General features: G+C 51.5%; 55 protein-coding genes and 1 pseudogene (2 of these 56 cut by a window edge). 19 read left to right on the top strand and 37 right to left on the bottom strand.

What is annotated here, in order from left to right; translation table 11 throughout:
* From hslU to EJE49_RS01895, 8 genes and pseudogenes are all read left to right on the top strand, one after another.
* Positions 1-788 carry the 3' portion of an ATP-dependent protease ATPase subunit HslU gene (gene hslU / locus EJE49_RS01930; protein ID WP_124948715.1) on the top strand. It extends 556 nt beyond the left edge of the window, so only the last 788 of its 1,344 coding nucleotides appear in the window; the start codon falls outside the window, past its left edge; it ends in the stop codon at positions 786-788.
* Between the two features lie 115 nt (positions 789-903).
* A complete protein-coding gene (locus EJE49_RS01925) occupies positions 904-1,782 on the top strand; it encodes an EpsD family peptidyl-prolyl cis-trans isomerase (RefSeq protein WP_189941606.1) in 879 nt (292 codons plus the stop codon).
* 160 nt (positions 1,783-1,942) lie between these two features.
* Positions 1,943-2,176, top strand: coding sequence for an antitoxin (locus EJE49_RS01920; protein WP_124948713.1), 234 nt, complete (start codon positions 1,943-1,945; stop codon positions 2,174-2,176).
* Between the two features lie 8 nt (positions 2,177-2,184).
* Positions 2,185-2,577: a type II toxin-antitoxin system tRNA(fMet)-specific endonuclease VapC gene (vapC, locus tag EJE49_RS01915; protein ID WP_223246695.1), complete on the top strand. Its 393-nt coding sequence runs from the start codon at positions 2,185-2,187 to the stop codon at positions 2,575-2,577.
* Positions 2,529-2,813, top strand: a complete 285-nt coding sequence (locus EJE49_RS01910; protein WP_370685812.1) for a type II toxin-antitoxin system MqsR family toxin — start codon at positions 2,529-2,531, stop codon at positions 2,811-2,813. The genes vapC and EJE49_RS01910 overlap by 49 nt, the downstream gene beginning before the upstream one ends.
* Before the next feature lie 11 nt (positions 2,814-2,824).
* Complete coding sequence (locus EJE49_RS01905; RefSeq protein WP_124948712.1) at positions 2,825-3,235, top strand: type II TA system antitoxin MqsA family protein; 411 nt, start codon at positions 2,825-2,827, stop codon at positions 3,233-3,235.
* A 176-nt stretch (positions 3,236-3,411) separates the two neighbouring features.
* Positions 3,412-3,708 (top strand): annotated as a pseudogene (locus tag EJE49_RS01900) (type II toxin-antitoxin system MqsR family toxin).
* Between the two features lie 2 nt (positions 3,709-3,710).
* Entirely contained in the window at positions 3,711-4,112 is a 402-nt protein-coding gene (locus EJE49_RS01895; protein WP_124948711.1) for a type II toxin-antitoxin system MqsA family antitoxin, read from the top strand.
* 136 nt (positions 4,113-4,248) lie between these two features.
* Here EJE49_RS01895 and EJE49_RS01890 read toward each other — a convergent pair whose 3' ends face one another.
* From EJE49_RS01890 to EJE49_RS01780, 23 genes are all read right to left on the bottom strand, one after another.
* A complete protein-coding gene (locus EJE49_RS01890) occupies positions 4,249-4,899 on the bottom strand; it encodes a phosphatase PAP2 family protein (protein WP_124948710.1) in 651 nt (216 codons plus the stop codon).
* Positions 4,900-5,026: 127 nt separating this feature from the next.
* Positions 5,027-5,884 (bottom strand): dTDP-4-dehydrorhamnose reductase, encoded by an 858-nt coding sequence (rfbD, locus tag EJE49_RS01885; RefSeq protein ID WP_306308181.1) that lies wholly within the window; start codon positions 5,882-5,884, stop codon positions 5,027-5,029.
* On the bottom strand, positions 5,881-6,423 hold the full coding sequence (gene rfbC, locus EJE49_RS01880; protein WP_133313955.1) for a dTDP-4-dehydrorhamnose 3,5-epimerase: 543 nt from the start codon (positions 6,421-6,423) through the stop codon (positions 5,881-5,883). The genes rfbD and rfbC overlap by 4 nt, the downstream gene beginning before the upstream one ends.
* A 2-nt stretch (positions 6,424-6,425) precedes the next feature.
* Positions 6,426-7,310 (bottom strand): glucose-1-phosphate thymidylyltransferase RfbA, encoded by an 885-nt coding sequence (gene rfbA, locus EJE49_RS01875; protein WP_124948707.1) that lies wholly within the window; start codon positions 7,308-7,310, stop codon positions 6,426-6,428.
* Positions 7,307-8,371: a dTDP-glucose 4,6-dehydratase gene (rfbB, locus tag EJE49_RS01870; RefSeq protein WP_124948706.1), complete on the bottom strand. Its 1,065-nt coding sequence runs from the start codon at positions 8,369-8,371 to the stop codon at positions 7,307-7,309. The genes rfbA and rfbB overlap by 4 nt, the downstream gene beginning before the upstream one ends.
* Positions 8,372-8,431: 60 nt before the next feature.
* Positions 8,432-9,535, bottom strand: a complete 1,104-nt coding sequence (locus EJE49_RS01865; RefSeq protein ID WP_124948705.1) for a DUF1972 domain-containing protein — start codon at positions 9,533-9,535, stop codon at positions 8,432-8,434.
* Positions 9,536-9,561: 26 nt separating this feature from the next.
* The gene (locus tag EJE49_RS01860) at positions 9,562-10,686 is read right to left on the bottom strand and encodes a glycoside hydrolase family 99-like domain-containing protein (protein ID WP_124948704.1); all 1,125 of its coding nucleotides are present in this window, start codon (positions 10,684-10,686) and stop codon (positions 9,562-9,564) included.
* 90 nt (positions 10,687-10,776) lie between these two features.
* Entirely contained in the window at positions 10,777-11,658 is an 882-nt protein-coding gene (locus tag EJE49_RS01855) for an acyltransferase family protein (RefSeq protein WP_124948703.1), read from the bottom strand.
* A gap of 18 nt (positions 11,659-11,676) precedes the next feature.
* A complete protein-coding gene (locus EJE49_RS01850) occupies positions 11,677-12,855 on the bottom strand; it encodes a glycosyltransferase family 4 protein (protein ID WP_124948702.1) in 1,179 nt (392 codons plus the stop codon).
* A complete protein-coding gene (locus tag EJE49_RS01845) occupies positions 12,852-13,991 on the bottom strand; it encodes a glycosyltransferase (protein ID WP_189941604.1) in 1,140 nt (379 codons plus the stop codon). The genes EJE49_RS01850 and EJE49_RS01845 overlap by 4 nt, the downstream gene beginning before the upstream one ends.
* An 89-nt stretch (positions 13,992-14,080) precedes the next feature.
* Positions 14,081-15,052, bottom strand: a complete 972-nt coding sequence (locus EJE49_RS01840; protein ID WP_189941602.1) for a glycosyltransferase family 2 protein — start codon at positions 15,050-15,052, stop codon at positions 14,081-14,083.
* 35 nt (positions 15,053-15,087) lie between these two features.
* On the bottom strand, positions 15,088-16,560 hold the full coding sequence (locus EJE49_RS01835; RefSeq protein ID WP_124948699.1) for an O-antigen ligase family protein: 1,473 nt from the start codon (positions 16,558-16,560) through the stop codon (positions 15,088-15,090).
* 43 nt (positions 16,561-16,603) lie between these two features.
* Positions 16,604-17,158, bottom strand: coding sequence for an acyltransferase (locus tag EJE49_RS14475; RefSeq protein WP_275540752.1), 555 nt, complete (start codon positions 17,156-17,158; stop codon positions 16,604-16,606).
* Entirely contained in the window at positions 17,155-18,330 is a 1,176-nt protein-coding gene (locus EJE49_RS01825) for a polysaccharide pyruvyl transferase family protein (protein ID WP_124948698.1), read from the bottom strand. The genes EJE49_RS14475 and EJE49_RS01825 overlap by 4 nt, the downstream gene beginning before the upstream one ends.
* A gap of 61 nt (positions 18,331-18,391) precedes the next feature.
* Positions 18,392-19,357 (bottom strand): Coenzyme F420 hydrogenase/dehydrogenase, beta subunit C-terminal domain, encoded by a 966-nt coding sequence (locus EJE49_RS01820; RefSeq protein WP_223246694.1) that lies wholly within the window; start codon positions 19,355-19,357, stop codon positions 18,392-18,394.
* 283 nt (positions 19,358-19,640) lie between these two features.
* The gene (locus EJE49_RS01815; protein WP_124948696.1) at positions 19,641-20,906 is read right to left on the bottom strand and encodes an oligosaccharide flippase family protein; all 1,266 of its coding nucleotides are present in this window, start codon (positions 20,904-20,906) and stop codon (positions 19,641-19,643) included.
* Between the two features lie 48 nt (positions 20,907-20,954).
* Positions 20,955-21,653, bottom strand: a complete 699-nt coding sequence (gene epsI, locus EJE49_RS01810) for an exosortase-associated protein EpsI, B-type (RefSeq protein WP_124948695.1) — start codon at positions 21,651-21,653, stop codon at positions 20,955-20,957.
* Positions 21,650-22,537 carry an exosortase B gene (gene xrtB, locus EJE49_RS01805; protein ID WP_124948694.1) on the bottom strand — a complete coding sequence of 296 codons (888 nt, stop codon included), beginning with the start codon at positions 22,535-22,537 and terminating at the stop codon, positions 21,650-21,652. Before xrtB ends, epsI begins: the two co-directional genes overlap by 4 nt.
* Before the next feature lie 3 nt (positions 22,538-22,540).
* The gene (locus EJE49_RS01800; protein ID WP_124948693.1) at positions 22,541-23,407 is read right to left on the bottom strand and encodes a polysaccharide biosynthesis tyrosine autokinase; all 867 of its coding nucleotides are present in this window, start codon (positions 23,405-23,407) and stop codon (positions 22,541-22,543) included.
* Between the two features lie 16 nt (positions 23,408-23,423).
* Entirely contained in the window at positions 23,424-24,818 is a 1,395-nt protein-coding gene (gene epsF, locus EJE49_RS01795) for a chain length determinant protein EpsF (RefSeq protein ID WP_124948692.1), read from the bottom strand.
* A 23-nt stretch (positions 24,819-24,841) separates the two neighbouring features.
* Positions 24,842-25,633, bottom strand: a complete 792-nt coding sequence (epsE, locus tag EJE49_RS01790) for a polysaccharide export protein EpsE (protein WP_223246693.1) — start codon at positions 25,631-25,633, stop codon at positions 24,842-24,844.
* A gap of 31 nt (positions 25,634-25,664) precedes the next feature.
* Positions 25,665-26,822 (bottom strand): XrtB/PEP-CTERM-associated polysaccharide biosynthesis outer membrane protein EpsL, encoded by a 1,158-nt coding sequence (epsL, locus tag EJE49_RS01785; RefSeq protein ID WP_124948690.1) that lies wholly within the window; start codon positions 26,820-26,822, stop codon positions 25,665-25,667.
* A complete protein-coding gene (locus tag EJE49_RS01780) occupies positions 26,822-28,249 on the bottom strand; it encodes a mannose-1-phosphate guanylyltransferase/mannose-6-phosphate isomerase (protein WP_124948689.1) in 1,428 nt (475 codons plus the stop codon). The genes epsL and EJE49_RS01780 overlap by 1 nt, the downstream gene beginning before the upstream one ends.
* Before the next feature lie 352 nt (positions 28,250-28,601).
* Here EJE49_RS01780 and EJE49_RS01775 point away from each other — a divergent pair, with 352 nt between their 5' ends.
* From EJE49_RS01775 to EJE49_RS01755, 5 genes are all read left to right on the top strand, one after another.
* The gene (locus EJE49_RS01775; protein WP_124948688.1) at positions 28,602-29,993 is read left to right on the top strand and encodes an undecaprenyl-phosphate glucose phosphotransferase; all 1,392 of its coding nucleotides are present in this window, start codon (positions 28,602-28,604) and stop codon (positions 29,991-29,993) included.
* A gap of 129 nt (positions 29,994-30,122) precedes the next feature.
* Entirely contained in the window at positions 30,123-30,371 is a 249-nt protein-coding gene (locus EJE49_RS01770; protein WP_124948687.1) for a PEP-CTERM sorting domain-containing protein, read from the top strand.
* 581 nt (positions 30,372-30,952) lie between these two features.
* A complete protein-coding gene (locus EJE49_RS01765; protein ID WP_124948686.1) occupies positions 30,953-31,216 on the top strand; it encodes a PEP-CTERM sorting domain-containing protein in 264 nt (87 codons plus the stop codon).
* A gap of 420 nt (positions 31,217-31,636) precedes the next feature.
* The gene (locus EJE49_RS01760) at positions 31,637-31,870 is read left to right on the top strand and encodes a PEP-CTERM sorting domain-containing protein (protein ID WP_124948685.1); all 234 of its coding nucleotides are present in this window, start codon (positions 31,637-31,639) and stop codon (positions 31,868-31,870) included.
* Between the two features lie 217 nt (positions 31,871-32,087).
* A complete protein-coding gene (locus EJE49_RS01755; protein WP_124948684.1) occupies positions 32,088-32,351 on the top strand; it encodes a PEP-CTERM sorting domain-containing protein in 264 nt (87 codons plus the stop codon).
* 79 nt (positions 32,352-32,430) lie between these two features.
* Here the strand turns inward: EJE49_RS01755 and EJE49_RS01750 are convergent, their stop codons facing one another.
* The 7 genes from EJE49_RS01750 to groES form a co-directional block, all read right to left on the bottom strand.
* Positions 32,431-33,174 carry a PP-loop family protein gene (locus EJE49_RS01750; RefSeq protein WP_124948683.1) on the bottom strand — a complete coding sequence of 248 codons (744 nt, stop codon included), beginning with the start codon at positions 33,172-33,174 and terminating at the stop codon, positions 32,431-32,433.
* Positions 33,167-34,840 (bottom strand): lipid A export permease/ATP-binding protein MsbA, encoded by a 1,674-nt coding sequence (gene msbA, locus EJE49_RS01745; RefSeq protein WP_262981950.1) that lies wholly within the window; start codon positions 34,838-34,840, stop codon positions 33,167-33,169. Before msbA ends, EJE49_RS01750 begins: the two co-directional genes overlap by 8 nt.
* A gap of 68 nt (positions 34,841-34,908) precedes the next feature.
* Positions 34,909-36,300, bottom strand: a complete 1,392-nt coding sequence (locus tag EJE49_RS01740; protein ID WP_124948681.1) for a dihydrolipoyl dehydrogenase family protein — start codon at positions 36,298-36,300, stop codon at positions 34,909-34,911.
* 45 nt (positions 36,301-36,345) lie between these two features.
* Positions 36,346-37,800: a magnesium transporter gene (mgtE, locus tag EJE49_RS01735; RefSeq protein WP_124948680.1), complete on the bottom strand. Its 1,455-nt coding sequence runs from the start codon at positions 37,798-37,800 to the stop codon at positions 36,346-36,348.
* A gap of 78 nt (positions 37,801-37,878) precedes the next feature.
* A complete protein-coding gene (gene yjjJ / locus EJE49_RS01730; RefSeq protein ID WP_124948679.1) occupies positions 37,879-39,246 on the bottom strand; it encodes a type II toxin-antitoxin system HipA family toxin YjjJ in 1,368 nt (455 codons plus the stop codon).
* Positions 39,247-39,478: 232 nt separating this feature from the next.
* Entirely contained in the window at positions 39,479-41,125 is a 1,647-nt protein-coding gene (gene groL / locus EJE49_RS01725) for a chaperonin GroEL (protein WP_124948678.1), read from the bottom strand.
* 45 nt (positions 41,126-41,170) lie between these two features.
* Positions 41,171-41,458 (bottom strand): co-chaperone GroES, encoded by a 288-nt coding sequence (gene groES / locus EJE49_RS01720; RefSeq protein WP_124948677.1) that lies wholly within the window; start codon positions 41,456-41,458, stop codon positions 41,171-41,173.
* A 411-nt stretch (positions 41,459-41,869) separates the two neighbouring features.
* Here groES and EJE49_RS01715 point away from each other — a divergent pair, with 411 nt between their 5' ends.
* Together EJE49_RS01715 and EJE49_RS01710 are read left to right on the top strand one after the other, a co-directional pair.
* Positions 41,870-42,109: a type II toxin-antitoxin system Phd/YefM family antitoxin gene (locus EJE49_RS01715; RefSeq protein ID WP_124948676.1), complete on the top strand. Its 240-nt coding sequence runs from the start codon at positions 41,870-41,872 to the stop codon at positions 42,107-42,109.
* Positions 42,109-42,486 carry a type II toxin-antitoxin system VapC family toxin gene (locus EJE49_RS01710; RefSeq protein WP_124948675.1) on the top strand — a complete coding sequence of 126 codons (378 nt, stop codon included), beginning with the start codon at positions 42,109-42,111 and terminating at the stop codon, positions 42,484-42,486. Before EJE49_RS01715 ends, EJE49_RS01710 begins: the two co-directional genes overlap by 1 nt.
* Here the strand turns inward: EJE49_RS01710 and EJE49_RS01705 are convergent.
* Together EJE49_RS01705 and EJE49_RS01700 are read right to left on the bottom strand one after the other, a co-directional pair.
* Positions 42,483-46,253: a translocation/assembly module TamB domain-containing protein gene (locus EJE49_RS01705; RefSeq protein ID WP_124948674.1), complete on the bottom strand. Its 3,771-nt coding sequence runs from the start codon at positions 46,251-46,253 to the stop codon at positions 42,483-42,485. The genes EJE49_RS01710 and EJE49_RS01705 overlap by 4 nt on opposite strands.
* Positions 46,250-48,013, bottom strand: a complete 1,764-nt coding sequence (locus EJE49_RS01700) for an autotransporter assembly complex protein TamA (protein ID WP_124948673.1) — start codon at positions 48,011-48,013, stop codon at positions 46,250-46,252. Before EJE49_RS01700 ends, EJE49_RS01705 begins: the two co-directional genes overlap by 4 nt.
* Positions 48,014-48,083: 70 nt before the next feature.
* Between EJE49_RS01700 and fdxA the strand changes: the two genes are divergently transcribed.
* Both fdxA and EJE49_RS01690 read left to right on the top strand, forming a co-directional pair.
* Positions 48,084-48,407 carry a ferredoxin FdxA gene (gene fdxA / locus EJE49_RS01695; protein ID WP_124948672.1) on the top strand — a complete coding sequence of 108 codons (324 nt, stop codon included), beginning with the start codon at positions 48,084-48,086 and terminating at the stop codon, positions 48,405-48,407.
* Positions 48,408-48,411: 4 nt separating this feature from the next.
* Positions 48,412-51,108 (top strand): PD-(D/E)XK nuclease family protein, encoded by a 2,697-nt coding sequence (locus EJE49_RS01690; protein ID WP_124948671.1) that lies wholly within the window; start codon positions 48,412-48,414, stop codon positions 51,106-51,108.
* On the opposite strand, the gene phoU is transcribed toward EJE49_RS01690, so the two are convergent.
* The 3 genes from phoU to EJE49_RS01675 all read right to left on the bottom strand — a co-directional run bounded on the left by phoU (position 51,105) and on the right by EJE49_RS01675 (position 53,235).
* Positions 51,105-51,809 carry a phosphate signaling complex protein PhoU gene (gene phoU, locus EJE49_RS01685; RefSeq protein WP_124948670.1) on the bottom strand — a complete coding sequence of 235 codons (705 nt, stop codon included), beginning with the start codon at positions 51,807-51,809 and terminating at the stop codon, positions 51,105-51,107. The genes EJE49_RS01690 and phoU overlap by 4 nt on opposite strands.
* Positions 51,810-51,877: 68 nt before the next feature.
* Positions 51,878-52,303 carry a hypothetical protein gene (locus tag EJE49_RS01680; RefSeq protein WP_124948669.1) on the bottom strand — a complete coding sequence of 142 codons (426 nt, stop codon included), beginning with the start codon at positions 52,301-52,303 and terminating at the stop codon, positions 51,878-51,880.
* The gene (locus EJE49_RS01675) at positions 52,300-53,235 is read right to left on the bottom strand and encodes a Nudix family hydrolase (protein ID WP_124948668.1); all 936 of its coding nucleotides are present in this window, start codon (positions 53,233-53,235) and stop codon (positions 52,300-52,302) included. Before EJE49_RS01675 ends, EJE49_RS01680 begins: the two co-directional genes overlap by 4 nt.
* A gap of 71 nt (positions 53,236-53,306) precedes the next feature.
* On the opposite strand from EJE49_RS01675, the gene EJE49_RS01670 reads away from it, so the two are divergent.
* The gene (locus EJE49_RS01670) at positions 53,307-54,086 is read left to right on the top strand and encodes an oxygen-binding di-iron domain-containing protein (protein WP_124948667.1); all 780 of its coding nucleotides are present in this window, start codon (positions 53,307-53,309) and stop codon (positions 54,084-54,086) included.
* On the opposite strand, the gene EJE49_RS01665 is transcribed toward EJE49_RS01670, so the two are convergent.
* Positions 54,083-54,955, bottom strand: coding sequence for an ATP-binding protein (locus EJE49_RS01665; RefSeq protein WP_124948666.1), 873 nt, complete (start codon positions 54,953-54,955; stop codon positions 54,083-54,085). The two genes, EJE49_RS01670 and EJE49_RS01665, sit on opposite strands and share 4 nt — an antisense overlap.
* A complete protein-coding gene (gene argJ / locus EJE49_RS01660) occupies positions 54,936-56,162 on the bottom strand; it encodes a bifunctional glutamate N-acetyltransferase/amino-acid acetyltransferase ArgJ (protein ID WP_124948665.1) in 1,227 nt (408 codons plus the stop codon). Before argJ ends, EJE49_RS01665 begins: the two co-directional genes overlap by 20 nt.
* 201 nt (positions 56,163-56,363) lie before the next feature.
* Between argJ and EJE49_RS01655 the strand changes: the two genes are divergently transcribed.
* Positions 56,364-57,305 carry the 5' portion of an ABC transporter substrate-binding protein gene (locus EJE49_RS01655; protein ID WP_189941600.1) on the top strand. 186 nt of this gene lie beyond the right edge of the window, so only the first 942 of its 1,128 coding nucleotides appear in the window; the start codon lies at positions 56,364-56,366; the stop codon falls past the right edge of the window.

The raw sequence follows: 57,305 nt of genomic DNA, 5'->3' as shown, positions 1-57,305 counted from the left end.
CCAGCGCGCAGATTTTTGCACCGCCGGGTATGGAAGACCTGACCACCCAGATTCAGGACATGTTCCAGAACATGGGCAACCGTCCACGTAAAACCCGCAAGCTCAAAATCGCTGAGGCCATGAAATTGCTCATCGAAGAAGAAGCTGCGCAAATGGTGAACGAAGAAGACGTCAAGCAGCGCGCGCTGATCAGCGTAGAGCAGAACGGCATCGTCTTCCTGGATGAAATCGACAAGATCACCAGCCGCAACGAAGCCAGCGGTGGTGAAGTGTCGCGCCAGGGCGTACAGCGTGACTTACTGCCATTGGTAGAAGGCACCACCGTTACTACCAAATACGGCATGGTCAAGACCGACCATATCCTGTTCATTGCCAGCGGCGCATTTCACCTGGCCAAGCCATCGGATCTGATCCCTGAGCTGCAAGGCCGCTTCCCGATTCGCGTCGAGCTGACCTCGTTGTCAGTAGCGGATTTCGAAGCGATACTGACCGCCACCGATGCGTGCCTCACGCACCAATATCAGGCACTGCTCGCCACCGAAGGCGTGCATCTGGAATTCGCTGCCGATGGTATCCGTCGTCTGGCTGAGATTGCCTATCAGGTCAATGAAACCACTGAAAATATCGGCGCGCGCCGTCTGCATACCGTCATGGAGCGCCTGCTGGAAGAAGTCTCGTTTGAAACCGGCAAGCATCATAGCGCACCGGTTCATATTGATGCCGGGTTCGTGGATGTTCGGCTGAAAAATATTGCAGTAAGCGAGGATTTGGCACGCTATGTGCTGTAATAAATGAATGTAAATATCATGTATGGATGCAGCGTAGTGGTGATATAACATAACGCATGATTCACGGTGCAGGGTTGGCTGAGTCATGCGTCTTTTTTTGCTCAAAGGGGAAACCATGCAGCGCAATAATCGGACCAAAGCAGCAATATCGAACCGGTTAACAGTTTCATTTTCCTATACATTGTTACTCACCCTGTTAATGAGTACAGCAGTGCTCACAGGGTGTGATCATAAAGCTGTCGACGCCAGTAAAACCCAGGTCGTCGCCAAGATCAACGGCAAAGAAATCACCATTCATGAAGTCAATCAGTACATCAATCAGATGACCCAGTTCGAAGGCACGCCCGAGCAGATTCGCAAGCGCGCCATCGACGCGGTGATCGACCAGAACCTGCTGCTGACGGCAGCTAAAAAAGCCAAACTCGACCGCGACCCAGATGTGCTGCAGTCCTTGCTGGCGAGCAATAAAAAAATCCTGATAAACGCGTATCTGGCACGGCAGTTTACCCAGTTACCGCCACCTTCCGAAGCTGCGTTGCAGGATTATTATCAATCACACCCTGCATTGTTTGCCGAGCGTAAACTCTATCTGCTGGATCAGCTCAGTATTCAGGCCAGTGAAGCACAGCAAACGGGATTGCTGGCCCGATTAAGCGCCAGCGCAACTGTCGGAGATTTTATCAAATGGTTGAAAACTCAACGCATACCGTATGATGAAATACACACAGTCAAAGCCCCGGAAGACATGGGGAGCTATGAGCAAACCGCGTTATTAAGAAGCAAAGTAGGCGAAGCGACGATCCTGAGACAGACGCAGGATGCAATCGACATTACCGTACTGACCTCAACCCAGCCCCAACCTCTGGCCTTTGATGACGTCAAATTAAAGATTGGCCAGATACTCGCTGCAGCAGCGCGTCAGCAAAAAATTGCGGAGTTAACGCAGTCATATCGCAGTCAGGCGAAGATAGAATATGTGGGCGGGAAGGATTAGTGCTGAACATGTGTGTGTTCTTTGGAAATACCCATATTGGGTATTAACATACCCTTTGGTGACTAAAACTTAGTCACCGCACAATCAAATCACATTAATGCCTTGATTTCCTATAGCTTGGTATATATCATTGATATATACCAAGCTATAGGACAAAACCATGGATACCGCACGTCTATTTCAGTCGGGTCGCAGTCAAGCAGTTCGTTTGCCAAAAGAGTACCGCTTTGAGGGGGTAGAGGTTGTTGTGCGACATTTCGGTAATGGTGTCCTGCTGCTACCGATGAATGAGCCATGGGCCATGCTGGATGCAGCACTAGCCGCCTTCGAGCCCGGGTTTCAGATCAGTCGTGATCAGCCTGCCGCGCAGGAGCGCGAGGAGATTGCATCTTGATTAGCTACATGTTGGATACCAATATTTGTATCTACATAATCAACGCACGGCCGCCAGCGGTGTTGGCGCGTTTCAGGAAAGAGCATTTAGGCAGTATCGGAATTTCCAGCGTGACCGCTGCGGAGTTGGCTTTTGGTGTCGCAAAAAGTGGTTCTGCGCGGAACCACGAGGCGCTGGAGATGTTCCTGGCAACGCTGGAAATCATGCCTTTCGACGCATCTACGATCTGGCACTATGGTGAATTGCGTGCAGAGCTGGAGCGTCGCGGCCAGCCAATTGGTGCGCTAGACACCATGATTGCCGCGCATGCGCTAGCAGCTAATACTATTCTGGTTACCAATAACACACGTGAATTTGTACGAGTACCAGCACTGCGATTGCAGAACTGGGCCGAAGAGTAAGAATTCTAAGGGTCAACACCAGAACGGCGATATGCGGGTTAGATAATATGGGGTTAAGTGAGTCAGATGGTTTGTCTATCGTGCTTGGTTTGCAGCAAGGTATGTTGTATAAAAGCATGACAACACAAGCTGATAGCACAATTTGGCAGGATGTATACTATGCACCCATGCCAAAATGGAAAGACCGCCTACATCAAGGTAACGATTCAGGATGGGGCAACGGTTATCCAGTTTAAGGAGAAGTGATATGAACGCAAAAAAATTCTGTTTGCAATGTGATGATGGCACAGCGCTTGAATATGGCGTAAAGGACTTAAGCGTTACAGTTAATGGTGTGTCTGCAGTCGTCACTTCTGTTTCTGGTTGGCATTGCCCAGCATGTGGAGAATGCCAATTCGATGATGGCGAAGGAAAGCGATATAGTGAGGCATTGGCCACATTGCGTAAAACAGTGAATGAACAACGTGCAGATAACTTGCGCGTTATACGACGCAAATTAAAACTAAACCAAGCGGAAGCAGGGCGGTTATTCGGTGGTGGTGTCAGCGCTTTTTCAGAGTATGAGCGCGGCAAAACTCAGCCACCAAAATCAACCGTCTTGCTGCTTAAGCTGCTCGATAAGCACCCCGAGTTGCTAGAGGAAATACGCACGGCTTAAGTTTCGGATCAACCTCATCAACGCTAGGCCGCCAACCAACAGTCGTCCCACCACCTGTTCTACACCAAAGTCGGCCACTCGTTCTGTTCGAAATCCACCATCCAGTTCCATAACCAATTCGAGCCTCCTATTAGCCATATATTTGACATTCTAACCAATTAGGTTAGAATTTACCTATGGAGAAACTAGCCCCACATTGCAAGCTAACCATCGTCAAAACCTTCGTTGAAGCTGGCAAAGTACGCACAACCAATTCGGCAAGGCTTGGAGCCACTGCATTGGGATTGGAACTCCCCGACATGCTGGCAGTGGTAATGGCGCTCACGTCAGCAGACTTTTACAAGAGCATGACCACCCATGCCGATCATACGGTATGACAGGACGTCTACCGACCCAGTACGCAGGCGGGTGATGTGTACCTGAAGTTAACGGTCATTGATGACGTGCTGATTGTGTCCTTCAAGGAGCTATGACCATGAAATGTCCTGTTTGCGGCGCTGCAGAACTTATTCACGACACCCGCGACCTGCCCTATACCTACAAGGGTGAAACCACTGTTATTCCAGCGGTAACCGCTGATTTTTGCCCTGCTTGTGATGAGTCCATCACCGACATGGCCGAAACTGAGCGAGTCATGCGTGAGATGCATGCATTCAACAAGCAGGTGAACGCAGCCATTGTTGATCCCGCTTTCATCGTTAACGTGCGCAAGAAGCTAGACCTTGGCCAGCGTGAGGCCGCCGAAATCTTCGGTGGCGGCATCAACGCCTTCTCGCGCTATGAGAACGGTAAGACCAAGCCGCCATTGGCATTAGTCAAACTGTTCAAACTGCTGGATCGTCACCCCGATCTGCTTAATGAGGTCAGAACCGACTGACCTTCTCGCAGACCATCGTTTGTGAGAGGTCTTTGCTCTTTTTGGGTGGTAGACTTTGGGTGATTATGAGTGGTGAATTTCAGTAGAATACGCACTTGAGCAAGGTTATACCCGCAGCCGAAGCCTTTCAGGGAAATTAAGGATCAACCTCATCAACACTAGGCCGCCAACCAACAGGCGCTAATCGCCAGGTCACACGTATGTATGGCCGATCATGGCCAGACAGATTCAGCGCAGCGTTAGTGATCCAGCGCTGGGTAGGGGTGGGCTCTGCATACGGGGTGAGCAGCAAGGCCAGCAAGCTCAGCGTGATAAACCACGGGTGCAATTCAACTTTGCGAGTCTGGCTCATGATCCAGATAAAGCTCAGACTGACCAGCGCACCGAGCACCCAGCCTGTTATTATTTCTGACACGGAGTGAGCATGTACTTCCACGCGCGATACAGCAATAATCACGCCGAATGCCAATCCGGCTAACACACCCATATTACGCAGCAGGCGCGGTGCCGATTGCAGAATCAAATACAGCAACACTGGCGCCACGGCAGTCGCACGCATAACGTGGCCGCTAAACCCAGTGAAATCAAGTGAGCGTATGCCCATCCCCCAGCCGATAAATGCAATTTTGGTCGCGACGACCAAAGCCATGCCGCCGATAAACAGCGCGCACCACCACGCCACCAGCCGCCAGGCGCGGCCAAGAACCAGCCACGCGGTGATGGCTGCTGCTGCCGGTGCCATCACGGAAAAGCTACCGAGGCTGGTAATACTGGTCCAGGAAATCATAGGGCAAATAAAAGAAGAAGTCCCATGACTATAACGGATAGGCTATTCAATGACAAACTGAGGATGTGTGCAGCTTAGGAAGCACTGATTTAACCAAGCAATCCATGTTTGGTTAAATCAGTGCTTCCTAACTCTCGATGCATCTATCCAGCGCAGCTTCCCAATCCGGCATGCAGATGCCAAAGGTTTTCTGAACTTTACTGCCTGACAAAACCGAGTTGACCGGGCGTGTCGCTGCCGTGGGGTATTGAGCCGCAGGGATAGCACCGAGGGCAACTTGTTTACCTTCCGGCAGCGTAGTTCTGGCTAATATGGCCTGAGCGAAATCATGCCAGCTGATGTTGCCTGCGCTGGTCAGGTTGTAGATGCCGCTATTGTCCGGGAAAGGGCGCTGGGCAATGATCTGCGCGCTGGCTTCGGCAATCATGCGTGACCAGGTCGGCGCGCCGAATTGATCGTTCACCACATTCAGCGAGTCGCGTTCCTTGAATAAACGCTGCATGGTCAGCAGAAAATTCCCGCCACGTAATCCGTATACCCAGCTGGTACGCAATATCAGGTGAGGGATACCGGCTGCAATGATAGCTTGCTCGCCTTCCAGCTTGGTTCTGCCGTACACACTTAACGGGTTGGTAGCGTCGGATTCCAGATACGCGCCCGGCTTGCTGCCATCGAATACATAGTCAGTGGAATAATGCACCATAGCAGCATTGATCTGGCTGGCGGCTTCTGCCATCACAGCGGGTGCAATTGCATTGATAGTGTGCGCTAACTCAGGCTCGGCTTCAGCCTTATCAACAGCGGTGTAAGCTGCCGGGTTAACGATCAGATCTGGGCGAACCTCATGCACAAAACTGCGCAAGGCTACCGCATCGGTCAAATCCAGTTGAGCGCGGGTGGGCGCGACGACTTCACCCAGCGTTGCCAGCGTGCGGCGCAGCTCCCAGCCAACCTGGCCATTCACACCGGTGAGCAGTATCTTCACGGAAATACCTCGCATTGAGCCAATGGCAAGCCTGCCATGTCTTTCGCCGCGAGCAGCGGTTCGCCATCCAGCGGCCAGTCGATGCCGAGTGCCGGGTCGTTCCACAACAAGCTGCGTTCAAACTGAGGCGCCCAGTAATCCGTGGTTTTATACAGGAACTCGGCCGTATCCGAGGTGACCGTAAAACCATGCGCAAAGCCCGGCGGTATCCACGCCATACGCTTGTTTTCAGCAGTTAGCTCAATGCCCACCCACTGGCCGAATGTCGGAGATGACTTGCGCAAATCAACCGCAACGTCGTACACGCTGCCGCTGATCGCACGCACCAGCTTGCCCTGGGTCTGCTGGATCTGATAATGCAGGCCACGCAACACGCCGCGTGCGGAACGAGAGTGATTGTCCTGTACGAAATCGCCAGGTATCCCCGCATCAGTCATGGCGCGACGATTGTAGCTCTCGTAAAAAAACCCGCGGTCGTCCCCGAAAACTTTAGGTTCGATGATGAGTACGTCAGGAATACGGGTAGGGATAATATTCATGATTAGAATAACCGTTCATTCAACATTGTTAACAGATACTGACCATAGCCATTTTTACGCAATGGTTGTGCCAGAATTTCAACTTGTGCTGCATCGATATAACCCTGACGATAAGCGATTTCTTCCGGGCAGGAGATTTTCAGGCCCTGGCGTTTTTCTATGGTCTGGATGAAAGTCGATGCTTCCAGCAGTGACTCATGTGTGCCGGTATCCAGCCAGGCATGACCACGCCCCATGACCTCAACGTGAAGCTGGCCCATATCCATATAATGCCGATTCACGTCGGTGATTTCCAGCTCGCCTCGCGGTGAAGGCTTGAGATTGCGGGCAATGTCGATGACCTGATTGTCATAGAAATACAACCCGGTTACCGCATAGCGGGATTTGGGCTGAGTTGGTTTTTCCTCCAGGCTGATGGCATCGCCTGCCGCATTAAATTCCACCACGCCATAGCGTTCAGGATCGTGCACAGGGTAAGCGAAAACCGAGGCGCCTTCAGGTTTGGCAGCCGCTGCACGCAAATCATGCGCAAATTCGTGACCGTAAAAAATGTTATCGCCCAATACCAGTGCGCTGTTGTCGTTGCCAATAAAATCGGCACCGATAATGAACGCCTGAGCCAGCCCATCGGGTGAAGGCTGCACACGGTAACTGATATTCAAACCCCACTGTGCGCCATCGCCCAGTAGTTGCTCAAAGCGCGGTGTATCCTGCGGCGTAGAGATGATCAAAATATCGCGTATCCCTGCCAGCATCAGCGTGCACAGCGGATAGTAAATCATCGGTTTGTCATACACCGGCAGCAGCTGTTTTGATACAGCCTGCGTCACCGGATACAGCCGCGTTCCGGAACCACCGGCCAGAATAATACCTTTACGTGCGCTCATGCTTTGCTCCCATATTGTTTTGCTATCCAGTTGCGATATTCACCGCTGGCGATATCCGACACCCATTCCTGGTTAGCCAGATACCAGGCCACTGTTTTGCGTATGCCGGTTTCAAAGGTTTCGCTCGGCACCCAGTTCAATTCGCGTTGTAATTTTGTAGCATCAATCGCATAGCGGCGATCATGACCGGCGCGATCTTTCACATAAGTAATCAGATCGGCATGGGGCGTGACGGGGGATGAAGCATGCAAATCATCCAATATCGTGCAGATGGTTTTAACCACATCGATATTGGCTTTTTCATTCCAGCCGCCCACGTTGTACACTTCGCCGACTTTACCTTGGGCCAGTACAGTGCGGATAGCGCTGCAATGGTCGCCAACATACAGCCAGTCGCGCACATTCAAGCCATCCCCGTAAATTGGCAACGCTTTACCGGCAATCGCATTCATCATCACCAGTGGAATCAGCTTTTCCGGGAATTGATACGGCCCGTAATTGTTCGAGCAATTCGTCGTTAATACCGGCAGGCCGTAAGTATGATGATAAGCGCGCACCAGATGATCCGAAGCCGCTTTCGATGCTGAGTAAGGGCTATTCGGCGCATAAGCTGTGGTCTCGGTAAATGGCGCATCATCCGGGCCTAGCGAACCATAAACCTCATCCGTTGATACGTGCAGTAAGCGGAAAGCAGCTGTGCCCGCATCATCCAGCTTGTTCCAGTAGGCGCGTACGGATTCAAGCAGGTGGAATGTCCCCACCACGTTAGTCTGCACAAAATCTTCCGGCCCCAGAATAGAGCGATCGACATGGCTCTCCGCAGCAAAGTTGATCACCGCGCGTGGCTGGTGAGTTTGCAATAACTGAGTGACCAGCGCAGTGTCACCGATATCGCCCTGTACAAAAATATGGCGGCTATCATCCGCAATGCTGGCCAGATTTTTAACATTGCCCGCATACGTCAGTTTGTCCAGATTGATGACAGGTTCATCAGACCCCGCCAGCCAATCCAGCACAAAATTCGCCCCTATGAAACCTGCACCACCGGTCACTAGTATCATTGTTCTTTCCCTATTGATATAAATAATGTCTTTGCATATTTAATGCAGTGGCTTGAGCAATCACAGCCATTTCAGTAATAAATTTTCATACTCAGCAAGAATTTTCTCCCAGGTAAATTCAGCATTAAAGCGTGTTTTGCTGGCCAGTTTCATACGTGAAATTTCAGCGTCATTGTCGAGTAGCTTATCCAGCGCAGCAGCGCATTCGTCCTCGTTTTTGAAGTAATGCGCACCCTCTGCTACAACCCAGCGATTGAACGGATTGTCATGCGCCAGCACCGCATTGCCAGCACCCAGTGACTCAACCAGCGAAGGATTGGTACCGCCCACCTGATGGCCATGCACATACAGTTGCGCATGGAAACGCAACGCCGCCACGGTGGGCTTGTCATAAACCGCGCCGATAAACTTCACTTCATCTGAAGCGGCTTCTTTTACCGCACGCTGATAAGCGTGGTTGGGGTCATATTTACCTAATACTACTAACTGCATCCCGCGCGGGCGGCGCGACCAGGCGCGCACGACTTCTAGGATGGAGTTTTCCGGCTCCGCACGTGCAATCAGAATTGCATACCGATTGGATTCCAGTTGGTAGGGTGCCAATGCACCAAGATCGGCTTGGTCAACACTATCAGCACCATAAGGGATCGTCGTGATCTTATTGGGGCTAACCCGAGTGGAGAGATGCTTTTTAATTTCGGGGTGATCCGCTACCAGATGGTTCCCCAGCCAGCAGCCGGCCCAGTCATTCATCCAGAACCACAGTTTGGCGACGGCTCCCCATTTTTGGCGGTGCCATTCTATACCATCCATATTAATCAGATTCTTATGGCCACGCAGACGGTACAGCACGCAGAAAATCGCCGTGTTATAGCCCAGTGTCAGCACCAGGCCAGACTCACCCGCCGCATGCACAGTTGATTTCCAGTCAAACAAGATCGTGCCAGCCGCACCTGAAGTCGCAACAGGGATGCGTACCCGCCGCACCCCTTGCCAGGTATCTTCAAACGTAGGCCCCTCACCCTCTTCCTGGCAATAGACTATAACTTCCCAGCCTTGTTTGACGAGGTAAAGCGCCAAATGCTCGGCAAAGGTCTCAAAGCCGCCGTGAGCGGCAGGGACACCACGGGTGCCGAGTATTCTGATGGTTTTATGTGCGGTCATAAGTCAAGTTTGTTTGTGAGTGTTACTTACTGAGTGCCAAAAGTGGCTTTCACTTGGTCTAGATATTGGGTGCCATACTTAACTGTTGGTTGAATATAAGAACCCTCACCAAACTCATTCCAGCAGCAAATGATGCCTGTTTTCATGGTTTTTGATGGGTAAACATTCATCAATGTTTTGGCAGCCTGCAAGTGCTGGGCGAAAATTTGCGGTGTACTGACTGAGTTGTCATGTAATGGGTCTACACTACCGCCCCAAGGTTTTTTATTCCAGCCTGCGGTCATCGGGATAATATAAGGCAGTGGAGAGCCGCTTAATATCCAGCTCCACTGGTTGCGATAACCCTGATCCAGTTCAGCATAACTATGCGAATAAGCACCGGGTTGATAGTAATGATAGTTATAGGCAGACAGTGCGTTGTATCCGTTTTGCGGTGCAAAAGTATAGGCAGTTGCATCTGCGCCGACGCCACCGACAAAATAAATTCCCGCATAACCTGCGGATTTTGCAATCTGGTTAGCTTGGTTAATCAACGCTAATGTTGTTGAACCAAAGCTATTTGCTTGGGCTTCTAACATGGTGGCAGAGAAGATAAAAACGACAGGCTTATTATCAATCCGTAGATATTCAGGCTGGTTGAAATAATTGGTTACCCAATAATTCACCATACTGGTAAATTCAGTTTGAGTCCGCGGAATGCTATTGTGATTTGCCCACAGTAGAGATACTTTTACCAGGTTTTTATTATTGGCGGCAAAGTGAGCCTTAATGGCGTGATCGAGTTGTGGTTTCTGCCCATCCCAGTACCAATCATAAGCAACAAAGTTGATAGCGTAATCGTGCATTTGCTGGATGGTTTGTTCTGCTACAGAGACATCGCCTTCAGGGTAATAACCAACTAATGGTTTTCGTTCTGGATATGATGCAATTTGATTCCAGGGTAAGGCATAAGCTCCGCCAACTTGATTGTCCTTCCAGCCGGGATAGTAATAAACGCCAATCTGATAAAGCGGTTTAGTTGTTTTACTACTAGAAATGGTTGTGTAGCTAGTCGTTTTTTTTACGGTAGTGATAGCCGCTTGCGATGGAGTCATAATAGAGCCAGCTATTAAGCTGACAACCAGCGTTGCATAATGTGAGTTCTTTAACATTGCATTGTCTCCTATATATTAGGTTAACTTGCGTAAAGTATATTTATTGGGACAGTATCGATATTCCTTAAAACATTATATTAAATGGCTCTATGTTGAATATTTAGCTATTTTTGGGAATGTGCGACGTAGTAAAATTATGATTAATAAAGATAGAAAAAAAGTTGTAACTGGTAAATAAATCCCATGTATGGTATTTGAATGTACAAGGGTTTTTAGTATTAATATATGAATGAAGTATATACCCAAAGTATTTTTTGCGATGATGTTAAAGTTTAGCGATGAAGGTATTTTTAATATTCTAAAAGCTAAAATGCAACCTACAAAGATGCCAATTAAGTATGGGATACCTATCCCCTTATATGGGATTACATATATCGCAGTAGCTATAATAAATAAGAGTAGCGTTATTTGAAGTTGTTTAGATATATTGCGAGCATAAGCAAAGAAAATGCCTAAAACTACTGCCGCTAATGCTTGTGCGTATTGTGCTATTGGATATCCAAGCTGAATCGATGTATCCCGCCAAATTGATGTTGAGCCTAATATTAAAATGCTGAGCAATCCGGCACCCCAAGCTATATGGCTAGCGATAAAGTAGCGTCTGATAATATCAAACATTAATAAACATGCTAATACGAAGGGCATATACCATAAGTGGATACTTGGCCCTGCTAGTACACCAGAAGTAAACCCATTATTTAGAGGAATTATTGGATTGTGGCTAATTATGTTTACTAACCCATAAACTATGAACCAAATCCCCCATGGTGTAAGCCAGCGTTTTATTCTAGGTAGAAATGGACGCTCAGCTACATAACTGCTGCAACCAGCAAGATACATGGAGATTATTAGAAATATAATCAGACCGCCATAAGCTATTTCGTGGCCTATTACGTTAGAGTGATACCAAACTATAGAAAAGGCACTAATGATACGAAACAACTCAATATCTTGTCTTTTTTTCATCATATTTTAAATTTACCAATGTCATTGAACCGACTGTTTGATTATTGCGAGGTAAACCTGCTCAGTTTGTGTTACCTGACTTTCCAGCGAGAAAATCGCGCGCTGCCGATCACCACCTGCCGCACCCATTGCTTTACGCAAATCCTCATCCAATGCCAGTTGAGCAATTGCATCAGCAAGACTGGATGCGTTTTTAGGTTCGAACAGAAGTCCTGTTTTATTATTTTCAACTATGTCTAACAATCCACCATGAGCAGCTGCAATTACAGGAGCGTTTGCAGCCATAGCTTCAATTGCAACCATTCCAAACGGTTCAGGTTCAGTTGAAGGAACTACTCCGATATCCGAGCCGAACCACACTGGCCAAATATCATCCACGAAGGGAATAAATGTAAATCTATCGGATAACCCAGCCGTTGCTACGCTTTGTTGCAGTTGAGTCACCAGATTTTCCAGACCAGGCGCGGGGCTGCCCACGATCACAAAACGCAAATTATGTACCAAGCCACGCTGGTGCAAGAGCGTCGCAGCTTCAATAAGTAATTCTTGACCTTTCCAGCGGTTGATGCGGCCGGCAAGCGTGATCACAATGTCGTTCTGACTTGCCCCGACACTGGATCGAAATGCAGCAATATGTTCTGCCGATGGCGCCTGTGCCGGGGGTAGGCCATTAAATACCACGCCTGAACGTGCTTTCAGGCTGGGTTGTTCGTCAAGTAGCCAGCGTTCTGTCATGGACGAATTGGACATCACCCGATCTGATAATAGTCGCACCAATAATGGAAAGGTTTTACTTACCAATTTTGGTGAAAGGATGATTTCATGTACATGCCACAGATGTTTTATCCGTCGCCGTGCTGCCCATATCGCACCTGAAAGCACTGCCAGCGTATTGGAGTGAACTACTGCAACATTACGACCTGCAATAATACGATCTATCTCACCAACACCTTTAATCATGCGGCCTGTAAGTCGCACTAAACCGATAGGGCTCATGACAGCTCGGCTAATTTTCGCGACTTCGCCAATATGCACTTCGATACCATCAGCAATTAAAGCATCATGCAAAGGACCCGTTTCAGGCAGTATCACTACAGGTTCATATTGGCCACGCTGTAATAGTTCGCCAACCAGATATTGCAATACCTTGTCAGAACCATACATTTCAGCGGATTGATGAACAAACAAAATGATACTCATGCTTCAATCCTTTTGTCTGTAATCTCGGTACGCATTCTGTCTATCATTGCCTGAATGGCCTCCGGGCCAAATAATGGACGAGCTTTTTCACGTTTGCTTAAATCAATATTTGGTGAATTCAGTTGTGCCACCAATCGTTGTGCGAAATTTTCGGCACTATCAGCCACATCACATAACGCTTTTAATTCAGGCACCAAGCCTGCAACACCCTGTGGGGTGCTCACGACGGGGCGCTGTGTCATTAACATGTCTAGCGTCTTTACATTGACGCCGCTACCAGTCAATACCGGATTTACCAGAACCGCAGAGTCCATTAAAAATGTCATGACATTCGGCACGTCTTCATAAAGACGCAATTTGTCAGAGCCGGAAAACAAAGTTTTAATTGAAGCTGCCGGGCGTGATCCAGCCACATGCAATATCGTTTGCGGGCGTAATGACCACACTATGGGCATGACTTGTTCAACCAGCCAGTGTATGCCTTGTACGTTATTTGGGGTATTCAGGTTACCTAGAAAAGCCAGTTCTCGTATAGGTGCTGTCTCACTCACCGCTGGTGGCGATATTGCAGCTTCTGATAATGGCGGCAGCCATTGAGCACCCTTCACTCCGCGATCAGCCCACCAGGCTATATCATCGGCTGAAATATCAAAACACACCTGCGCGCTTTGCATTACTTTCAGCTCGAAACGGCCCAGATTTAGCCGCGCGAGCGACCACGCCATGCGGTCGCGCAAATTATTGGCAGCAGCAGCCTGACCAGCGAAATAGCGATGTTCTATATTGTGCGAACGAAAAAACATTGGTATGCGAAGCGCGGCACTCAAATCAAATGCTAATAGCCCGCCATATAGACTGTCCAACAACACGGCATCAGCCGAGAAGACTTTCGCCGCACGATGAATTTCGGTCCGTTGATCACCGTAGACTGCGCGTGCCGCCACATGGGACGGTATGCCTTTTAGCATTTGTAGCAAACGTAAACCATTACGTTTAAATCCACGCTGATTTGGTAATGCTTGCAAGCTTGCAACTTCATTTTCTACGACGGCTAATGCTTCGGCATTAGGTCGGGTATCAGGCTGGTCATCGTACCAACATATCAGGCTGACATCACAGCCTAAGCGTTTCAACATCTGTAGTCGTCGCCAAATGTCTGCTCTCCCGCCATGATTGGGTGGGTAGGGGAACTCGGATGCAACCACCAGAAGGCGCAAGCGGCGATTCATGTGCCTGGCCTTTTAGCAATCGGCGGTGCAAAACCACCCATGCCCCGTAAAGCCGCTACTGCTTGTATATTACGACCCTTGAGTGCGAACTTCAGCACGTCCCATAAGCTCATCAGAATGACTGACGGCAAATATGGAGTATAGAAATGGCGCGTAAATTTCAGCCGATTTTTAAACAGATAATACAAAGATAACGCTGAGCCGCCCGAGGCAGTGGTGCCAATTGACGCACCTTCCTTGTGATATACCTCGCTCAATGGCGCATACCCCAGTCGGAACAGGTTTCTGCTGCGCGTTGCCCAGTCGATTTCCTCAAAATACAGAAAATAGTCTTCGCGCATCAAACCAATCTGTTCGATAAATTCGCGTCGTATCAGCATCGCTGCGCCCACCACATAAGACAGATTTTTTTCGACTTCGGACGGCGATGCCGGGATGGTTGAAAGTTGTGAGAACGCTCCCACGTGGCGCGAACGCCCAGTCCATGGTGAATAAATTGCACCACCGAAAGCCTGAACTTTTTCACGTTCGTGGTAATAGATCAGTGTGGAACCACACAATCCGATTTGCTCATCGGCCGTCATGCGCGTTACAGCTTGTGATAATGCATCTGGTGCAACTGTCGTGTCATTGTTCAAGAGCCAAATAAACGCACAGTTCGGGTCTTGCATTGCCAGGCGAACACCCACATTATTGCCCCCAGCAAAGCCCAGATTAGCACCGTTCTGAATCAATATCAGACGCTTGCCCAGCGCAGGTGATGCCGCACTTTCAACCTCGACACGGGTCAGCTGCGCCCATTCATCAGTGTTGAATCGCGCCATAGCCCACTCCGCCATGTGTTCCATGGAGCCATCTTTCGAATCGTTGTCACAAACGACCACGGTATATTCTACGTTTGACGAAAGAAACACGCTATCCAGACATTCAATCGTGTCTTTCCAGCCATTCCAATTCAATATTATCACGTATGCGTGACTGTTTTTTGAATTAAGTACACGGCTCATTGCGCCCTCGATTCATGCTTCGCAACGGCGAGGACACCGGCAGCCAACATAACGAACATAATATTTTGCGGCATGGATACTGCACCTAGTGTCACTAATACCGAGATTGCTGCGGCCATATAAGCAGATACGTAATACATGTTTCGTCCAGAATGGCTACTAACGTAACGCAGCGAAGTGACTATCAAAGACAGTACCATGGCAAAGAATAGCGCTAAACCCACCCAACCTGAATCAAGCAGAACGGATAGGTAATATATATCCATAGTAAGTGCATTAAGATATGTTTTCACACCCGCAATTTGTACTGCGGCACCCAGGCCGTATCCAAAAAAGGGACTGTTAGGTATCGCATTTAGCGCCAACTGCAGCTGAACTGCCCTTACCATTGAACTGCCAGATTCCGTTCGTGATCCGCCAGCGATTAAATGCTCACCGATTCCATATGCAGCCAAAATGACAATCAGAACTACTGGAACCGCTACTATTGCGAAACTGCTATATTTTTTTGAATTTGTTAGCAAATATACCCAAAGCATCATACCTAAAACTGCCCCAGAAACGACTAGCGCCATCACCCCGGACCTTGATCCGGATTTCAATATTCCTATCATAATTAGTGGTAGGGCAATCAACGCGACGAGCCTCCAGGCGCGCGAACGATCAAGTAAAAACGACACAAGGACAATAGGCGCGGCTGCACCCAAAAACTGACCAAACAAAATGGGATGACTAAATACTGATTGCACACGATAAGCGCCACCACGCACCTTGTCGGCAATAATTGTGGCAATAGCATCACCCACATCGCCGGTTTCACCACTGGCTGCAAAACCGATAAACATATTTTTGCCTTGTAGCGCTTCGACTATGCCAGCAAGACCGACAATGACTGTGCATGCAACAATAATTCGGCCAAGCAGTTGAATGCCATTTTTCCCCTGGCAAACAAACAGCCCATACGCAAATAAGCTATAGACGTAGATCAGTTCGCGTAACAGACCTGTGTTCGTTGCTACAGGTGCACCGGACAAAAGATTGCTAATCGCACGCCAAACTATCCATAGCCCAAAAAAAATCGCAACGGGTTTTATTTCGGCAATAAGTAAAGGCATGCGCGAAGAAAAACTTCTGTAATGGGCTGTCAATGCCAGGATGAAAATCAATCCCATTGCGGTCGAGAGTGTGAATGGGTTCACACGAGGTAACCCGCCTGCGGAAAAAAATATGTACTGTGGCCATACAATAGACATTGTTAGAACAAAAGCACTGAAAATAATAAGTTTACGTTCTGGAAACATGGCGGTTGTCTGCCTAAAGCCCCATGCTGTCACCAGAAACAATATGGCAATCATGATGATTGCCACGCGAGCGGATACACCTACCGGCATTAGTGCTACCGTCACACCGAGTAAAAATGTGGTGAAAAGTAAACCTAGCATCAGTAGACCACGGTTCAGTATTTTCATAATTTACGTTTGTTTATGAATAAAAATTGAGTGAACTCTGAGGTTATACGAATGGTATTGGCGAAGCATCACCAAGAAAGTAACGTATGTCCCTAGGCCTCTCGCCAATTTTTTTTGCTGGAATTCCACCAACTACGGTGTAGGGTTCGACATTTTGGGTTACTACAGCACCAGCAGCGACTACGGCACCCTCACCAATTGTTACTCCGGGCAGAATTGTTACACGACAGCTAATCCATGCATTATCGCCGATGGTTACTGCACCACCAGCATCACCGAAATGCGGGTCGCGGTAATCATGCTGAACTGTCCAAATCCATACACCTGTACTGAAATTAACATTCCTGCCAATGTTGATGCCAAGTCGTCCATCAAGGATCGCGTGATGACCAATTATTGTGCCCTCACCAATTTCTATACATTCAGGTCGGCGAATTTCTGCGCCTGAATAAATTGCTGTTGCACGTCCGATTCGCATACCCACAGAAGAATAAATAGCCTTGCGAATAAAATGGGAGGGAATTTTGCCGACGTATAAAAGCATTAAGTATTTGGCACCATGCAATATTAGCCAGATTCGTAACTTAATAGACTTCATTTTGTCTCCATAGTCCGGAATAAACTAATCAGGTAATTTTTGTAGTGGCTTAATTTTTCTTGCGCGATTATGTTGCCGCTATCAACCTCGGTTTTGAGATTGCTGCGGTTGTTATATCCGTTTATTATTTTTGATAATGCGTTCTCGGTATCGTCTGTTTTGAGATCGGCTAGATGCCAATATCCAAGCGCGCCAAATAATCCATTGAATTTTCGGCTATAAGCCATTGGTATTACTGGTACACCAGATGAGAAGGCTGCAATACAGGCATGCATACGCGCGCCGGTGAAGAAATCTAAACTTGAAATATATGATTTGGCTTCGCTGGGCGAATTGAATTTGGGTGCTACGACAAGGCTTGGGTATTTTGCATGTAGTGCCATATTGGCTATATAGTCATCTTCGACGGGCATCGTATCTGCTAAGACGTGCCCCACTAAATGAATCTCTACATCTGGCTGGGTAAGGAAGTACTCAATGACCTGGTTGATAAGGGATTGGTATTCAACGGACAAACCAAATTGATTATCGCGTGTATATCCTCCATTCATTAAAAGACCAGAAACATTAATCCCGACTCGCGTTTTATTCTGTCCAGAAAGTACCTTTTTTTCGTACGGCAAACAAAATGCAACATCAATCACTTCTTCGGTGTTATTTACAACGCCCATATCCACAAGAGTTTTCATCGACATTCCATCTCGCGCAAAGACTTTCTTTGAGCGATGCATAATGAAAACAGCAAGTTTTTTAACCCAACTGGCCGAGAATGGGCCAATTGTCTGCGGGCTTAAAATAAGGGGTTTCTTCAACCCCAAAGCAATTAACTTTGAAAGGCAGAGAAAGAAAAAATGTTTCTGACCGTATATATCGGAAAAGCTGTCACCTGCACCGATATCCAATACAAGATCACAAGATCGCATTTGGCCAACATACCGCGACTTTCCAAGTATTATTTTCTTGATAGAAAGCGGGTCAGCTAATTCACACCCTAACTCTTTGGCTAATCCGAGTTTCGGTCCTGTTGGACAAAATTCAATTGCTTCTAATTCGTATCCGGCAGTATTCGCGGCTTCTTTAGCTAAGGCTATTTGTGATTGAGCAAGTGCAGCCACTCCGAGATTTTCGGATGTCAGTGTTTGCCATGCAAAGCCAATTTTCAGTTTTTTCATCACGCTATTTTCCGCTCATAATTAATTTTCTAATTGTCATGTTTACTTCATATAGAGGGCATTACTCGCCATTTGCTCGACGGTAAGTACCCCATGCGTGCCTTAACCATATTATTGGATTTATCATTATCGAAGCACGAAACAATCCAAGTCGGCGATATATTGGCATGCGGCCGCGCGAAAAAAATGTTGCTATCGTTCTTCCGAGTGCAACTTTTTTTCGTAATACTTGATAAGGCTGCATTAGTGCTATTTCTTTGGTGAGTAAGTTGCTGACATCAATGGAGTTGTTTTCGATGGCTGTCTGGATTAATGCTTCACCACTCTGCGTTCGTGATAGCACAAGGCTGCGCCCATCATGTTCGGCGAAATCAGGATAACCGTCCTTGCCATACCATGCATCAGCACAGACGACATCAGCAAATTCCCCTGTTCCATCGGGGCAGATCTTGCAACGAAACTGTAGATGCTTACCCAGAATGGTTCCCCATGATGTGTTGTAATCCATCTCAAATGATTGACCGTCGGTTTGTACGGCACGTGTCATACCTGGCCAGCCATCACCACGATAGCGGAAGCTGGTTAATTTTGTACGATCCGCTCCGAGTTTCTCTAGCACTTCATATGTGCCGCGCATGCTTGGGATACCTGCACACATAAATGAGAGCATGTATGGCACTTGCGTTTTGATATCTTCATTGAATTCGGAATATCTGCGTAATGCGGCGATATCGCAGGGCTTGCCTACAAAGGCGAATTTTTGCCCGGTGGCGAGCAGGTCACGCAGGGTGCGCAGTGGCGCTGAGGGTGCGTAACGCGACCCGGCTGCGCGAATAACATCTTCTCGCGTGCGGCTGATTTGTAACTCATTTGCGAGCGGGTTTTGTTGGGTGGTGGCAATCTGGGCAACGAAATCGACTTTGCCCGATTCCAGTAGGTGCGTTAATAGCGCGGAGATAACGCCGCCGGATGAGCCTTGTTTTCTTATTTCAGGGTCAACGGCATGGCCGGTACGTACTTTAATCAATGGGCCCCATATCGGGTGATACCCCTTAATGCCTGCGCGGTGCTGTACTGTTACCCCCGGGCATACTTCGGCAATCTGGTGTTCAATGGCGGCAGTTAATGGCTGGATGGTGCGTGGCCGTAAGTAGCCGGATGCATTGAGCTCAACTTGAATATGCCCTTTTGGCGCAATTGACTCACATAGCCCGCAACCAGTGCATAGGCCATTTTTAGTTATGCTTTCAATCAATCCGTCAGTGGGTGTAGTTTGATTTTGGCTCATTTTATATGGGTGTTTGCATTAATTAACTAAAGTGCAAAAAAGGTAAAAAGGCGCCAGCACCAGCGATGGTGATAAGCGTATTGCTGCGCGTTGGTTGCACAAGGCTATACGATGCTGTGAAGTAAACAGCGGCCAGCAGCAGATTGCCAATGGTGAGCGATATGATCCAGCCTACATTGCCATACGCTGGGACGAGTGACCATGCCGTGAGCAGAATGACGATCCAGTGCATAAGATTGGCCTTGGCACGTAGCGTCTGCCGGCCGGCTGAGGTGAGCATGATGCCCCAGGCAGAGGCAAGAAAACGGACAAAAAATAACAACCCGAACCATGGTAACAAGTTAGCCAGAGCGATGAATTGTTTCCCAAACAGGATGTGTACTATTGGCTCGGAGGCAACAGCGAGCACCAGGCCAAATATCATGCCTGATGCAATGAATGCCGTTTGAAGCCGCTGACCTTCATATTGCAGCTTTGTCGGGTCATCAATAACAGCCGAGATACGGGGTATAAACACATTGCCTAATACGTTGGCAGCCTGGCTGCCACCAAGGACCAGTCGCATTCCAGCCTGATGCAAACCGACAGCAACTGGTCCCAGGAAATAATTCAGCACGACACTGTCAATTTGTCCGAACAGGCTTTGCAGGGCAAAATCTGTGGCGTACGACAGGGCTTTTTTTAATCGGAAAACTGCACGGGGAATAGCTGCTGGTTGTAAATTGGCAAAATATTGGGCTTGGCTGTACCAGGTCATGGCAAGTACGCATATACGTGAAATCAGGAAACTGATGGCGGCTATAAGTACGGTGGGGTGATACCAGATGGCCCCAGCCACTATCGCAAATTGTGCTGCTGAAGCGATGGTCGCTATGCGTGTTTCTACCGCATAGCGGTTGGTGGCGCGGTAACCTACATTGAGAAAGTCAGTAGTGGAGTCTGTCAGTATTGACAGCATGAGTATGAAGAATACCCAGCGATTTTCAGCATCAATGATAGGCATTGCACAAACAGCTACTATGACTAATGCAATAGATACAAGTATCTTGGCCGACAATACTTCACTCATTACCGTGTGCGCTGAATCAGGCTTCACTCCGATTTCGCGTAACAGGTAGGGTGTGAAACCGTAGTTGGCTACCAGACCCAGTAAAGTCGCAATTGACAGCCAGAACATAAATAAACCAAAAGATGCGGGGCCAAGCAATCGTGCGAGTATGGTGAATGTCAGCAGTCCAAAAACCAATCTGATAGCTGTGCTGGAACCCATGAAAAAAATATTCTTCATGGCAGCTTACAACGCAATCTACATACTTTATGAGTCGTATTCATAGCTTCAGTTGCGACCTGTCGTGTGTCCAATGAATCTGTCGCGCTCTTTTATATCGATGGCATCTACTAAAGCATTAACGAACTGATTCTGTAGGGTGAAGGCTTGCGTCGGATTGGTGTCGATTGATGAAACTCTGAATAACATGCCGTCAGGGACTTTACCTGTCAGGCCATATTTTAATTGTGCCAATTTCCATTGCAGGCTTTCCAGTGCAACCTGGTTACCAACAGTGATCCAGTAAGTGATTGGTTCGATTCTGGCGCCATGTCTGGCTACCAGGCGTTTTACCGGTATATCTTTTTGATCCTGTGTCAGATGTAATGAGCCGATGTTGGATTGCAGTATTTCAAATCCTTGCGAGGGATAACAGACCTCGGGTTTATGAACCTGCATGCTGTCACGCTGATCGCCACCATAGGCTAGTGCCAGCATGATTTGTTCGCCTTTGGCGTTTACGTAGGTACGCGATAGTGTCTGTTGATATATCTTGTCTAATGAGGCTTGCAATTCGGGGCTGACCGATATCACATCCAGCTCTTGCTGTTGATGCCACTCGCCAAACTGCTTGGGGATCATGGTGTTTAAATCAATCTTGGGTGCTGTGGCTGCGGTAAGCTTGGTGGGAGTTAACGCCATCGCCAGTCCGGCGGCGGCAATCATGGCCAGCCCGATTAATACGGATTTGATGCGGGTCATGTTCATGCTGTTTGCTTCCCCGGCTTGAATAGTTGCTCTAGTATCCAATCCCACACCATGAAGCTGAGCAGGGCGACGATGAACAAGACGATGCCGGCAAAGCCATGAATGAAGCCTTGGCCAGCTTCGTCACCCCAATAATAGGTCACCAGTGTGATGATAATGACGCGCACCACGTTAGCGGCAAAGGCGATGGGCAGTATGCTGGCAACGATCAGGCCGTTTCTGAACCAGTTGCGGTATTGCATTACGTACAAATATAAAAAACCTAGCGCACTCAGCGAAAACATGGAGTTGAGCCCTGAGCAGGCGTCTGCTACTAGTAGCTGGTAATAGCCGATGGACAGGATGACGCCGTTACGGGCAATGGGGTAGCCCATGTAATACAGCATGTTTTCAACCACGATGGATACGTATTGCTTTAATGGGCCAGTCAGGGCATCAATTACCGAGCCGGGCAACGGAATCATGAAAACCAGAAAGACGATGGGGAACCAGAAACTGCGCAGGCCGGATAAGCCCCGCATGATGAGCAGCATGCCGGCTAGTATCGGCATCAATGAGCCAACTTCGAATATAAAGATGCTTTGGGAGCGACCCACTGCGTAGAGCAATAATCCGGTTGCTAATATCAGGCTACCCGCAATCGGAGCGGTTGATTTGGCTGGCTGGCTGAATACGTCGCGCTTCTGCCAGAAATAATAGAGTGATACGACTAAAATTAACGGGCCGTGACCTTGTTCTTCTGTATCCCATAACGTGGTGGATAGCTCATAGAAAGTCGGCAATAACAATGCGGCCAACCCGATGACAATGGGTAACCAGACCAGCCAAACAGCAGATTTGTTCAGTGCGGGTGGTGTTTGCAGGTTGGCGGCGTCTAGGTTCATGGTTTATGCCTGATTGAGCACAGTGCCCAGCAGTTGTGCGCTGGTGCCATTCAGGGTGTCGCGGATTTGTTCCAGGTCGCGGTATTTGGTTTTGTCCTGCCGTGTTACCAGTATGCCGCCCTCGCTGATCATGGCGAGGCTTGCGCTTTCGGCATGTTCGTTAAACGAAGGCGTGTCGAACAGAATGATGTCGAAATGGTGGCCGAGGTCGCTGAGCAATTTGGATTTCATGCCGCGGGCGATGATCTCGGCGGGGTTAGGCGGGATGGCTCCGCTGGGAAGGACTGACAATGACGATAAAGCCTCCAGCTTGATGATGCTGGTCATATCGGCGCGTCCGGCCAGCATGCTGGCAAATCCGGCACGGTTATCCAGGTTGAATATCTGGTGTTGCCGTGGCGCGTGCAGGTTGGCATCTATCAATAATGTGCGCTGGCCAAGCTGGGCAAAGGCAACGGCCAGATTGGCGGCGGTGTAGCTGGTGCCTACGCCATTGCCGGCGCCGAGTATGGATAAGGATTTTTTGCCATTGCTGAACCAGCGTGACAGCAGCTGGTTGCGTAGCATGCGGATTTTTTCTGCGGGCTGGGTAAATGGCCGGTAGGCGCATACCAGCTCTGGGCTGAAACCGCCTTCACCTGGTGTTAAGTAGGTGTAGTCAAACTGGTCGGCCAGTACGCGGCTGATGTCGCCCTCTGTGACCAGACCGAGCTTGACTGCGGCTTCGCCGAATCTTAGTTCTTCAGTGTTTTGCAGGCTTAATATGCTCTGCACGTCGGAGACGCGGATTTTGCCGGCCTGTAGCAGCAGATTACCTATGGAGTCGTCTGCGGAGGTGCGCGGCTGGATATTGATGATAGGTGTGCTCATGATTAATTCTCCAGACCTAGTTCAGCATTGGTTTCGGACGATTGAGTAAACCCGATAGTCCTTTGGTTTTTATGGGCTTGCTGGCATTGAGTGTGACTAGTACGGGCAGGCCGAGGATGTCAGTCAGATCAGTTTCTGTGCGTATACGTCTATCCATGATTTCGGCAACCAGAGTAAACATCAAACCGAGGAATGTACCCATAAATAAGGCAAGTATGACGACTACGGCCATGCCTTTGCTGGATTGCTGGGTGGGCATCGTTGCCGGGTTGAGCAGGGTGATGTTGGTCTGATTGGTCTGGCTGGCCATGCGGGTTTCGGTTGAGCGCTGCAAGGCCATGTCGTAGGCTTTTTGCGCGCTTTCTACGTCTTGCACCAGCACGGCACCTGCGTCACGGTTTTGCTTGAGGGCCAGCAGTTTTTCTTTTTGTGCGGCTAATGAGTTACGCAGATCTGCTTCGCGTTGTTGCGCGACACGCATGGTGGTGTTGACGCTTTGCTGGGCGCTGCGGGTTTCCTGTGCGAGCTGGCTGCGCAGGGCGTCTACCTCGGCATGGGCGCGCAGGTAATCAGGGTGGTTTTTACCAACACTGCGGGAGAGTTGATCCAGCTTGGCTTCACCTTTCGCCAGCTCGGTTTTGAGTGACTGGATGACCGGGTTATTGATCACGTCGGACAGCTGATCACCGGACCGGCTGTTGCGCGATGTGCTGTCAAAGGTCTGGCCTTGCGCCAGGCTTAGCTGGCTTGCGGTATTGGCCAGGCGGGCGCTTTCCACATCGAGCTTTTCATCGACGACAACAATGCCTTTGCTTTGCTGGTAATCGGATAATTTTTTCTGTGCGGTAATCAGGTGGGTTCTGAGTTCATTTAACTGGGACTCATACCATTTGTTAGCCTGGGTGGCCGGGCCTGTTTGCAACTCGAGATTGGTCTGGATGTAGGCTTTGACAAAGGCATTGGCAATGATCATTGCGGATTCTGCATCGGTGGATTTGTACGATACATCGATCAGGTTGCTTTCCCGGGATGGGGTGATCGTCAGGTCTTTCAGCAGTAATTCGGCTAACCAGTCGCGTATGTTGCCCTGGCCCTTGGCTTCATCAGCAAACTGTTGGCGGAGTTGCTGGTCTTGTGTCAGTTTGAGGTCATCAACTACCTTGAGTGCCACATTATGGCTGGCGAGCACATCGACCTGGGTGGCTACATAGCCCGGCATCAACTGGGGTGAGAGCATGACGCCAGTAACATTATCCGGCTGCTTGAAGTCAACAATGACGCTGGCGGTTGCCTGATACTGTGGCGGTAATATCATTTTGACGGCAATGGCTGCCAGCACGGTGAGTGCAATCGTGATTAGCAGTACGGTTTTACGTGCCCAGATTACTCTGAGAAAACTGATCATGTTCATGGCTGGCCTCTGTCTCTGTCGGGTTAGAACAGGCTTTCTTTAATGTAAATGACGTCGTCCGGGAGTATCTGCTCACCAGGGGCGGCTGAGATAGTGATGGTCTTGCCGTCTTTATCCAGGCGGCGGATTTGTGCGCCGCGCTCTGTGCCGCGCAGGGTGATGCCGCCACCTAATGAGATTGCCTGCATGACGTTCATGTTTTTCTCCAGGCGGAATGCGCCGGGATGCTGAACTTCACCGTAGATATAGAACACTTCTGCGCGCGGTACAAAAATAATGTCGCCTTCACCTATGGTGTAATCCAGATCAAGTTGACCACCCTTGAATAATGCCAGGGTGTCTATTTTGGTTTGCTTGAGCTGGTTGTCCTGTTTTTTATGGATAAGCACGATGGTGTCGGAACCCAGTGCGCCTATGCCACCGGCCATGGCGAGCAGGTCGGTGAGGGTGCTGGTGGATTCCAGAGCGTATTTGCCCGGCTTATTGACTTGTCCCAGTACCGAGATCTGCTTGCTGCGGTATTGCTGCACAATCAGGTTGACGTTGGGCTTGATGATGAATCCGCCGGACTCTAACCCTTGTGCAATGCGCTTCTGCGCTGCGCTGGCGGTGATGCCTGCGACGGGCACTGCGCCGATGAGCGGTACGGCGATTTTGCCGTCTTCATCTACCTGCACGGCATCCACTAGCAGATCGGGGTGGTCGTATACGGTGATGTGCACTACGTCACCTGTGCCCAGCAGATATTCGCGGGCATGGGCGGGGAGGGTGAATACGCTAAGCATGACCAGCAGGAGATATAGCATTTTGCGCATGATGTTATCCGTCCTTAAAAAATTTATCGTTTTAGAATGCATGATTGAGTCCTATCGTCAGGCTGTTGTAGCGATAACTGTTGCCGTCAATGTTGGAACTGCGTACGCCCCGCTCTGCCACGACATCCAGCTTGGTGTTGCGTAACAGGGTGTAAGCCACATCCAGATTTAACGTGGATAGTTCGTCCTTGCGGTGTGGTGTGTTCAGGTAATCAATGCTGTCATGCTTGGCATTCAGATTGACAGCGACGTTAGCAGTGGCTAACCAGGTTGCCTTGGCCGATATGCCTTGAGTCACATCGTAGCTGGATGTGTCGGTGATAAAACTGTTGATGTCACGGTACAGTGCAAGGTTGAGTGTGGTTTTGCCGGTGATGAACCAGTCAGCGCTAATCCGGCCTGTAATCCCCGAGTAATTAAGTTGCTGCGAGTCAGGGTAGTTACGTCGGGTGTAATTGACTTTGCCTTGCACTCTGGTTTTGCCTGTGGCGATCCAGTCGAAACCAATGCCGTTATCGTATTGGTTGTAGGCGTTGAGTGGCCGATTAGGGTAAGTACCAGTACTTACCGAGCTATTGAAGTCGATTTTGCTGCCTTTGGGGGTCAGGTAACGGAAACCAGTCTTGTAGGTGTCGATGTTAATATCATTATATTGCTGGGTGGCATCGCTATTGGTCTTCTGGGTTTTTTCCGCACCCAGCTTGAGCTGCCAGCGGTTGTTGAGCTTGATGTTGCCGTTGAAAAATGCCTTGCGTGTGTTGAGCAGGTTGGCCAGCGGTTTTTTGGTGTAGAGAAATGGGGCGAGGGTGAGGGTTTCAGATGCACCGACATCGCCGAGCAGGGTGTCGCCTATCAGCCAGTCCCATTTCAATGCCAAGTCATGGCCGGTGTAGTCCATGGTTTTGTATGTGTCGAAATTAATCTGGCTGGCCTCGGCATGACCGCTGATGACTTGGCGGCCGGTTTTCCAGTTCATACCGACACCAGCGGCGTACGCCTTGTAGGATTCGGACATGGTGGTGGTGCCTAATGTAGCCAGCGCGGCTTGCTCGTTCTGCAACAGAAACAGGTTGCTGTTGTAGTTGTAGGCTGCAGACACATAAGGGCTGAATGTGTCGCTTATATTGGCGTGTGCCAGTGAGCTGAAGCTGCTGACGCACAAGGCGAATAGTGGGGCTTTTTTCATCATCAGGCATTCCGCCGGTAGATGTCTTCATAGCGCACAATGTCGTCTTCGCCGAGATAGGTGCCGGATTGCACTTCGATCAGGTGCAGGGGCACTTTGCCCGGATTCTCCAGGCGATGTTTGCTGCCGAGCGGTATGTAGGTCGACTGGTTTTCGCACAGCATGATTTCTTCTTCACCGCGCACCACCATGGCCGTTCCTGAGACGACTACCCAGTGCTCTGCACGATGATGGTGCATCTGTAGCGACAGTTTAGCGCCGGGGTTGACCATGATGCGCTTGACCTGGAAGCGGTCGCCGCTATCAATGCCTTCATACCAGCCCCATGGGCGGTAGACGCGGTCGTGATACAAATGCTCGCTGCGTGATTGCGCTTTGAGTTTGTCGACGATGAGTTTGACGTCTTGCGCGCGGTCTTTAGGTGCGACCAGGATTGCATCGGCGGTTTCGATGATCATCAGGTTTTCTACCCCTAATGCCACTACCAGCCGGGATTCGGCGCGAATCAGGTTGTGGCTGGCATCTTCAATCATGACGTCGCCGCGGGTTACGTTGTGATGGGCATCCTTGGTGCTGACTTCCCAGATCGAATTCCATGCGCCGATATCGCTCCAGTTGATGTCTGCGGGCACGACGGCGGATTTTTGCGTGTGTTCCATGACCGCATAGTCTATGGATTCGGACGGGCAGGCGGCAAAGGCGGTGGGGTCGAGGCGGACGAAATCGAGGTCGTTTTTGGCTTGATCCAGTGCGGCTTCGCATGCGCTGAGTATGTCCGGGCGCAGGCGGCGCAGTTCATCAATGAGGTCCTGGGCCTGGAACAGGAACATGCCGCTATTCCAGTAGTATTCGCCACTGGCAACGTACTGTTCGGCGGTGGCGAGGTCCGGTTTCTCGACAAATTCACGCACCTGGAATGTATGCGGGTGGCCAGCTATGGCCGCGCCCTGGCGGATGTAGCCGAATCCGGTTTCCGGTGAGGATGCCACAATGCCGAAGGTGGCCAGATAGCCTTGCGCTGCAATCTGTGCGGCATGGGCTACGGCGATATGGAATGCCGGTTCGTCGCGTATCAGGTGATCGGCGGGCAGTACCAGCATTAAGCCATTTGGGTCCTGGCGCTGTATCGTTAAGGCGGCAATCGCGATAGCGGGTGCGGTATTGCGGCCTACCGGTTCGAGCAGGATGGCATTGGGTGTGATGTTTATCGAGCGCAATTGCTCGGCGATCATGAAGCGGTGTTCCTGATTGCACACGATCAAAGGTGCGGCGGTATTCGGTAGGTCAGCGATGCGTTTTACGGTTTCCTGAAATAGCGTCTGCTCGGATAGTAGCGGTAACAGTTGCTTGGGCAAGGCTGCGCGCGACAACGGCCACAACCGTGTGCCGGATCCGCCTGACAATATTACCGGGTAGAGCGTTTGATGCATGCTGTGCTTTCCTTCGTGCGTTTTGATTGTTATTAAGCTAATACCGTGCCAGTAACACCTGCTTGGTCATGTTTTATATGATAAGGTATGTAATAGGTATTCCGTAGTTATAATACATGTTTTATCTTACAAATTTATGGCGGGTGTTGTATATTCCGATTTTATCGGGTTATAGCCACTTTGAAAGTTCGTTTTCGGATTGAAATGTTTCGTAATATTAATATGAAGCGGTGGTTTTTTTTCTGTTTTAGTCAGATTGTCATGATTTTTGCTTAAGCTACGATTACTAGCTCATTCTAAATCAGCCAGTATTTGGTTGTCAGAACTATAACAATATTTAAGAGGATTCATTATGTTTGGTGGTTATGAGCATCCAGTCCTGAGTGTGGCAAAGCGGCTGGTTAACCCTCTGGTGATTTTTTTATCATTGATAATTTCGGTTGAATTAGCATCCCCACCCTTTAATGGGCTGTATCTGCTACTGGGTGTGCTCGCATTTTTGATCGGTTCTCAGGTATTTGATGGATTCGATTTTTTTGAAATCCGTAATCCGCAGTTGACCGGGATTAGTCGCCATGGCATTAATTTGCTGATTGCCTGGTCTATCGTGGTTGTGGTGTTGGCGTTGCTGGCGAGAGCTACGGGTTTGTATGGCGAGTTTAACCAGCAGGTGTTGGCGATCTGGGTATTGATGACGCCGGTTTTGCTGTTTATTAGTCAATCCGCCGTGCGCGCTTATCTGGAATCTTTGCGCAAAGGTGGCCAAATTCGGCGTGCCGTTATTGTCGGCGCGAATGAGCTCGGGCATAAACTGGCTGATCGTATTCATCAGCAGCGTAGTCTGATGGTGCGGGTAGATGCGTTTTTCGATGACAGGCTGGATGATCGTTGTGACGCCAAGCTGCTGTCTATCGTGGCGGGTGGGTTGGAGGATGTGGCGGATTATGTGACCAAGTTCGATATTGATCTGGTCTACATTACCCTGCCTATTCTGAATCAGCCGCGGGTGATTGATCTGGTGAATTCGTTGCGCGATACGACAGCTTCGATTTATTTTGTGCCGGATGTGTTCATCTTTGATCTGGTTCAGGCGCGGCTGGACAGTGTGAATGGCGTGCCGGTTATTTCGGTGTTCGAATCGCCACTGGTGGGTATTAATGCGGTACATAAACGTGTTTTTGATCTAGTGGTGTCCGGCCTGATTTTGTTGCTGATTGCACCTATATTGGTTGTTATTGCCGGGTTGGTGAAGTTGAGTTCAAAAGGCCCGGTTTTCTTCAAGCAACGTCGTTATGGCATGGATGGCGATGAGATCTGGGTGTATAAATTCCGTTCGATGTCGGTGTGTGAAGATGGTGACAAAGTAACCCAGGCGACCAAAAATGATGCACGCGTGACTCGACTTGGTGCAATTTTACGCAAAACATCCCTGGATGAACTGCCTCAGTTGATCAATGTGTTGCAGGGTTCGATGAGTATTGTCGGGCCACGTCCGCATGCTGTTGCGCACAATGAACATTACCGCAAATTGATACGTGGCTACATGTGGCGGCATAAGGTCAAGCCGGGTATCACCGGTTGGGCGCAAGTCAATGGCTATCGGGGGGAGACGGACACGATCGATAAAATGGAAGGCCGTGTTTTGCATGATATTACCTATCTGAAACACTGGTCAATCTGGCTGGATATCGTCATTATGCTGAAGACTATCAAGCTGGTTTTTAAGGACAGTCAGGCTTATTAATTCAGAAAAATAGCTGTTTATTGGTTCTTGGCACGCTACATGCATGGGTTTTAACAGGGGCTAATTAGTGTTTTTGTCCTGCACATTTGTGGTTCATTTTTTCCTGTGATTTTTTCAAGGAGTTACGAAATGAAAGTTATTAAATCTGTGAAGTTGCTAAGTGTGGGTGCTGTTATGGCATTCAGTATTATCGGCAATGCAAATGCAACGGAAGTTCATGGCTTACATAAGATCGAGGTGGGAGAGTCGGAATCGTGCCCTCCGGTACCAGAAGCGGATACCTGGGCAATGATGGCTGTGGGCTTGGGCCTGGTTGGGATGCGTCTGCGTCGCAAGAGCGGAAAGTCTGCAAATAAGTTAAGCGTTGATGGGTTGTGATGAGGTGTGTTCAATATATAGGGTGGTCACTTAGCGTGCCATCCTATTTTTTGTCGCGAGCAATGTGGCGGCTAACGTATTAAGCCAAAATGATGCATGCGTGGTTCATGTTGGTGCGGTTTACGCAATATATCGCTGAATGAAATGCTTTGCTGGTCAACCCATTGCGTCGCCGGGTGGGTTTTGTTGATGAGCGTATGCATGCAGTTGCGTGTAGCGGCAATTGTTCGGAATTGATGTAGGAGTGGGATGTGGCTGAGCAAGGTGAGACAGCGCACTGCCAATCGAACGCAAGCCAATGGCTATCGAGATGCGGCGGGTACTGTCGATAAGGCTGATGGCTGCGTTTCGCACGCTGTTTGCAAGTTGATGCCCTGGTTGTGTAGGTGAAAGCTAGCCATCTTAAGTGGGGTTTCAAACTGGGATTGGGAGGTGCTTGGACGCCTTGTTTTAAAATTTCATCAAACTGTTATCTGTTTGGCATATTAACTGCTTACTATTTGTCTGGGGCGGTAATGGTTTATGTCTTACGTTGCCCTGGGTTAAGTTGATTTTATGTTTAAATTTTTTAGGAGTGAAAAATGAAAGTTAGCAAATCAATCAAGTTGTTGGGTGTGGCTGCTGTTGCCGCGTTAAGTTTTGCTGGTAACGCGAGCGCGGTTACCGTAACCGGTACCGGCCCTAATGGGACAACCGTTGTCGTTACTGGTGTAGGTGACGGTTTTGGTACTTGGTCTGTGACTCCGGCTGTCCCTGAGGCTGATACCTGGGCGATGATGGCGTTGGGCCTTGGTCTGGTGGGTTTGCGTCTGCGTCGTAAAGGCGGCAAAACTTCAGTCAAATAAGTTGTAACTAAATAATTAGGTGGTTTAGTGTTTATTGAGCGGTCTAAGGATGGCGCATTTAATGCGCCATCCTTTCTTTTTGGCGGGTGCTAACTGACTGGTCATTATAGTAAAAGCATTTGTATTGTGGTGGTGTAAGAATGAATCTGTAGTTTTTGTATGATATAATATGGAACTTAGTTTGTAAGAATAAATCTATTGTAGTGTCGGTGATGAAATTGCTGGCTTCAGTTTGTTCTGCAGAAAACATTGTCATGTTGTAGTTAATACATTAATCGTTGGTTATCAGGCAAGCGGTTAATGTTGTATCGGTTTGGATTCTGTGATTTTAGAATGACAAGCGCCGCTTGTTCCGGAATTTTGATCACTTGGTTAAGTTGATGAAATTATTGTCTCGTTGTTATTCGAAAGGTTATCGATATGAATATGATTAAATCGTTGGTTGTAGCTGCTTTGGTGGTTTTTGCTGGTAATGCGGCGGCTGCCGTAACTGTGCATGGTCCGCGTGGCACTACCGTATTTTCTTCGCAGTTCCCACATGTTACTCACGTCGCTGCAGTGCCAGAAGCAGATACCTGGGCAATGATGGCAGTTGGCTTGGGTCTGGTTGGTCTGCGTTTGCGTCGTAAGAGTGGTAAAGCTTCAGTTGCTTAATGCGGTGTATAGTTTCAGGGTTTGATTGACCCAGGGGTGGCGTGAAATTTTCGCCACCTTTTTTTATTTAGCGTTTGTGTGCCCGATTGGTTGATTGAATTTCACTTGTGGCATATTTAGTGCTTTGATAAGTTCAGTAGTCGGCTTGTGAATTACTGGTTTGTGTTTTACCGATGGTTATTTAAGATTTTTGTATTATAAAATAGGAGTGTTCATAATGAATGCACGTAAAGTATTAAATGTATTGGCCCTGGCAGCTGTTGTGTCATTGGGTTTTGCTGCAGATGCAAATGCAGTATCGGTAAATGGCAATAACGGTCACCACGCAGGTGGTGGTAATAGCGGTAACGGCGGCGGCAATGGCGGTGGCGTTCCTGCTGTGCCAGAAGCTGAAACCTGGGCAATGATGGCAGTTGGTCTGGGTCTGGTTGGTCTGCGTTTACGTCGTAAGAGCAAGCAGTCACAAGATGCTATCAAGTAATTGATTGCGTAGTTTATAAAAAATGGCAGGATTTTATCCTGCCATTTTTTTGTCTTGTTTTCGTCAAAGCTGTTGATAATTAGACATTTTTCATGAGTGGGCGCATCGCTGTCAGCAGGCTGGCAAAGAGTTTCGGGTGTGATTTTTCCTGTTCGGCGAGCATCACTTTCATGCTCTGGCGTTGCATGGGCATGCTGAAACAGGCCGGGCAGTTTTCCTGCACGACGGGCAGGTTGGCGCTCTTGGCAAAGTCGCTGGTCTGGCGTTCGCGTGCATATACCAGCGGGCGGATCACCCGTACATCGCCGGCATCGTTGGTGTAATGCGCCTGCATGGTGCGTAGTTTGCCGCCGAAAAATGCAGACATCATGAATGTTTCAGCCAGGTCGTCCAGATGCTGGGCCAGCGCAAGCACGTTGTAATGGTGCTCACGGGCAATGCGGTAGAGGATGCCACGGCGCATTCTGGAACAATAAGCGCAAAATGAATCACCAGTCATGTTCTGTTTGGCCGATTCCAGCACCGGCTGGCTTTCGTAAAAATACGGCACACCTAACGCTGCCAGATAAGGCTTCAATACGCTGGGATCATAATCCGGTGATTGCGGATCGACGGTGCAGGCAGCCAGTTCAAACTTGACCGGGGCACGCTTCTGCAAGTCGAGCAGGATGTGCAATAGCGACAGGGAATCCTTACCACCGGAGATACCCAGCAGGATGCGGTCGCCGTTGCGGATCATGTCAAAATCGCCGATGGCGCGGCCGGCAGCAGACAGCAAGGAGCGCGGTGGTTTGACGGCGGCGTATTCAGTCTCGTTATTCATGGAATTGCAAACGGTGAAGGTGGGCGTAAATGCCCTTGCGCGTGATGAGCTCGGCGTGCTTGCCAATCTCGACGATGCGACCCTGCTGCATCACGGCAATGCGGTCGGCATTTTCGATGGTGGACAGGCGATGGGCGATGACCAGCGTGGTGCGGCCTTGCATCAGGGTTTCCAGTGCGGCCTGGACGTGGCGTTCGGATTCGGTATCCAGTGCCGAGGTAGCCTCGTCCAAAATCAGTACGGGCGCATTTTTCAGTAGTGCGCGGGCGATGGCAATACGCTGGCGTTGCCCGCCGGAAAGTTTGACGCCGTTCTCGCCCACCATGGTTTTCAGGCCCTGTGGTTGTTCGCGGATAAACTCCATGGCATGTGCGGCTTCGGCTGCCCGAATGATGTCGGCTTCGCTGGCATTGGCTTGTGCGCCGTAGGCAATGTTGGCGGCGATGGTGTCGTTAAACAGCACTACGTCCTGTGATACCAGTGCGATATTGGCGCGCAGCGAGTCCAGTGTGATGGCAGTAATGTCATGGCCATCGAGCAGGATCTGCCCGGAGGTCGGTGTATAGAAACGCGGGATCAGATTGACCAGGCTGGTTTTGCCGCTGCCGGATGCGCCTACCAGCGCGACTGTTTCACCGGGCTGTATGCTCAGGTTGATATCATCCAGCGCCGGGATGGATTTGTCCGGGTAATGCAGGGTGAGCTTGCTGAACTCCAAAGCACCTTTTGCGCGCGGCAGGGTCAGGGTGCCATGGTCGATTTCAGTCTCGCTATCAATCAGGTCGAACACGACTTCGGCTGCGGCCAGACCGCGTTGCAGTTGCTCGTTGACGCCGGTCAGGCGTTTCACCGGGCCGAAGATCATCAGCATGGCGATCATGTAGGAGACAAACCCGCCGACTGAGAGCTCGCCGCGCAGTGCTTCCTGTGTGGCGATATACACGATCAGTGCGACGCCAAATGCGGCGACCAGTTGCACCACCGGACCATTGGCGGCAGCAGCGGTCACGCCTTTCATGTAAAACCGGCGTGCATCGTTGACGGCTTTGCCGAAGCGGCGTAATTCATATTCTTGGCCGCCGAATATCTTCACCACCTTGTGTGCGCCGACCGACTCCTCTACCACATGGGTGATCTCGCCCAGATTCTGTTGCGCCTGGCGATTGATGTTGCGTAAGCGTTTGCTGACACCGCGGATAATGAATACCGCGACTGGTGCGATAGCCACGATGATCAGCGTCAGCTTCCAGTTCAGCCATAGCAGCCAGCCCAGCAAGCCGGCGATGGTCAGCGTGTCACGTACCAGCAGCGTGACCGCACTGGTGGCGGACTGGGTAACCTGAGTGACGTTGAACACAACGTGGGCGATCAGCGTGCCGGTGGAACTGTTGTCGTAAAAGCGGGTAGGCATGGCTATCAGCTTGTTGAACATCGCCGCGCGCAAATCCATCACCAGCCGACTGCCGACCCAGTTCATACCATAGGTGCTGGCAAAGTCAGCCAGGCCGCGAATGAAAAACAGCGCAATCATCAGTAACGGGATAATGCGGATGAAATCCGGGTCTTTCTGCACGAAGCTGCCATCCAGCAAAGGTTTGAACAGCGCAGGCACGGCAGGCTCTGCCGCCGCCATTACCGCCATTGCCAGCAGTGCGCCGGCAAACATGCGCCAGTACGGGCGTACATGGCGCAGCAGGCGGAAATACAGTGCCAGACCTTCGTGCTTCGGATTGCTCACGCGCCGAATACCTGTTCCGACAGGCCCCATTTATTGGCCAGCGTTTCGGTGGCGTTCTGGATTTCCTCAGTACGGGCAGGGTGGTTGTAGAACATGCCGGCAAAGCGCGCCAGTGCATCTTCGTGGCCGAACTGCTGGGCGATGCTGTGAATGATTTCACCGGCTTCGCTGCCGACGACTTCAGCACCCAGCAGGGCACCGCTGTCCATGTCGGCAATCAGGCGCACAAAGCCGTTAATGTCGTCCTGACCCAGTGCGCGCGGATTGCTTTCGAATGCAGCAAAACCGACGGCTGGTTCGAGTTCGGCATCTTCGGCTTCATCTTCGTTCATGCCGATGCGGCCTAATTCCACTGCCGAGTAGACCAGCTCCGGTACGGCGGCGACATTCTGTTTGCGCGACTTCGGCGCGAGGATGTTGGCGATGGCGACGGAGGCATCTGCCAGCGCCTGGTTGGCTGTCATGCGGGTGTTGGCGACGTCACCGATGGCATAAATGTGCGGGATATTGGTTTGCAGGTAAGCGTTCACTTTGACGAAACCCTTGCTGTCCATCGCTACACCGGCAGCTTCGATATTGAGCGCATCAGTGTGCGGACGGCGACCGGAACCCAGCAAGACCCAGTCTACGGTTTCGCTTTGACCATCGGCAAAGGTCAGCTTGACGCCGTCGGCCAGCACTTCGACTTGTTGCGCGCGGCTGCGGGTGCGTGCCTGGATATCGAGCTGCTTGAGGGTGTCATGCAGGATCTTCAGTGCCGGCTGGGAGAACTGGCTGTTGGCCAATGGCTTGCTGTTGGCGATCCACACCACTTCGCAACCAAGTTGGCTGAGGATGTAGGCGAATTCGGTACCGATCACACCACTGCCCACCACGGCCACGCGCTTGCCAGCAGGTGGCGGGTTGTCGAACAGATCGTCGGTAGTGAGTACGCGCCCGGCGGTGAGCGGGTAATTTTCCGGGACAAACGGGCTGGAGCCGGTGGCGATGATGATGTGCTTGCCGCTGATCTGCGCGTCAGCAATGGCAACGGTATGTGCATCGACAAATTGGCCTGCGCCGGTGAATGCGGCAATGCCCAGGCGTTTCATGTAGTCGGTGTAGCTGTCGCGTACGTTTTCCACGACTTTGTGCTGGTGATCCCATGCACCCTGAATATCGGCAGTCAATGAGCCGGTGATGCCGCGTTTGGCAAATTCCTTGCTGCTGGCAACCAGGTGGGCAGTGTGATGCCAGTCTTTTTTGGGTACGCAACCGCGGTTCAGGCAGCAGCCGCCCCAGGTGGCTTTTTCGATAATGGCCACGGTCAGGCCGCGCAGTGTCGCTAATACGGCGGCGCGATAGCCGCCAGGTCCTGAACCGATAACGATTAAATCAAATTCTTGCATTTCGTTTCCCTGTTACTAGATAGATATGAAATTAGCATGTCTGCGCTAGGTTAAGTAGCGCATGAACAGTGATGCCAGTCCGAGAAAAATAAAGAATCCGCCGCTGTCCGTCACGGCTGTGATCAGTACGCTGGAACCGACGGCGGGGTCGCGGCCGAATTTGTGCATGAAGGTGGGGATCGCGACGCCCATGACTGCGGCCAGCAGCAGGTTGAGCGTCATCGCCCCCATCATGACCAAGCCGAGTGCAGGCTTGCCGTATAGCATATAGGCAAACACGCCGACCACGCTGCCCCAGATCAGGCCATTGATCGCGGCCACGCCGATCTCTTTGCTGAACAGTTTTCGCGCGTTATCAGGGTGGATTTGACCCAGTGCCAGTGCGCGTACGATCATGGTCAGCGTCTGATTGCCGGAATTGCCGCCGATACCGGCAATGATGGGCATGAGTGCTGCCAGCGCCACCAGTTTTTCAATGGTGCCTTCAAATTCGCCGATGACGCGCGAGGCAATGAATGCAGTTACCAGATTGATCGCCAGCCATGCCCAGCGGTTTTGCACGGATTTCCATACGCTGGCGAAAATATCTTCCTCTTCGCGCAAACCGGCGATAGAGAGCAGGTCGCTATCGGATTCCTGACGGATGTGATCGACCACGGCATTCACCGTGAGGCGACCCATCAGCCGGTTTCTGGCATCAATGACTGGTGCAGACACCAGATCGTAGCGTTCAAACGCGTTGGCTGCATCGGTCGCATCGTCTTCGGCGTGAAACGTCACCACTTCTTCGGCCATGACGTCAGCGACTTTGGCATCCGGGTCTTTGAGCAGCAGGCGCTGCAGTGGCATCACGCCGCGTAATGCACCATCGCGGTCAACCACAAACAGTTTGTCAGTCTGGTCGGGCAATTCACCCAGGCGGCGCAAGTAACGCAGCGCCACTTCCAGTGTGACATCGGCGCGGATGGTGACCATGTCGTAGTCCATCAGCGCACCAACGGTGTCTTCGGCATAGGACAATGCGGATTGCAGGCGTGAACGCTTTTGTGCATCCAGCGACTGCAGTAAATCCTGAATAACGTCCTGCGGTAAGTCAGGCGCCAGGTCGGCAATTTCGTCGGTATCCAGCGTCTCGGCAGCGGCCAGCAGTTCCTCGCTGTCCATTGTCTTGATCAGCGATTCGCGGACTGCGTCGGAGACTTCCAGCAGGATTTCGCCGTCGCGCTCAGCCTTGACCAGATCCCAGACTAATAGCCGGTCATCCAGCGGCAGGGCTTCCAGTACCAGCGCCACGTCGGCGGAGTGCATGTCGTCCAGCAGCGCGTGCAATTCGGTCAGGTGCTGCTTGTGCACCAGACCTTCAACCAGATCGCGGCGCGGCATATCCTGCTTGTGCACCAGGCTGGTGACCAGATCATGCTTGCGTAACAGTGCCACCACCCGATTCAGGTTGTCTTCAGTGCTGTCGTGGGCCTTGCCCGTGTCGAAGTTGTCAGCCATGATCAGAGGGTGGGAGGAATACGCGAAAACGTAATTGTACGGGATTTAATCTGGAAACGGCAGTGCCGCTTTCCAGGATTATAAGCGTGAGAGAAGATTCGCCAGAATCCGGCTGTTATTTATGCAAATCTGCCGGAAATCCGTACTGATGCGCTCATCGTCGGAACAGATTTCCCAGAGCTGAATGGCGGCTTTGGCAGACTGTTTCCATAAATCAACTTCGGCTGGTAATGGCAATGCCGGGGCATACGTTTTGACTGGTACTTCGCCACCCCTGACCGGGGCATACATCATGGGTAGCATGTCATAGACCGGTGCAAGCGTTAAACCCGGCCGAAAAGCGAGGTTGCCTTCGTGCATATCCGTGTTGGCGATGAGTCTGCCGAACCACCAGATAAGCGTAATGCGTGTGACGTCTTCAGCGGACAGCCAGCCATGGTTGTGAAACGCCTGCGCGGTTTTTGGCCAGTCTGCATTTTCGCCTACCAAAGCTGCGTTGAGGCTGCCAATAGTGCAGACCGGGGAGCGGCCGAAATCACCGTGGCGGTCAAAACGCGCCACTTCCAGGAATGTTCTGTCGGCGTACTGGTAAATGGCAGATTCAGCAACGGCTATCTGGAGTGTATTGGCCATGACAGATGACGCCAGATGTTCGCAAATCAGCAGGTCTGCCCAGCGCCGCACCGCAGGGGAGTTATCCGCTCCGGAAAATTTCACGATAACATCAACTTTGCGGTTGTTTATGAAGCGGCTGGCGGTGAATTTTGGAAATTCGCCACCGGCGGATGAACCGGGTTCGCCCTGCAGCAGAGCCATGTCTGCTAATCGGGGATAGCTTTCTTCTATCTGGTCGTCGGAAAGAAAGCGTGTGTCGCTTTGACGGATACGCTCAAGAAAACGGTGATAGGCAACTTCTCCGAGTATAAGGTCACCAGGTTGGTCATGGCCCAACAGCGATAGCATGAAAATAATGTCATCATCTGACCAGGCGTCCGGATTGTTGGGAAGGTTCAGGTCGAGGGCGTGGATTCGGGCAAAATTTCTACCGAGAAAACCCTGTGGGCGCATGTCGATGATAGGGTACGGCAAACCTTCGAACCAGCCGTCCGCCATATCTTTATCCAGCGGCCAGGGGAATCCTGCCTGATTGGCCAGGCAGGTGCCTTGCGGATAGATGAGGGACAGCAGGCCAATCTCATGCCCTTGTCCGTGTTCATCTATGCGATAAAGTGGAATGGGGTTGGCGTTGCCGCGTAGCGTGCGACGCAGGGCATAACGCGTGCGGCGAGACCCTCCGCTGCTAATGACCGAAGCGCCGAGCCCTTTTAATGCACGGCTCAAGGTAGCACGGCTAATGCCACCAAGTCTCGCGCATAATTCAGCGCCTCCAATGTGGTGGTTTGTGCGCAGGAGTTTGATTAGGGCATCCGTATTGATTTTTGTCATGTCGGCCAATTATGAAACGAAATATGAAACAAGTTATATTAATAATAATATATTAAATCAGGTAATTATGGTTTATATTGTTTTGTATATAGCAACGAGTTATCGTTTGTAATCACAGACACAAAGAAAGGCAGAAACTTGCGTTCTGCCTTTCTTTGTTAGCCATATAAAAAAACCCCGCCACAAGGACGGGGTTTTCTTTTGCAGATGTCGCAAGTTACATCGTGCGGAATTACATCATTCCGCCCATGCCGCCCATACCACCCATGTCGCCCATGCCTGCGCCACCACCCGATTTATCATCCGGCAGTTCAGCAACCATTGCATCCGTGGTCAGCATCAGGCTGGCTACAGAAGCCGCATTTTGCAATGCGGTGCGGGTTACTTTGGTTGGATCCAGCACGCCCATTTCGACCATGTCGCCGTAGACGCTGGTAGCTGCGTTGTAACCATAGTTACCTTTGCCTTCCAGCACTTTATTAACCACGACAGATGCTTCATCGCCGCAGTTGATAACGATCTGGCGCAATGGCTCTTCGATAGCGCGCAAGATGATTTTGATACCAGCATCTTGATCAGCGTTGTCGCCTACCAATGAACCAATACCTGCTTTAGCGCGTAACAGTGCTACGCCACCGCCAGGTACGATACCTTCTTCAACCGCTGCGCGAGTAGCGTGCAATGCATCTTCTACGCGTGCTTTTTTCTCTTTCATTTCAACTTCGGTAGCAGCGCCGACTTTGATCACTGCAACGCCGCCAGCCAGTTTGGCTTTACGTTCTTGCAGTTTTTCCTTGTCGTAGTCGCTGGTTGCTTCATCCATTTGACGGTTGATTTGTGCAACACGACCTGTGATGTTTTCAGCTTTACCAGCGCCATCGATGATGATGGTGTTGTCTTTGCTGACGTCGATGCGTTTAGCCTGACCTAATTCAGCCAGGGTAACTTTATCCAAAGTCAAACCAACTTCTTCAGCAATCACAGTACCACCGGTCAAGATAGCGATATCTTCCAGCATGGCTTTACGACGATCACCGAAACCAGGTGCTTTAACAGCACAAGTTTTCAGGATGCCACGGATGTTGTTTACAACCAGAGTTGCCAGTGCTTCGCCGTCGATGTCTTCAGCGATGATCAGCAATGGACGACCCGCTTTAGCAACTTGTTCCAGTGCTGGCAGCAAGTCACGGATGTTGGAGATTTTCTTGTCGTGCAATAACACGAAAGGATTGTCCAGGCCGGCGATTTGCTTGTCGTTGTTGTTGATGAAGTAAGGTGACAGGTAGCCACGGTCAAACTGCATACCTTCAACTACGTCCAGTTCGCTTTCCAGGCTGGTACCATCTTCAACAGTGATAACGCCTTCTTTACCCACTTTGCTCATTGCGTTAGCAATGATGTCGCCGATGGTGCTTTCTGAGTTAGCGGAAATAGAACCAACTTGTGCGATTTCCTTGGAAGTTGCGCAAGGCTTGGAGATATTTTTCAGTTCTTCAACGATAGCGGTTACTGCTTTGTCCATGCCGCGTTTCAAATCCATAGGATTCATGCCGGCAGCAACAAACTTCATGCCTTCTTTCAACATGGCTTGGGCCAATACAGTAGCGGTAGTGGTACCGTCACCGGCTACGTCAGCAGTCTTGGAAGAAACTTCCTTAACCATTTGCGCGCCCATGTTTTCGAATTTGTCTTTCAGTTCGATTTCTTTAGCAACAGAAACACCGTCCTTGGTGATGATAGGCGCGCCGAAAGCACGATCCAACACCACGTTACGGCCTTTAGGGCCCAAGGTTACTTTAACTGCATCGGCCAGAATGTTGACACCGATCATCATTTTTTGACGGGCTACATCACCGAATTTTACGTCTTTTGCTGGCATAACTTACTCCTGGAAATAGATGATTTATTAGGGGGTGGGGCTGGATTATTCCAGAACGCCCATGATGTCTTCTTCGCGCATGACTAATAGGTCTTCGCCATCGACTTTAACGGTTTGGCCAGCATATTTGCCGAACAACACGCGGTCACCGACCTTCACATCCAGTGGACGGGCTTTACCATCATCACCAACTTTGCCATTGCCCACGGCGATAACTTCACCCTGGTCTGGTTTTTCAGTAGCGCTGTCAGGAATCACAATACCGGAAGCGGTCTTGCGCTCTTCTTCCATACGTTTAACGATGATACGGTCGTGCAGAGGACGAATTTTCATTACTGTTTCTCCTGGAAATTAAACAATTAAAGCGCAATGCTGTGTATACATTGCAAGAAAAAAGGCTCGGGCGGCAATTTTAGCACTCTCACCCGAGGAGTGCTAATAATAGGGGCGGTAGTGCTGATTTTCAAGGGGGAAATGTGTTTTTACAGAAAATAAAGCTCGGAGAGGTGATGGAAATCAGGTATTATTTTTTGTAATGCATTGATTAAAATGTAATATTTTTTAACTTAATGATCGTGTGAATTTTTTAAGATGCTCAATCAGGGTGTGGCCACTGTGTCCCCTCAGCTCGCAATCATCGAATCAGGTTTTGTGCTTCAGGCTTAAATTAAGGTACAAAATGGATTGTAATGTACATAATAACGGACTAAGCTAGACTAAGTTTAATTAACTATCGAGGTTTTTATGCAAACAATTAATATTCACGATGCCAAAACGCAGTTTTCAAAATTGATTGAATCCGTTTTGCAAGGCGAAGAAATCGTAATCGCAAAAGCAGGAAAACCTGCTGCAAGACTTGTTCCATTATCAAAAAAAAGTAGTTTTGTGCGTCGTCCAGGTTCTATGAAGGGGAGCATTACAATTGCTGATGATTTTGATGCGCCATTGCCTGATGAGATTCAGGCGGATTTTGAAGGGCGATAATGAGAATTTTACTGGATACCCACGTCTACTTATGGTGGTTGCAAGATAGTCCAAAGCTGTCTTTACAAGCCAGGGAAATCATTATTTCTGCGACTGAAGTTTATGTGAGTAGCGCATCAATATGGGAAGCCGCAATCAAGTCCGGGATAGGAAAGCTTGATGTAAATGTAGATACGTTGGTTGAAGAAATAGAAAAAAACGGCTTCCAGGTGTTAGACATAACGCCAAAGCACGCTGCCAGAATTATGCGACTCCCTGACATTCATCGTGACCCGTTTGATCGGATGTTGCTTGCGCAGGCATTGAGTGAACCGCTTAAGTTTTTAACGGCAGATAGCTTATTAGCAGGATATTCTGATTTGGTTGACGTTATTTAATCAAACGAGAAGGTATAAAACAAATCCAGCGCGGATTCGTTGCCACCCTGGGCGCGGATGGAAAGACGGCGCGACAGTGTGTAGGTGATTTTGACCAGTTGTTTCGTGCCGGTCAGCCCTTGTTCGTAATTGACATACACCTTATCAGACAGGCGTTTGCCCAGGCTGAGGACGCTGCTGTCGAGCGTGCCTGCGCCATTGATGCCGATTTCGTTAAGTCCGGTCAGTTCGGTGAGTTTGGATTGCAGGGAAACAGACCCGCTTCTGCCCAGTAAATAAGCGGCGGCTGCCTGCAGTGCTTTGGTGTCAGCATCATTGGTCACCGTGGTGGTGCCGTGACCCAATACCAGCCAGGAGAGTTTTTCGCTGTCATTGAGTTCCGGGGTGGATACCAGTTTGACAACCGGGGCGAGCGCGGTGCCGCTAACCTGTACACCGACGGTGACAGTCGGGTATGTGCGGGTGGCGAGCAAGTCCAGACCGGGGTTGCTAACGATGCCCGCAAAATTGAGTACGCCGCGAGTGATGGCGAGGCGTTGTCCGAATGCGCTGTAATTGCCTTCGGCAACATTAAGCGTTCCGATTGCGGTGGGTAGATTGGATCCGCGCTGGCTGAAATCGAGCGTGCCTTCCAGCCGGGCATCCAGTCCCTGCCCCGTGATCTGGGTATGCTTGCCGAGGTCGATCATGACATGCGATTCGATTTGCCATGCTGGCGGTGAGCTGGCGTTGTTGCGAGCCCTGGCATTAGCCGGTATGTGGCCGATGATAATGATGTCATTGCTTAACTGCGGCTTGCCGTCATTGTTGAGACTGATGGTGGCGCGGTCAATTGTGACGTCGGCCTGGGTAGTAATGTGTTTGTCTTTGGCGATGACTTCGGCTTTGCCAGTTAGCGTAACTTGTCGGTCAGGCCGATTGATCAGTTTCAATTGTCGGGCGGTTGCGCTCAGCTGCATATCCAGCTGGCCATTGTTGAGTTTGATGGTGCCGTGCGCAGTGAGATCACCTCCATTGTGGAAATCGAGCTGAGTGATATTCAGGCTGTCCTGATCGAATTTGGCATTCAGGGTGCCATTCTTTAAAAATATCCCTTGTTCAGGGTAGCCCAGCGTAAGCCCGGATCCGCTTATCGTGCCGGTGAAAACGGGTGTGTGGAGGCTGCCCTGCAGGTCCATCTGTCCATGCACTGCGCCATCCAGATTAAATGTGTCGTCGAGTATGGCCGTGAGCCAGGCCATTGACGGGATTTGCAACTGCGCGTGAGCCTGTAGTGGCGCCAGTGTGGATAATCCCAGGCGGTTGCCCTGATGTGTCAGGATGGTGCTGGCTTGCGCGTTTATGCTGCCCATGGTGGTGCCATTGGCATCCAGTTTTGCGGTGAGCTGGTTATTCTGTGCCTGCACAGTGAGTAAGGCACGGTTAATGCCGAGACGGGTGGTCTGGTCGCTGATAATGCTGATATCGCCGCCTTCGCGCCACACCATGATCTCGCCATCGGCACGCTTGCCCAGCGTGAATTGCCACTTGCTGCCTGCGGTCAGGGAGTTGCTGATCTGGTTGTTAGGGTGCAGGCGTTGCTGGAGATAGCCCAGATTAATGCCGCTGGCACTGCCATGGCTGGTGATGCCGGCTGTGCTGTAGTCAAACTGATCAAGCCTGAATACGCCATTGGCGATGCTGAATTCGGCATGATCAAGTTGCGCGTGATTGCTGCTCATTACCAGCGGTGCCGGTGCGCGCAGGTTAAATGGGTATAGCCCGCGATTGGTGAGCTGGCTGATCTGGCCGTTCCAGCTCTGGTTGCGCCAGTTGCCGGTCAGGACGGCATTCAGGTCGAGTGTGCGATTATTCGCGACCAGCGTCAGGGTGTGGTTATGGCGAGTGCCGTTGGCGTAGAGATACGCGCTATCCAGTTGCAGGCTGCCTGATTGAAAATTACGCAGATTGCCGCTAGCACTGATGGTGCCGTTGTCACCTGGCCCGATTTTAATCTGGGTGTCGACCTGTGCAATGCGCAAACCCGACTGCCAGACCAGTTGCTCGCCTTGCGCTTTCAGTTCACCCGCAGGCTGGGCGAAGCTGCCGTGTAATACGCCATTGGCGATGAGCTTGCCGTTAAATCCGGCGCCCAGCACCGCGATATTCGGGGCATTAAGCTGCCAGATCATGCGGTCGCGCGGTGCGCCGAAACTGCCTTGCAGGTTGAGCTTGTTGTTGCCGAGCTGAAATTGCGCGGTGCTGTTCCACAGCCGCTGCTTGGCAATCTGCAGTGTGGCGTGGCCGCTGAGTGGGGCATTGTTGTAGAGGCTGTTGCTGATGGCAAGTTGCAGTCGGGTTTGCAGTTGCGGCTGAATCTGTCCCTGCGTTGTAAATTCGGCGTTAATGCTGGCAACCGGGTAGCGGCCAAACTGGGCGGGGTTGAAGCGGCTCAGTTTGCCCTGGGCACTGAATTTGCGCGAGCCGGCCAGCGCCAGTTCACCCGTGAAGGTCAGGGCGCTGGTGTCCTTGCGTAATTTTGCGGAAGTGATGGTCAGACGCTGCTGCTGGTAAGTGGCGGCGACATCCATGTTGTAGTTGGCTTGATTGAGTGTGGCGTTAAGTGTTTGCTGTTGCGCGTTCATGCGCATATCCAGCTTGCCGTTGAGGTGAGTCGCATGCAGGGGCCGGTAGAGGGCATTTAAATCGATTTGTTGCGCACTCAGATGCAAGTCCAGGCCCTGGTCATGCCATTTTCCAGCCCCGAGGATGCGACCGTTGTGGCTGAGCAACAGCGCCAGATTGGTTAGCGTCATGTCCGCGGACGTGCCGTTAATATCGGCGTCCAGTCGGGTAACCGGGAGCTTTTGCAGATCGAGGCTGCCGGGTGCGCTATTGCTGAGGTGTATCGCACCGCTGTAGGTGTCGGTGCCGGTCGGGGTGATGTTCGCCTGGCCATCGATGCGCGCATGCGGTAATGCGTAGCCTATGTCGGCCGGGTTGAAATTGCTGAGGCTGAGCTTCGCTTGTGCAAATGGTCGGGTGAGAAACGGGGTTATTTGCGCCTGTGTCGTGGCGCTGGCTGGGCCCGATTTAGCCGTGCCGTTTAACGCTATGCGGGCAAGCGTGCCGCCAAGCTGGATAGCGGCGTCGTAGTTATGGAGGCCGTCATGCAGGCTCAGCCCGATCTGGCTGCTGAGTTTAAATGGGGTCTGGTCAGCTAATTGCACTTGCAGTTGTGCATTGCCCCATTCGGAGAGTGCGGTGCCGTGCAATTGATAGCGATGACTGGCGTAATTGAGACTGAAGCTGACTGGCTGGATAAGGATATGCTGGTCGCCGCGGTGGATGCGCACGGCATTGATACGGCCATTCGGCACCGCCAGCTCGAATGGCAAGGCCAGGCTGGACGGCATCTGTAGAGGTTTGTTATCCGGCTTTGTGAGTGTGATATCCAGTGTGGCTATATTCAGTTGCGTGAATTTCAGGCGGCTGCCCTGCCATAGTTGACTGGGCGACCAGGCCAGCTTGAGTTGCTGCAGCGTGACGGTTTTTTCAGGTGTGATCCAGTCTATGCGTTTAATGCTGAGCGTATCAAAAATGGAGCCGGTTACGCCGCTGATGATGATCTGGTCATTGCTGACGCGGGTAACGATTTGCGCCAGTGCGCGCGCGGCCGGTTCGCTGCCTAATAACCAGATTAAGCTGCCAAGTAATAAAACGGCACTCAAGCCTCGTAACATGGAAGTGCTGTAGGTGCGCCAGTTCAGAAGGTTGCGTAGTTTCAAAATGCACTGCCCAGACTGAAGTGGATGCGGTAAGCGGAAATGGCTTCGCCATAGGCAACATCAAGACTCAATGGCCCAAGCGGGCTGCGCCAGCGTGCACCCACACCGTAACCGGCTACAGTGTGGAAATTTTGCAGGGTGTCAGTGGCATTGCCGCGATCATAAAACAGGGCAGCTCCCCATTTGGGGGCCAGCCAGTGCGTATATTCCACGCTGCCGGTGGCTAGGTAACGGCCGCCCACGATGGCGTCGCCCTGCGCTACGCCCAGGCTCTGATAGGCATAGCCACGCACGGTGGTGTCGCCGCCGGTACGGAACAGCATGTCGCTGGGAATGCCGTGCGTGTCGGATGCGAATACGATGCCCAGCTCGCCCCGCAACGTCAGGCTGTCATGTTGGGTGATCGGATAGAAATAAATGGCCTGGCTACGGCTGCGAATAAAATCCTGATCGGACAATAGCGCCTGGGATGCGCCTCCGATTTCGGTGCGGAATAAATAACCGCGGCTGGGCGATAGCAGATTGTCTACATTACGGTATGTCCAGATGTAATTGAGCGTGAGTGCTTGCAGGTTGTCGCCTACCGCACCAGATATGCTCTGGTGCTCGACAAGATATTGGGCAATCAGGCTGGTTTCAATACGGTCTTTAGTGCGTGTGCGCTTGATCGCGGTAGCGCTCTGGCTGGTAATTTCACCTTCTATATCGGTACGTTTGGTCGTTGCACTGATGCTGTCTATGTAGCCGAGTTCGTCACGTGGCCGTTCGATTTGCCCGCTCAGCGAGCGTAGATGCGTGTCGATTTTGAATGCGCCGTTAAAGCGCAAGTTGCTGTCCAGGCTGTTCAGATTCTGGTATTCCAGTTGGCCACGCGGTCCGCTGTCGGTGCTGATACCCACACCGATACCCAGTTTCTGGCGCTGCAATTCGACCACGCTCACCTTTACCGGGAGCATGGTCGGGTCGGTTGCATCAGCGACAGTCGCAATGTTGACCGATTTGAAATAGGGCCGGCTCTGCAGGCGCGACTGGAATTCCAGCAGTTTGGCCTGAGAATAGGGATCGCCGGGTGTGATGGGATTCAGGCGCTCAACGATGCTGGCGGGGTAGCGCTGCAGGCCGTTGATGGTAGTTGGGCCGAAATGGTAGGCGAGGCCGCTGTCCAGCACTACGTTGATTACCGTACTATGGGTGTCCGGGTTGATGACGGCGGCGCTGGCCAGCATGTGCGCTTGTGGATATTTGGCGATGATCAGACTGGTGAGCACATCGCGTTTTGCCATTTCCCAGGTGTCCTGCCGGAAGATGTCGCCGTTTTTGAGCGGCCATGCTGCGTACTGTGCTTTAAGCCAGGCTTGGTATTGTTGCGCATCTTCACTGATCGCACCTTGCGCACTCAGCATGGTGCGTGCGACGCGTACCGGTTCGCCTGGCTCGACCTTGAACTGCAGTTGCCAGATGCCATCCTGTTGCTGGATGTTCGGGGTGACAGTGGGGGAATAATAGCCTTCGGTGGCTAATAAGGTTTTGATGCTGTCCGGAGTGAGCCGGTAGAGTCTGCGTAATTGCGCATCATCCAGTGCCGGGTTGTCGCGCCAGCGATAGATATCCAGGTATTTGATGAGCAGCGGCTTGATGCTGTCAGGCGCATCCAGTGCGATCCGGTATTCGAGTGCGGCGGCTGGCATGGCGCCAACGCTAAGGGCCAGCCACAGGCTACCTGTCAGCGCGAGTCGTGCCATGGTCGGGTTTATCCGCATTTAGATGTCCACAGCCCAACGCAAAATCGGGGTAAAATGCCAATATATAGCTTGATAGGAAAGAAAATCCATGACTTATGTTGTAACCGAAAACTGTATCCAGTGTAAATATACTGATTGCGTTGATGTCTGTCCGGTGGACTGTTTCCGCGAAGGCGAAAACTTTCTGGTAATTGATCCGGATGAGTGTATTGATTGTACCTTGTGCGTGGCGGAATGTCCGGCGGAAGCGATTTTTGCCGAGGATGATGTGCCTGCCGATCAGCAGCATTGCACCGAGTTGAATGCCGAACTGGCCCGAGGCTGGAAGCCGATTATCGAGCGCAAGGATCCCTTGCCGGATGCGGATGACTGGAACGGTAAAACCGGCAAGCTGGCATTGTTGAAACGCTAAGCCCGTGCTTGCGGCGTTCTTTCAGCGGGCTGCGCAACAGATCCTCAGGGAATGCGCAGCCACGCAGACTGAATTAGCCGATGCTGTCATTCTGGTGCCTAACTTTCAGGCGGGCGCCGCCTTATCTCAGGCATTAGTAGCAGCCAGCGGACAAACTGTGCTGCTTGCTCCGCAGATTCTGACTTTTCCGGCCTGGGCGCAAACGGCATCGCCTGTCGCGGCGGTGCTGCCTGACAGCCGTAGAACGACCCAGCTTTATCATATTCTCAAAGCGCGTGCCTGGTTTGATCCGGTGCTGCTGTGGGCGATGTGCGATGAAATTACTCGTCTGTTTGACGAGCTGACTTACCAGGCAGTCGATCTGCCCGTGGATGTCAATGAATTCGCCACGCAGTTGCAGGCGTATTACCAGACCCGGCGCCATAGCGCGGTCGAGTTCGAGGCGCAGTTGGTGCATGAGCTGTGGTTCGCGCTGAGTCGGGATGAGCTCAGTCCTGCGGCGCTCTATGCATTGCAACTGGCGCAGTTGGCCCATGCTGCGGTTGCGCCGTTGTTTGTGGTCGGCCTGCCGACGTTGACCCGTCTGGAACAGAATTGTCTGCGGCAGTATGCATGGCAGCAGCAGGTGACCGAGATCGCCATGGAGCCGAATGATGCCGTTGCGCAGACGCTGGCCGCAGCGTGGCCGGTAAATCTGGTAACGCCGCTGATCCAGCGCGCGCAGACGTTGGCCAGTAATCTTCCCCATAGCCCGTTGCCAGGCCGGTTGCGTTATTGCGCAGCTTACAGTCTGGAAGATGAAGCCAGTGCTGCCGATACGCAGGTGCGCCTGTGGGTGCATGAGGGTAAGCAGCGTATTGCGGTGGTGGTGCAGGACAGGGTTAGCGCCCGGCGTTTGCGGGCGTTGCTGGAACGCGCGCAAATTCTGGTCAGTGACGAGACCGGCTGGACGTTGGATACCACCACTGCGAGCACGGTGGTAATGCGCTGGGTCGAGGTGCTGCTGGCTGATTTTCCATATCAGGATATGCTCGACCTGATTAAATCCCCGCATTTATTCCCGGATTGGCCGATATCCCGGCGGCAACAGGCCGCCTGGCAGATTGAGCACGCCCTGCGCAGGCATGGCCCGGTGGATGGTTGTGCCGGTGTGCTTGCTGTATTGCGTACGCAAACGGATACCGAAGATGCGCAGGCGGCGGTGTCGCGCTTGCAGACTGCGGCGCAGCACAGCGCCCGGCGCACGGCCAGTTTGCGCGACTGGCTGGATCAGCTTGAGCGCAGTATGGCCGAGCTGGGTGCAGCAGCCACATTGGCAGAGGATGCGGCGGGACGGCAGTTATTGAATTTATTGGCACGGCGCAGGCATGAGCTGGCGGAGGATGACGGCAGTTTCAGTCTGGCCGAGTTTCATCGCTGGTTAAGCCGCGAGCTGGAGAGTGGTGCTTTTGTCGACCAGCGCGTGGATAGTCCTGTTGTATTTACCCATCTGGCGGCGACGCGGTTGCGGGCATTCGATGCGGCGCTGATTTTAGGCGCTGATGCCGCACATCTGCCCTCGCTGACCAGTCATGCGGTGTTTTTTAATCAGCAAGTGCGCGCGGCACTGGGTTTGCCGACCCCTGCTGTGGAAATGGCGCAGATCCAGGCGGATCTGGTGCAGTTGCTGGTAACCACGCCTGCCGTGCTGGTGGTGTGGCAGGCGCGCAGCGAGGGCGAAATCAATGCGATCAGCCCGTGGCTGGAGCGGCTGGACAGTCTGCATCAGTTGACATGGGGTAGCAGCTTGCTTGACCACGGTTTGCGTGAAATGAGTGCGGCGGCGCAGATTGCGACACCGGATCAGCAGTCTGTGCCGGTGCCGGGTAATATGCCACAGCCGAATATTCCCTCGGCGCTGGTGCCGCATAAGATAAGTGTAAGCGCTTACAATACGTTGGTTGCCTGCCCTTATCAGTATTTCGCGCGTCATGTGCTGGGGCTGAATCAGCTGGATGAAATCAGCGCAGAGGTAGAGAAGTCGGATTACGGTCAGGCGGTGCATGCCATCCTCAAAACCTTTCATGAGCGTCACCGGGTTATCAGTGACGTGCCGCGTGAGGCGCTGATGGCAGCATTAATCGAGATCAGTCTGCAGGCTTTCGCCCCCATGCTGCGTGATGATTATTATGCGCGTGCCTGGCAGCAGCAATGGCTGGCTAAGATTCCGGCTTATCTGGACTGGCAGCTGGCGCGTGAACAGGAAGGCTGGCGCTGGCTGGAGGGTGAGGTGGCAAAGCAGCATGGTTTGCCACTGGATGACGATCAGTCGATACAGCTGTATGGCCGCCTGGATCGTATTGATCGCGTTGCAGACAGCTTTGCCGTGCTGGATTACAAAACCGGTAGCAGCAAAGGGCTGAAGGACAAGGCAAGCCGGGCTGACGAGGATGTGCAACTGGCGGCCTATGCGCTGCTGATGCAGGACGAAGTAGGCCAGGTGGCGTTTGTCAGCCTCGATGCGGAGAAAGTGACTACGATTGCGCTGGATGTTGAACCACAGGCAGCGGCTGATGAGTGCGGGGAACGGCTCGTGCTGCTGTTCAATCAGTTACATCAGCATGCGCCGTTACCGGCTAACGGTATTGATAAGGTCTGTCAGTATTGCGATATGCGCGGGCTGTGTCGACGCGATCACTGGGTCGACACGCTGCCGGTTTAACGCATCGCTTCGCGTTCGATTTCTTCTACTGTGGTGTGGCGTACGTCTTTACCCTTGACCATATACACAACGTATTCCGACATGTTTTTAGCGTGGTCGCCCATGCGTTCGATGGCCTTGGCAACGAACATGATGTCGATGAAGGTAGAGATGGTGCGCGGATCTTCCATCATGTAGGTGATAAGGTTGCGCAGTACCAGATGGTATTCTTCATCCACGTCGATGTCCTGGCGGGCAATATGGGCGGCATTGCTCACATCCAGACGGGCAAAGCCATCCAGTGCACGGTGCAGCATGTCGAGTACGATCTCGCTCATGTACTGGATCTGATTGAATTTGGGTTGCATCATGCGACCGCTATGATGAATTTCCTTGACCATACGCGCTACTTTGGCGGCTTCGTCACCGATGCGCTCCAGATCGGTAATGGTCTTGACCACGGTCATCACCATGCGCAGGTCAGATGCGGTAGGCTGGCGGCGCGCGATGATCTGTGCGCAGTCTTCGTCGATACCGACTTCCAGCGCGTTCACCTGATGATCGTTGTTGACTACTTTTTCGGCAAGGATAAAGTCAGCATTGATTAGCGCTTCTATCGCTTGAGCGATCTGTTGTTCCACCAGACCGCCCATCTGCAATACGCGAGCGCGCATGTTTTCTAAATCAGTATCGAATTGTCTGTAGGTATGTTCTTGTGGCATGTCTCTCTCCTTTTCGCATCGTTAATTATAGCGTTAGAAATAGCGATATAGGTGACAATTTGGTGACATTAGCCGGAAAACGGTATGGCGACCTTTTCACCGTCCATGTCCAGGGTCAGTAACCAGTCATGCCGGCCTGTAACGCAAACCGGCAACACCACTTTGGCTTGCCAGTGCTGCGGTGACTGTTGCGTCAATTGATAGCGGTTGTAGCCCATTTCCATATCGCGCATGGTGAAGTAGGCATAGATGACTTTGGCCTCGGCATTGCTGACGCGCACCGTGAATGGGTGCAGACCGGAAGGGGGTTCGATGAAATTAACGCTTACCTGCTGATGGTGCAACTGGAATTGGCAACCTTGGAGCGGATCGGGGCAGTTGATGGTGGTGATTTTGTCCTCAGAACGCTGCCAGGTCTGGTACACGCCACCCGCGACCAGGATGCCGATCAGCAATGTCGGCAAGGCATATTTCAACAGCCATTCCCGGTTCATTGCCAGGCTCCACGCAGTAAGGCAATGCCGTGCGCACCATGCTGCTGCGCCAATTCAAGGTCGGCTGCATTCAGCCCGCCCAAGGCATAGATGGGAATGCTGCGGTTGCTGGTCAGGCTGGCAAACTGTTCCCAGCCTAGCGTCGGTGCGCCAGGGTGACTGGCGGTGGGCAGTACCGGCGATAGCAGTGCGTAATCGCATCCCAGTTGTTCGGCCAGATCGAGTTCGGCGGCGTTGTGGCAGGAGGCGCCAACCAATGTCAGATCCGGGCGCGAGCCAATTGCGGCGAGTTGCGCGGCGGTGAGTTGCACGCCATCGGCCTGAATTTGTTGTGCCAGTGCCGCGTCGGCATTGATGATGACGCGGGCATGGGCAGCGTGGGCGCGATGGACCACAGCTTGGGCGAACTCGCTCAGGGCAGAGCCGGTGAGCTGCTTTTCGCGCACCTGGATCAATTTTAATCCCTGCGTCAGAGCATGATCGAGCTTGGGTAAGAAGCCGGCAATATCATCACCTGCCTGAGTAATGCCGAGTATGGGGGGTAAGGTCAGAGCCTGAATAATAGGTGTGTTGGCGGGTAATAGCGGTGCTACGGTGATGTCGTCAGCGCTTTGCCAGGCGAAGGTCTGCCCTTCGCGCGGATGGGGTTCGCCTTGCCAGGCAGTGACGCGGAAGAATGACAGTACTACCCGCAGTTTCGTATAGTCAAACTGGCGGGTCAGCCATGGGGTGGCGTGGGTGACATGGATGCCGAGCTCTTCGTCGAGTTCGCGAACAAGGGCTTCGTAGGCAGTTTCGCCAGCCTCGATTTTGCCACCGGGAAATTCCCAGTAACCAGGATAAGGTTTATCGGCGGGACGGCTGGCCAGCAAGAAACGGCCATCGGGGCGGATGATGACTGCCGCGGCGACGTGTATGGTGGGATTGCTCATAAGTGTTTCCTAATTTAGTGCGGATGCAGCATAATGCAGACATTAATATCTATTTATAGCAAAGGTGTCTGATGTCCATAGAACTGTATAACGACGGCGATCATGTGTGCATGATGTTCAGCGATTTAGTCGATGATAATGCCGCAGCCGTGCAAGCAAATCAATTCTTAATTGTGTCGAATGGCGAGGGTGCATTGATTGATCCTTCCGGCAATATGACTTATAACGGGCTGATCGTCGGCATGGGGCGGTATTTCCCATACAAGCGGCTCAAATACCTACTGGCTTCGCATCAGGACCCGGACATAGTGGGGTCGCTGAATAAGTGGATGATGTCCACCGATGCGGATTTGTACGTGTCCAGTTTGTGGTCTAGGTTTGTACCGCATTTTTGCACCGGCGATAAAACCGAGGGGCGTATTGTCGGCATCCCGGATCAGGGTATGCGTATTCCTTTGGGGAAAGATGAAATCGTCGCGGTGCCTGCGCATTTCCTGCATGCGGAAGGCAATTTCCAGTTTTATGATCCACGCGCACGCATATTATTCAGCGGCGATATGGGGGCGTCGCTGGTACATCATGATGCGGTAACCGAGCCCATCGTCACCCCGAGTGAATTTCGTGAACATATCCAGTATATGCAGGGTTTTCATCAACGCTATATGGTGTCGAGCAAAATTTGCCGTTATTGGGTCAACATGGTGCGGCAGATGGATGTGCATACCATCGTGCCGCAACATGGCCGCTGGTTTCAGGGCAAGCCGGCCGTTAATGCGTTTCTGGACTGGATTACTACTCTGGATTGCGGTATTGACCGTTTTAGTCAGGAAGATTATGTAATGCCACACTAAGTACGACGTCCGGCATAATCCTGCGCAAACTGCCATGCGGTGCGGCCCGAGCGGGTGCCGCGGGCCTGCGCCCATTGCAATGCCTCGCGTCTGTAGAGCTCTGGGTCGCTGATATTGATGCCAAGCGCATCCAGCCACTGCGTGACACCGGCGAGATAATTGTCCTGATCAAACGGGTAGAACGACAGCCACAGGCCGAAGCGTTCTGACAGCGAGATCTTTTCTTCTACCGCTTCGTTGGGGTGGACTTCCGCGCCACGATGCTGGGTTTTTTCGTTGTCGCTCATGTATTCGGGCATGAGATGACGGCGGTTGGAAGTGGCATATATCAGCACGTTCTCCGGCGGCGCGGCGAGCGTGCCGTCCAGCGCAGCTTTGAGCGCTTTATAGCCAGCTTCTTCGGCTTCAAATGACAAGTCGTCGCAAAATACAATAAAACGCTCAGGGCGGTCGGCGAGTTGCAGGGTGATATCGGCCAGATCAACCAGATGGGTTTTATCGACTTCAATGATGCGCAGCCCCTGGCTGGCATACAGCGGCAGCATGGCTTTGACCAGCGATGATTTGCCGGTGCCTCGGGCGCCGGTGAGCAGGACATTATTGGCCGGTTTGCCACTGACAAATTGCGCTGTGTTCTGCTGGATACGCTGCTTCTGCTGGTCTATGCCGGTGAGGCGGGTAAGGTCAACTGCCTGCGGGGAGTGGATGGCTTCTATCCAGCCTTGCTCGCCACGCCGCCGCCAGCGCAAGGCAATGGCGCTGTTCCAGTCGGGCGCGGGCGGTGCCGGTGGTAGCCACGCTTCCAGCCGCGCCAGTACTGCTTCGGCGCGGGTGAGCAGGGGGACGAGATCAGCTGCGGTATTCGGCATTGATTTTCACGTAGTCGTAGGAGAAATCGCAAGTCCACAAGGTGGCATTGGCCGTACCGCGATTGAGTACCACGCGCACGGTAATTTCGGCTTGCTTCATGATGCGCTGACCGTCTGCTTCTTGATAGCTCGCGGCACGACCTCCATTTTCCGCTACCAGCACATCGTCCAGATACAACTGCAGGGTATCGACATTGAGGTCGATTACGCCGGCATAACCGATAGCAGCGAGGATGCGCCCCAGGTTGGGGTCGGAAGCAAAAAATGCGGTTTTTACTAATGGCGAATGCGCGATGGCATAGCCGATCTTGCGGCATTCATCGCGGTCTACGCCGCCTTCTACCTGGATCTGCATGAATTTGGTGGCGCCTTCGCCGTCGCGCACGATAGCTTGCGCAAGTTCCCGCGACAGGTCGGTAATGGCGGCGGCAAGTGCGGCGTAATCCGCGCTGGCAGCGTCGGTTATCTCGGCATTGCCGGCTTGTCCGGTGGCGATGAGTATGAAGGAATCATTGGTTGAGGTGTCGCCATCCACGGTGATGCAGTTGAAACTGAGATCAGCCGCCTGGGTCACCATGTTTTGCAAGGCATCCTGGCTTACCGCCGCATCAGTGGCGACATAGCCGAGCATGGTTGCCATGTTGGGATGGATCATGCCCGAGCCTTTGGCGATACCGGTGATGGTCACTGTTTTGCCACCCACTTCGAGTTGACGCGAAGTGGCTTTGGCGACGATGTCGGTGGTCATAATGGCGTTGGCGGCGGCAAACCAGTTGTCGGCACGGCAGTCGGCAATCGCAGCCGGGATTGCGGCAATGATTTTGTCGGCTGGTAGCGGTTCCATGATGACGCCGGTGGAGAATGGCAGCACTTCGGGCTCGCGGCATGGCAGCAATGCGGCAACGGCATCACATACCTGGCGGGTGCGTGCCAGGCCATCTTCGCCGGTGCCGGCATTGGCATTGCCAGTGTTGATGATGAGCGCGCGCGGAGCGGCTTTGCTTAAATGCTTTTTGGCGACGATGACCGGCGCTGCGCAAAAGCGATTCTGGGTGAATACGCCGGCGACGCGACTGCCAGGAGCAAGCAACATGAGGGTTAGATCCTGGCGGCCGACTTTCTTGATGCCGGCCGAGGCAATACCGATGGTAACGCCGGCTATCGGCAATAGTTTTTCAGCGAGAGGGGGGGCTAAATTGACAGGCATGGTGCGCGCTCAGTGAAGTCTAAAGTTAGATTCTAACCCGAAATCCCGAATATATGCCGTGTTCTGGCCAGAGTGGGAATGGATTATTTAGTATGGAAAATGAGTAGGCATTGTCGGAAGAAAAGGTATGAGCCATTTAATATAACTGTAACCAAGTTGCAATAAACTGGCGTCTCTTATTGTTTTGGAATGTGTTACGTTATGTTGATACCCCGGGGTTTGTTGCGTGGATTAAGAATGTTGAGTGTTGTTGGTATGTCGCTGGCCTGTGTGCAGGCTGGGTGGGCAGCTGATATCAGGGTGGGTGAATCGATAGATTTGACGGGTGCCAATGGCGATACAGGTAAGGATTTTTTAGCGGGCGCACGTGTTTATTTCGATTACATCAACAGTAATGGCGGAGTGCATGGCAAAAAAATCGTACTCGACGTGCGCGATAATCAGGGTTCAGTAGCGCAATCCCGGCTGATTACCCAGGAGTTTCTGAATAAGAACCGAGTGGATGTGCTGTTTGGTTACTATGGCGAAGGCGTAGTAGAGGCGACGGCGGAAGACAAAGGATTTACCCAGTCTGATATGCCACTGGTTGCGCCATTCTCCGGAGCGACATTGGCTAATCCCGGCAATATTTTTTTCCTGCGCCCTAGTTATCTTCAGGAAACCCAGGCGGTACTCAAATATGTACAGAATCTGGGTATGAGCAAACTGGCTGTGGTTTACAGTCCGAATGCCTATGGCCGTTCTGCGTTACAAGCGGTTAAATCCGAATTGCAGGGTAAGTCGCTACAACTGGTAGCTGAACAGGCGATGCGTGAAAATAATGCAGCAGATATGTCGGCGGCAATTCAGAAGATAAAATCAGGTGGCGCACAGGCTACGTTGATGATTCTGGAAACCTTGCCTGCTGCCGAGTTTGTTAAAACCTACCATCCGCTTTCACCAGGCGCATTGTTGTTAGGCTTGTCGCAAATTAACCATCAGACCTTGATCGAAGTTGCTGGCAAAAAAGCTGCAGCCGGTGTGGTGATCACGCAAGTCGTACCGCATCCAGCCAATTTTTCGTTGGCTGCTGTGCGTGAGCTGGACAAACTGATGAAGAAATACCGCGATGAAGCGCCCTCACACTTGACCATGGAGGGTTAT

The organism is Sulfuriferula thiophila (genome assembly GCF_003864975.1).
Lineage (GTDB): Bacteria > Pseudomonadota > Gammaproteobacteria > Burkholderiales > Sulfuriferulaceae > Sulfuriferula > Sulfuriferula thiophila.
This window is presented reverse-complemented; position numbering and strand designations above follow the sequence as displayed.

Excerpts from the sequence above, each read along its gene's own strand:
- EJE49_RS01925 (WP_189941606.1), top strand. The coding sequence starts at position 904 with ATGCAGCGCAATAATCGGACCAAAGCAGCAATATCGAACCGGTTAACA.
- EJE49_RS01920 (WP_124948713.1), top strand. The coding sequence starts at position 1,943 with ATGGATACCGCACGTCTATTTCAGTCGGGTCGCAGTCAAGCAGTTCGT.
- vapC (WP_223246695.1), top strand. The coding sequence starts at position 2,185 with ATGTTGGATACCAATATTTGTATCTACATAATCAACGCACGGCCGCCA.
- EJE49_RS01905 (WP_124948712.1), top strand. The coding sequence starts at position 2,825 with ATGAACGCAAAAAAATTCTGTTTGCAATGTGATGATGGCACAGCGCTT.
- EJE49_RS01895 (WP_124948711.1), top strand. The coding sequence starts at position 3,711 with ATGAAATGTCCTGTTTGCGGCGCTGCAGAACTTATTCACGACACCCGC.
- EJE49_RS01890 (WP_124948710.1), bottom strand. The coding sequence starts at position 4,899 with ATGATTTCCTGGACCAGTATTACCAGCCTCGGTAGCTTTTCCGTGATG.
- rfbC (WP_133313955.1), bottom strand. The coding sequence starts at position 6,423 with ATGAATATTATCCCTACCCGTATTCCTGACGTACTCATCATCGAACCT.
- rfbA (WP_124948707.1), bottom strand. The coding sequence starts at position 7,310 with ATGAGCGCACGTAAAGGTATTATTCTGGCCGGTGGTTCCGGAACGCGG.
- rfbB (WP_124948706.1), bottom strand. The coding sequence starts at position 8,371 with ATGATACTAGTGACCGGTGGTGCAGGTTTCATAGGGGCGAATTTTGTG.
- EJE49_RS01865 (WP_124948705.1), bottom strand. The coding sequence starts at position 9,535 with ATGACCGCACATAAAACCATCAGAATACTCGGCACCCGTGGTGTCCCT.
- EJE49_RS01860 (WP_124948704.1), bottom strand. The coding sequence starts at position 10,686 with ATGTTAAAGAACTCACATTATGCAACGCTGGTTGTCAGCTTAATAGCT.
- EJE49_RS01855 (WP_124948703.1), bottom strand. The coding sequence starts at position 11,658 with ATGATGAAAAAAAGACAAGATATTGAGTTGTTTCGTATCATTAGTGCC.
- EJE49_RS01850 (WP_124948702.1), bottom strand. The coding sequence starts at position 12,855 with ATGAGTATCATTTTGTTTGTTCATCAATCCGCTGAAATGTATGGTTCT.
- EJE49_RS01845 (WP_189941604.1), bottom strand. The coding sequence starts at position 13,991 with ATGTTGAAACGCTTAGGCTGTGATGTCAGCCTGATATGTTGGTACGAT.
- EJE49_RS01835 (WP_124948699.1), bottom strand. The coding sequence starts at position 16,560 with ATGAAAATACTGAACCGTGGTCTACTGATGCTAGGTTTACTTTTCACC.
- EJE49_RS14475 (WP_275540752.1), bottom strand. The coding sequence starts at position 17,158 with ATGAAGTCTATTAAGTTACGAATCTGGCTAATATTGCATGGTGCCAAA.
- EJE49_RS01825 (WP_124948698.1), bottom strand. The coding sequence starts at position 18,330 with ATGAAAAAACTGAAAATTGGCTTTGCATGGCAAACACTGACATCCGAA.
- EJE49_RS01815 (WP_124948696.1), bottom strand. The coding sequence starts at position 20,906 with ATGAAGAATATTTTTTTCATGGGTTCCAGCACAGCTATCAGATTGGTT.
- epsI (WP_124948695.1), bottom strand. The coding sequence starts at position 21,653 with ATGAACATGACCCGCATCAAATCCGTATTAATCGGGCTGGCCATGATT.
- xrtB (WP_124948694.1), bottom strand. The coding sequence starts at position 22,537 with ATGAACCTAGACGCCGCCAACCTGCAAACACCACCCGCACTGAACAAA.
- EJE49_RS01800 (WP_124948693.1), bottom strand. The coding sequence starts at position 23,407 with ATGAGCACACCTATCATCAATATCCAGCCGCGCACCTCCGCAGACGAC.
- epsF (WP_124948692.1), bottom strand. The coding sequence starts at position 24,818 with ATGAACATGATCAGTTTTCTCAGAGTAATCTGGGCACGTAAAACCGTA.
- epsE (WP_223246693.1), bottom strand. The coding sequence starts at position 25,633 with ATGCGCAAAATGCTATATCTCCTGCTGGTCATGCTTAGCGTATTCACC.
- epsL (WP_124948690.1), bottom strand. The coding sequence starts at position 26,822 with ATGATGAAAAAAGCCCCACTATTCGCCTTGTGCGTCAGCAGCTTCAGC.
- EJE49_RS01780 (WP_124948689.1), bottom strand. The coding sequence starts at position 28,249 with ATGCATCAAACGCTCTACCCGGTAATATTGTCAGGCGGATCCGGCACA.
- EJE49_RS01775 (WP_124948688.1), top strand. The coding sequence starts at position 28,602 with ATGTTTGGTGGTTATGAGCATCCAGTCCTGAGTGTGGCAAAGCGGCTG.
- EJE49_RS01770 (WP_124948687.1), top strand. The coding sequence starts at position 30,123 with ATGAAAGTTATTAAATCTGTGAAGTTGCTAAGTGTGGGTGCTGTTATG.
- EJE49_RS01765 (WP_124948686.1), top strand. The coding sequence starts at position 30,953 with ATGAAAGTTAGCAAATCAATCAAGTTGTTGGGTGTGGCTGCTGTTGCC.
- EJE49_RS01760 (WP_124948685.1), top strand. The coding sequence starts at position 31,637 with ATGAATATGATTAAATCGTTGGTTGTAGCTGCTTTGGTGGTTTTTGCT.
- EJE49_RS01755 (WP_124948684.1), top strand. The coding sequence starts at position 32,088 with ATGAATGCACGTAAAGTATTAAATGTATTGGCCCTGGCAGCTGTTGTG.
- EJE49_RS01750 (WP_124948683.1), bottom strand. The coding sequence starts at position 33,174 with ATGAATAACGAGACTGAATACGCCGCCGTCAAACCACCGCGCTCCTTG.
- msbA (WP_262981950.1), bottom strand. The coding sequence starts at position 34,840 with ATGTTTGCCGGCGCACTGCTGGCAATGGCGGTAATGGCGGCGGCAGAG.
- EJE49_RS01740 (WP_124948681.1), bottom strand. The coding sequence starts at position 36,300 with ATGCAAGAATTTGATTTAATCGTTATCGGTTCAGGACCTGGCGGCTAT.
- mgtE (WP_124948680.1), bottom strand. The coding sequence starts at position 37,800 with ATGGCTGACAACTTCGACACGGGCAAGGCCCACGACAGCACTGAAGAC.
- yjjJ (WP_124948679.1), bottom strand. The coding sequence starts at position 39,246 with ATGACAAAAATCAATACGGATGCCCTAATCAAACTCCTGCGCACAAAC.
- groL (WP_124948678.1), bottom strand. The coding sequence starts at position 41,125 with ATGCCAGCAAAAGACGTAAAATTCGGTGATGTAGCCCGTCAAAAAATG.
- groES (WP_124948677.1), bottom strand. The coding sequence starts at position 41,458 with ATGAAAATTCGTCCTCTGCACGACCGTATCATCGTTAAACGTATGGAA.
- EJE49_RS01715 (WP_124948676.1), top strand. The coding sequence starts at position 41,870 with ATGCAAACAATTAATATTCACGATGCCAAAACGCAGTTTTCAAAATTG.
- EJE49_RS01710 (WP_124948675.1), top strand. The coding sequence starts at position 42,109 with ATGAGAATTTTACTGGATACCCACGTCTACTTATGGTGGTTGCAAGAT.
- EJE49_RS01700 (WP_124948673.1), bottom strand. The coding sequence starts at position 48,013 with ATGCGGATAAACCCGACCATGGCACGACTCGCGCTGACAGGTAGCCTG.
- fdxA (WP_124948672.1), top strand. The coding sequence starts at position 48,084 with ATGACTTATGTTGTAACCGAAAACTGTATCCAGTGTAAATATACTGAT.
- phoU (WP_124948670.1), bottom strand. The coding sequence starts at position 51,809 with ATGCCACAAGAACATACCTACAGACAATTCGATACTGATTTAGAAAAC.
- EJE49_RS01680 (WP_124948669.1), bottom strand. The coding sequence starts at position 52,303 with ATGAACCGGGAATGGCTGTTGAAATATGCCTTGCCGACATTGCTGATC.
- EJE49_RS01675 (WP_124948668.1), bottom strand. The coding sequence starts at position 53,235 with ATGAGCAATCCCACCATACACGTCGCCGCGGCAGTCATCATCCGCCCC.
- EJE49_RS01670 (WP_124948667.1), top strand. The coding sequence starts at position 53,307 with ATGTCCATAGAACTGTATAACGACGGCGATCATGTGTGCATGATGTTC.
- EJE49_RS01665 (WP_124948666.1), bottom strand. The coding sequence starts at position 54,955 with ATGCCGAATACCGCAGCTGATCTCGTCCCCCTGCTCACCCGCGCCGAA.
- argJ (WP_124948665.1), bottom strand. The coding sequence starts at position 56,162 with ATGCCTGTCAATTTAGCCCCCCCTCTCGCTGAAAAACTATTGCCGATA.